This is a genomic window from Paenibacillus sp. TC-CSREp1, assembly GCF_050171015.1.
GTDB lineage: Bacteria > Bacillota > Bacilli > Paenibacillales > Paenibacillaceae > Paenibacillus > Paenibacillus silvae.
Window position 1 is genome coordinate 1 of record NZ_JBNOKM010000007.1, and the last position, 57,671, is coordinate 57,671.

Consider the following 57,671-nt stretch of genomic DNA (forward strand, 5'->3'; position numbering starts at 1 on the left):
CTTTCCCCTGCTCGTTTTGCAAAGAAATTTACGGACAAATCCGTAGCGTAAGTGTCTACTTTCTTGACATAGGTCCATAGGAATCGTTAGAATTCGTGAAAGCCTAATTTCGTGCAAATAAGCTCTCCTGAGATCGTTAGAATTTTTCGCACCCATTAAATGCCTGCAGCTGATGCGGCTGACCGACTTTGCTGAGTAATTGGTACAACTTACGAATTTTGAATTGTGATTGCTAGTTCTGACTTGCAACTTGCAAACTGCGAATGGCAAAAATCGTGACTAGAGGCTTGCGAATTGTGAATTGCAGATTGCGAGTTTTGACTCTCGACTTGTGACTTGAGACTTGTGGCTTGCGAGTGGCGTCTTGTATCTGGTGACTTTTGGCTTGTGCGTGTGACTTGATACTTGGGGTTCGGGCTTGTAACTTGAGACTTGTCACTTTTGGCTTGCAGCCTGTAACTCATGACTTTTAGCTGCAGCTTGTAACTCGTGACTTTTAGCTTGCGGCTTGTGGCTTGGACCTTGTGGCTTACGGCTAACGGCTTGCGGCTTTAATCTTGAAAACTGCGAATAGCTGCTCGTGACTTGATACTTGAGAGCTATACCTGAGACTTGAGACTTTCGAATTTTAAATTGTGACTTGCGGCTTGTGATTTGCGGCTTGTAACTTGCAAACATACAGACTTACAAGCAAACTTACAACTTATGCTATGCCTTGCAACGTGCAACTTGCTGCGCATGGCAGAAGCGAATTCAACAAGGGCATAATGCAAAAAAACCTTCTGCACCTGAGAGAGAGTGCGGATGATCATGCACATCTCTTCTCAGGCATTGAAGGTCTTTCTTCAGCTTATTACACGCTATAAGGTTAGTCTGCCAGCTGCAACGCCCGGCTTCGTTCCGTATCGCGCTCCAGAACAGGCTTCAGGTACTTGCCCGTGTATGAAGCTTCCACTTGAATGATATCCTCCGGCGTTCCTGTCGCTACAATCGTGCCGCCGCCGCTGCCGCCTTCTGGACCCAGGTCAACGATATAATCGGCTGTTTTAATCACATCCAGATTATGCTCGATGACAAGCACGGATTCGCCTGAGTCCACGAGGCGATGCAGTACGTTCAGCAGTCGGTCGATATCATCGACATGCAGACCTGTTGTCGGCTCGTCCAGAATGTAGATCGTTTTGCCGGTACTGCGTCGGTACAGCTCGGAAGCAAGCTTCACACGCTGTGCTTCACCACCGGATAAAGTCGTTGCAGGTTGACCCAGATTAATGTAGCCGAGTCCAACATCCAGCAGCGTTTGCATTTTGCGGTGAATCTTCGGAATGTTCTCGAAAAATTGAGTTGCGTCCTCCACTGTCATTTCAAGCACATCTGCGATATTTTTATTTTTATATTTCACTTCCAGCGTTTCACGGTTGTAACGTTTGCCCTTGCAGACTTCACACGGCACGTATACATCCGGCAGGAAGTGCATCTCTATTTTGATAATGCCGTCTCCGCGGCAGGCTTCACAACGTCCACCTTTGATATTAAAGCTGAACCGGCCTTTTTTATATCCGCGCACCTTGGCTTCATTGGTTTGTGCAAACAGGTCACGAATATCGTCAAAGACACCTGTATATGTGGCCGGGTTGGAACGTGGTGTGCGGCCGATTGGCGACTGATCAATATCAATAACTTTATCAATGTGCTCCAGTCCGCGAATCTCCTTATGCTGTCCTGGACGTACACGCGCACGATTCAGGTCACGCGCTAGCGTCTTGTACAAAATCTCGTTAATCAGTGTTGATTTACCCGAACCGGATACTCCGGTTACCGCAGTAAATACGCCGACCGGGATCTTTACATTCAGATTCTTCAGATTGTTTTCTTTCGCTCCGCGCACTTCCAGCCAGCGGTCACCCACACTTCGGCGCTCCGTACGAACCGGGATAAACTTCTTGCCGCTGAGATACTGACCCGTTAACGATTTGTCGTCGTTCATTATCTCCTCAGGTGTACCTTGCGACATGACGGTGCCGCCGTGAATACCTGCGCCTGGACCGATGTCGATAATATAATCTGCGGCCATCATCGTATCCTCGTCATGTTCAACCACGATCAAGGTGTTTCCGATATCACGCATATGCGCCAGCGTAGAGATCAAACGGTCATTATCCCGCTGGTGCAGACCGATACTCGGCTCATCCAGAATATAGAGTACCCCCATCAGACTGGAACCGATCTGCGTAGCCAATCTGATCCGTTGCGCTTCACCCCCGGATAATGTTCCGGCAGCACGGCTTAGCGTCAGATAATCCAGACCAACATTGACAAGGAATCCAAGGCGGCTGTTGATTTCTTTCAAAATCAGCTTCGCAATCGTCTGCTCTTTCTCCGTCAGCTGCAGTGAATCAAAGAAACGTCCCGCTTCACCGATCGACAGCCCTGTTACATAAGCCATATTGTGATCATTAATCGTAACTGCAAGGCTCTCGCGTTTCAAACGCTGTCCTTTACACGTACCACATGGCTTCGCACTCATATATCCTTCGATAAATTCACGGATGCCTTCGGAAGCCGTTTCGCGATAACGGCGCTCCAGATTATTCACGATGCCTTCAAACGTAACCAATGCTTCCTTGCGCTGACCAAAATCATTTTCGTAACGGAAACGGATTTTCTCCGAACCTGTGCCTTGCAATAGCTTGTTCATCTGATCGGCAGGCAGATCCTCCACAGGAACATCCTGCGGAATGTTGAAATGCTCGCATACCGATCTCAGAAATTGCGGATAATACGTGGACGTTCCGCCTGTCCAGGCATCGAACGCTCCTTCTTCAATTGTTTTGCTGCGATCCGGTACAAGTAAATCCGGGTCTACAATCATTTTCACGCCCAGACCGTCACAATCCGGGCAAGCACCGAACGGACTATTAAAAGAGAACATACGCGGTGCAAGCTCATCAATGCTGAAGCCGCAAACCGGGCAGGCAAAGTTCGAACTGAATCGTAGCTCTTCTTCGCCAATGATGTCAACAAGCAGTTGCCCGCCGGACAGATTAAGCGCCGTTTCAATGGAATCCGCGAGGCGTGCCTGAACGTCATCCTTTACGACAATCCGGTCAACGACAACATCAATGGTGTGTTTTTTGTTTTTCTCCAATTGAATGTCCTCTGATAGATCACGCAGTTCACCATTCACCCGCACACGGACAAAACCTTGTTTGGACACGTCAGCGAATACACTTTTGTGCTCACCTTTACGTCCTGCAACAATCGGTGCGAGAATCTGCAGACGGGTACGTTCCGGGTACTGCATAATACGGTCTACCATCTGTTCAACCGTTTGCGATGTAATCTCGATGCCATGATCCGGACAATGCGGGTGGCCGATACGCGCGAACAAAAGACGCAAATAATCATAAATTTCGGTAACCGTCCCGACAGTGGAACGCGGGTTGCGGCTTGTTGTTTTTTGATCTATCGAGATGGCAGGAGACAATCCTTCAATGGAATCCACATCCGGTTTCTCCATCTGGCCCAGAAACTGACGTGCATAAGCAGACAATGACTCCACATAACGCCGCTGTCCTTCGGCATAGATCGTATCAAAGGCCAGCGAGGATTTGCCTGATCCGCTCAAGCCGGTCAATACGACAAACTTGTCACGCGGAATGGTAATATCAATGTTTTTCAGGTTATGCGCTCGCGCGCCTTTAATGACAATATTCTCGCTCGCCAATACTATTCATCCTCTCATTGCTAATCTATAAACCTTTTAACCAATTTTATCTGTTATACCAGTATTGACCTGATTACAACATTTCAATATGGAATAATATCGGATCATTTATGCCGGTTCATTACTCAACAAGAGAACGGCCAATTGGCCGTTCTCTTATGACAAATTCTCCATCCAAGAACATCTTCTATCAAATCACGAACAATCTATTCAGCTCGCAGCTCCAGCAGTGCATCACGCAGCTCGGCAGCACGCTCGAACTGAAGGTTTTTGGCTGCATCTTTCATCTCTGCTTCCAGACGCTGAATGAGCGACTGACGTTCCTTCTTCGACATCTTCTCGGCAGCGCCGGTCAGATACTCGTTTTTGGATTCGGCAACCTTCGTTGCCTCAATGACATCACGCACTTTTTTGCGAATCGTCTGTGGTGTTATGCCGTGCTTTTCATTGTATTCCATCTGTATGGCGCGGCGGCGCTCCGTCTCTTTCATCGCTTTATCCATGGAATCCGTCACTTTGTCACCATACAAAATAACTTTACCATCGCTGTTCCGCGCCGCACGACCAATCGTTTGAATGAGCGAGCGCTCGGAACGCAGGAAACCTTCCTTATCGGCATCCAGAATCGCTACCAGTGATACTTCCGGCAGATCCAGACCTTCCCGCAGCAAATTGATCCCGATCAGAACGTGGAATGTCCCCAGCCTCAGATCACGCAGAATGGCCATACGTTCCAGCGTTTTGATCTCGGAGTGCAGATATCGGACCTTGATGCCGATCTCCTTCAAATAATCCGTCAAGTCTTCCGACATCTTCTTCGTAAGCGTGGTGATCAGCACCCGCTCATCCTTCGCAATCCGGTCATGAATCTCGGCAATCAGATCATCAATCTGCCCCTTCGTCGGACGCAGCTCAATGACAGGATCAAGCAGACCGGTTGGACGAATGATCTGCTGCACCATCGTATCTGTATGCTCGATCTCATAAGGACCTGGGGTTGCCGAGACATAGATAATCTGGTTCATTTTCTCTTCAAATTCTTCGAATTTGAGCGGACGGTTATCCAGAGCAGATGGCAGCCTGAAACCGTGATCTACCAGCACCGTCTTTCTCGCCTGGTCACCATTGTACATCGCCCGAATCTGCGGCAGGGTCACATGAGACTCATCGACCACAATCAGCATGTCATCCGGGAAATAATCGAGCAGAGTATACGGCGTATCTCCACGCTCACGGAAAGTCAGCGGTCCGGAATAGTTCTCAATGCCCGAGCAGAAGCCCACTTCCTTCATCATCTCGATATCATACCGCGTACGCTGCTCCAGCCGCTGAGCCTCCAGAAGTTTGCCCTGCTCACGCAGCACTTCAAGACGTTCTTCCAGTTCGCGCTCGATATTCACCAGCGCCACACGCATCGTCTCTTCCTGTGTTACGAAGTGAGATGCCGGGAAAATAGCAATGTGCTCGCGCTCACCGATCAATTCTCCTGTCAAAACATCAATTTCGGTAATTTTCTCAATCTCGTCTCCGAACAGTTCAACCCGAATCGCATGTTCACCCTTGGAAGCCGGGAATATCTCAATGACATCACCACGAACACGGAACGTGCCCCGCACAAAGTTAATATCATTCCGCTGGTACTGAATCTCCACCAGACGTGACAATATCTGATTGCGCGGCTTCTCCATGCCTACCCGCAGTGACAACAGCATGCTGGAATAATCATGCGGCGAACCGAGACCGTATATACACGACACACTCGCTACAATAATGACATCCCTGCGCTCAAACAACGAGCTGGTCGCCGCATGCCGCAGCTTGTCAATCTCTTCATTAATGCTTGAATCCTTCTCGATATACGTATCGGATGAAGGAATATAGGCTTCTGGCTGGTAGTAGTCATAGTAACTGACAAAATACTCTACCATGTTGTTCGGAAAAAATTCCTTGAACTCACTCGCCAGCTGCGCTGCCAGTGTCTTGTTGTGCGCAATAATCAGCGTAGGACGCTGCAGCTTGGCAATCGTCTGTGCAATAGTAAATGTCTTGCCCGTGCCCGTTGCACCCAGCAGTGTCTGGTATCTCTTCCCTTCCTGAACACCCTTCACCAATTCCTGAATGGCAGCAGGCTGATCACCCTGGGGAGAAAACTCTGACTCGATTTCGAACGTTTTGTCGCTCATAATAATATCGCTCATTGCCGTATCTCACCCTATCGTCTAAAATAATAGTCACTATATATTGTCGAAGTTCCCCGAATTTCCAGTTGGGAAAACTTATAGTAATAGGAATATTTGTTCCCGTTCAATTATACCTTGTTCGTTTTCGTGTTGCAAACGTGAATTGAAGATAGGAGTGGGTTAATTTATGGATATTGCGACACTTATCGGTATAATCGCCGGAATTGCCGCAGTCATCAGTGGTTTTCTGTGGGAAGGCGGACAGCTGTCAGGTCTGCTTCAGAAAACCGCTGCTTTAATTGTGTTCGGTGGAACGATTGCTGCTGTTGTGGCCAGCTTCCCCACATACCGTCTGCGTACGATACCTGCTGCATTGCGCATGGCGTTTGGACGTCATCGTTACGATTCCAAACAATGGGTGGAGGAACTGATTGAGATGTCCACCATTGCCCGCAGATCGGGGGTGCTTGCTTTGGAGCGCAAAGTTGTAGATCATCCCAATCCATTTTTACAAGATGGCATCCAGATGGTGGTTGACGGAACAGACCCGGATATTGTTCGCCAGATTCTGGAGATGGAGATTGACTCTGTCGAGCAGAAGCATGAAGGTTACGCCAAAATATTCGAAGCAGCCGGTGGCTATGCCCCAACGATGGGTATCATCGGGACCGTAATGGGACTAATCCAGGTGCTTGGAAGCTTAACTGATCCCACGGGGCTCGGGCCAGCTATCGCTGTTGCTTTTACCGCGACCCTGTACGGGGTGGCCAGTGCCAACCTGATCTTCCTGCCTATCGCCTCCAAGATCAAATCCAGAAGTGCTGACGAAGTTCAGGCGATGGAGATGATGCTCGAAGGTGTGCTTGCAATTCAGAACGGTGAGAATCCACAGCTTGTCCGCAAACGGCTGGAGTCTTTTACACTCGCACATCGTCAGGACGCACCGTCACCACTGGCAAAGGAGGGATTGGATGAGTCGGCGCAGTAAACGGCGTGCGAAACGTGAGACGGCTGACCATCGGGATCGGTGGATGATTACCTATGCCGATCTTATTACGCTGCTGCTGATCTTTTTTGTCATCATGTACGCCATGAGCAATCTGGATACAGGTAAATACGACGTCGTTACCCAATCCCTTCAGAGCACTTTTAACAAATCCAACTCCATACTTGAACTGGGAAATGGACTCGGGGATACTCCCGGTCAAACGATCAGTAAAACACCTTCTGCCCAGGTTCAGGGAGAATCGGATGACAAACAGGAGAACCCTGCATCGGATTCAGAAAAAGATACCCCGGATGATACCAACCGTCCGCTTACCGAACGGGAAGAGCAGTTCAGAACACAGGAGCAGGAGCTGCAGAATCTGTTCAATGTGATTACCCAATATATTGAGGATAATAAACTGGAGAACCAGATTTATGTTGCGGACAAACCGCAAGGCATCTCCATTACGCTCAGTGACCGATTTCTGTTTGACCAGGGACAGGCTGCACTGAAAAAGGATGCCGCACCTACACTCAGCAAACTTGCAAGCTTGTTTCGTAATCTTCAAATGGTCGTCAGTATCGAAGGGCATACGGACAATGTTCCGATTGGAGCAAACTCGACCTACAAGGATAACTGGGAGTTGTCTGGTGAACGTGCATTATCAATCCTGCGGTTTTTTCTGGATAAAGAAAAACTTGATCCAGACCACTTCCAATATGCGGGATATGCAGATACTCGTCCAACCGGAGATAACAAAACTCCTGCCGGACGGCAGAAAAACCGCCGGGTTGAAATTACCGTTCTTCGCCAGCTGCAGCCTTAGTTGACGACTGAATGTGATGCCTTCTAATAAATCGAGCTTGTCTGTTCCGTTATGATGGAACCACTCATGCAGCTTCAAGAATGTGCTGCCCTGCATTATGACATGGTGGTATACTTTCGAATCTGTAGAGACTAGAAACAGCAAAAAGCACGTCCTGCGGTATGTTCATCTACCTGACAGACGTGCTTTTTTGATTTTATTTTTACCTACATTACCTATTCCTCTTTTACCTACATCATCTCATCCTCTATTACCTAAACATCTAATCCTCTATATTATCTTTCGATCAAATCCTCTACTTAAATTCATTCGTCTATTCGTTTATTTATCCACTCATCTATTGATTCTATGCTTGTTCTCGCATCACTACGCATCCGTACCTGGCTGATCAGGCCGAAGGATGGCGGAGCCGACAGCCAGCAATATCACAGCCATTGCACACAGAATGAGCAGAGGAAGTGTAATGTCTGCGAGCGTACCTCCGGCAGAGATCGTTTCGACGGCCTGAATCGTCCATTTCTGCGGCACAAAGTTCGCCAGCTTCTGCATATATTCCGGCATGATGGACAAGGGCCAGAAGCAGCCTCCAATCATACAGGTGGGTACAATAATAAGGGAGTTCAGCATACTGGCATTTTTCGTTTCACGGATCAGACCGCTTACTGTGCTTGCAAGCCCCATGGATACCAGCATAAACGCACCAAGAATCAGAAAATGAATGCCAAACGGAATTCCTGCATCATAATGCAGCACCCACCTGCTAATCCCCAGCACAAGCACAATCTGGATGACTCCGATCGCAAGACTGCCCAGAAAATTGCCCAGCGCAATCTCGTAGGACCTGACTGGAGCCGTGTACATCCGGGCCATCGTACGCTGCTTGCGATCCTCCATAATAACAGACACTGCACTGGTTAACAGCCCCATCATAAACATGACGGTAAACCCAGTGACATTATTCAGCCCTGGCTTGGGATAGAGCCGCAGATGCAGTTCTTCCCCTGATAACGTATGCTTGCTCAGCTCTTGAAGCAGCTCTTCAAACTTTTTCCCGGTGTCTACCGCCTCAACAGTAGAGGGAGACTTTAAGGAAAAGGCCCGAACAGCCGATGCGGACTGTATAAGTCCCTCTGTCAAACCTTCAACAGCAGCCCGAAGTGTATACGAACTTTCACTGACACGCATCTCGATCAGTTCGATATCTGTCTGCTTGCCTTCCAGCAGTGACTGTGTGTAATGAGCCGGAATAACGATGCCCGTGCTGCCTTTTTGCGAAACGATATCCGACCTCACTGCTGCTTCACTTTTTACAGCCTTGAAGCTGTATTCTTTTTTCCGGGCAAGCTCCTGGATCAGCCATGATCCCCCAGTACCTTCATCCAGGTTCACATAAGGAACGACAGCACGACCTGCCTGCTCGCTTCCAAAAAGAGCAACCGTCCCTGTCACCACGAGACACGGAAGCAGCAGAAAAGCTATAAACCCTCGCTTGCGTCCCAGTGTTCTTCTGATCATCAGCCAAGCGATATGCAGACTATTCATAGCGGTATCCAACCTTTCTATAGATCACTGCCGCTGCGGCAGCGAGCACTGCACATACCGCTCCAAGCATATAGATGTTGTACATAATTTCGCGTAACGGGGCATCCAGCATCATGCTGAGAAAACTTTGAAGAGCCCAGTGATTTACGGTAAACTCGCTGATTCGCTGGATGACATCTATAGCAATTGGAGTAAATCCACCACTAATAAATGTCATGACAATAATAATACCCTGCATCAGCGAACTGGCTGAAGCGGCGCTCTTGCTTACAAGTGCCACGATAATGCCCAATGTCATGGATGCCATCGTAATTAATAAACAGACCAATACAATCAACCAAAGGTGACGACCCCAATTCACACCAAATAACAGGTATGTCATTACAATGATAATGATGGCCTGCATGAAGGCAAGAAGACTGTTACCCGCAATTTTACCAGCAAATATAACCCCGCTGCCCATGGGAGCAGCCTGAAGACGAGCAAGTGTTTTTTTGTCTCTTTCCGTATACAAGCTATTAATCGCGGTCATGCCGGAATACAGCATGAACATCGCCAGCATCGCTGCGGCGTAATATTGGGATGCACTGTACGACTGATTAGAATCCCCGGGACTGCTAATCGTTATATTCGACTGTGCAGCTACCCCCGCTTCAGCCCCTTCACCTGCATTCGAGATCATCTCAGGCCCAAGAACCTTTGCAACCGTCGTCTGTCGGTTTAACTCATCCGTAAACCGGGTGAACAGCGTCTTTCCCACCACATTCAGTGTGCCGTCCTTGCCCAGTATCCATTGCAGTCTGGTTTCTTTCCCCGCCATCCACTGCTGCACCATATCGGACGTCACGATAACCGCAAAATCAAGCTTACCTTCTTTCAAGGCGTGTACTGCTTCATCCTGAGAAGACATGTGCTGGAACGTCAGCATCTTGGCCACTTCAGGAGCAGTCACAAATGCTCTCATCGCCTCCCCCACAGGAGAATCTGCAGCTTCAACGCTTTCAACCAATCCTACACGCACCTGACCAGGTACAGCCGCCTTTCCAGTTCCCATCGCACTGGATAAGGCAGTTCCTAATATAAAAATTAACAATAAGGGCAAAAGAAAAAGATTCAGCACAACGGAACGAATTTTCAGTATCCGCCTTAATTCAAACAAGCAAATATGCCATACTCTCATTCCACGTCCCCCTAATCTCGCAGCGTGCGCCCGGTCAGATTAAGGAACAATGTTTCCAGATCAGGCTCCTCGACTCGCAGGGAATGAATGGACACCTCATGTTTACTGCAAATGAACAGCATATCCTGCAGCGCGAGCTGTGCAGAAGGCAGGGTAATGGTCAGTGTATCTCCACTCACTTCAACCGCCCGAACACGCGGGTGAAGCTTTAGCTCCTCCACGACACCGGCATCAATGCCAGAGGTGGTGAGCACCATTTTTTCCTCCGATGCAACACGTTCTCTCAGCTCAGCCTCTGTTCCGCAAGCAATGATTCTCCCTTGATCCATAATAGCCACCCGATCGCTAATCGCCGCAACTTCCTCCATATAATGACTGGTGTAAATAATTGTCGAGCCCATCTTGTTCAGTGTTCGAACCGATTCAAGAATGTGATTGCGGGACTGCGGATCAATGCCGACTGTCGGTTCATCCATAATAATCAGATCGGGATGATGGCTGAGAGCACAAGCGATGTTTAACCTGCGTTTCATTCCTCCTGAAAAGGTGGACGGGGCTTCCTTGGCTTTATCCTGCAATCCGACAAACTCAAGGGACTCCTGCACTCTCTCTTTAAGCATTTTCCCTCGCAATCCATACAGCCGGGCAAAAAAGGTAACATTATCCGCAGCACTCATTGTTTCGTATAACGCCAAATCCTGTGGCACAAGCCCGATTTTGCGCTTTGCATCCAGCGGCCGCTCCTTCACGGATATACCATCCAGCCTGATCTCTCCCTGATCCATGTTCAGGAGACCGGCAATCATACTGATCGTTGTACTTTTACCCGCTCCATTGGGACCGAGCAGTCCAAAGATTTCTCCCCGGCCTACATCCAGATTGAGGTGATCTACTGACAGCTTGCTGCCGTACCGCTTCACAACATGATCGATTTCCAGTATGTTCATTGTTATACGCCCCTTATCGGTTTGAGCTTTTGCCACGAACTTTCGTATTTCCAGTATAATAAATGGTTTACTTTTCTGAAGGTACACAAAGTCATGAGCCAAAGGTGACTTAAGTCACCTCCTGTATCGGAGATGGGCTGTGCTATAATCAAGGATGCATTATCAACAGGATTGATTTTTATTTTTTTACTAAGATCTGCTTTGTTCACTTTCAATCCTATTATCATACAAAGGATGTCCACTACATATGCCGATGCGGTTTCTGCAATATGGTTTATTACTTGTGCCCGCTGTGTTGTACAGTCTGATGCTGCCCGTAGAAAGCGAGACGCTGTATACCTTCTATATTCTCATTGCTGTAGGACTGGCTGTTGCCCACCGTTTCACTCGTTCAGGTGCATCGCAGGCGCTTTTATTTCTGGCAGAAATATTGTGGGGCTGTTATCTGATTGCTTTATACGGCCCTTTCATGTTATCCACCGGCTTATCAACGCTCTATGTATACATGTACCGACTCAATGGTTCTATGCGATGGATAATGTTAACCATACAGGTAACTGCCATTAATCTTGCGTTATATGGGCATTATTCATCTTCAACAGGGCTAATGTGGAACGCTGCGGAGCTTCAGACTTGGGACTGGTTCTCGGAATCAACACAGGTGAGTCTTGCTGTGAATTTGCTCCTGATCATGACCACTGCGCTGTGCTGGCAGGGAGCCAGAACAGCCGCGAGCAGAGGGCAACTGGAGCATGTGTATGACGAACTGCGGAATAAACACTATGAGCTGCAGGAGGCACGCGCGCAATTACTGCTGTTTTCCAAACAACTCGAGGATGCAGCCCAACTCGAAGAACGCACCCGCATATCCAGACAGCTGCATGACGATATAGGTCATCGCCTGATCCGTACCAAGATGATGTCCGAAGCTGCCCTGCTCACACTGCCCCTGCATCCAGCGCAAGGCCTTGTCATGGTTGAGCAGATTCGGGATCAATTAACGGCCAGCATGGATGATATGCGTAATACGCTGCTGAAACTCAAGCCCGATTCACATCCTTCGGATGCCTACGCGTTAGATCGTTTGCTAGAGGAGATTGGCCGGGACACCGGTATTAAAACCAATTACGAGATTCATGGTCGGGCTTACCCCCTCTATCCGAGCACACAGATTGTGCTGTACAAAAATGCCAGAGAAGCGATAACGAATGCACTCAGGCACGGAAAAGCCAATGAGATTACGTTAACACTGGTATTCGAACCACATGAGGTCACGATGATGATCAGTAATGATGGCAGCACGCTCTCGCTTCTACATGCAGAGGGCTCCACCAGTACAGGTCTTGGACACGAAGGCATGCGTCAGCGTACACAGTTCATGGGAGGCACCATGGAGATTCAAGCCGGCTATCCGTATACTGTAATCACACGCATCCCTGTTTCAAATCAAATGAAGCTACTCTAACCAAGGAACTTAGAAGGGAGCACACTTATGTCTGAGCCAGAGCAAGAAAAGAACGTTGACAGCAAGAAGCTGCCACCTGATGCCTCTTCTCGTATTCAGGTGCTGCTGGTGGACGATGATTACTTTATCCGGGAGAGCCTGAAGGTTGTACTCGGTCTGGATGCAAGCATTCACATCACAGGCACCGCCTCCAACGGGAAGGAAGCACTTGATCTATTTGAGTCAGGAACGCCCGTAGATGTTGTACTCATGGATATTCGAATGCCCGAATGTGATGGCGTCGAAGGCACACGTCTGATCAAATCCCGTTTTCCCGACGTTCAGGTGCTGATGCTGACAACCTTTGATGATGATGAATATATTATTCAGGCTTTGCAGAACGGAGCAAGCGGATATTTGCTGAAAAATGTACCTCCTGCCCGTATCATTCAAGGGATCGCAGCGGTATACCGAGGGGACATGCTGATTCATCCCGATATTGCTCGCAAACTTGCAGGACTCCTCCGTGCACCGGCTTCTCCACCCGCCCAAGAACCTCTCGAAACCTATGGTCTTACTCGGGCAGAGCTGTCTGTTGCTGAAGCAATATCCGAGGGGCTATCCAACAAAGAAATTGCCGCCAAACTGTTCCTCAGCGAAGGCACTGTCAAAAACTACGTTACAGACATTCTCGGCAAGCTGCACCTGCGTGATCGCACTCAAATCGCCATTTTTATGTTAAAAAAATAGCCAAATCAAAAAGGCAGCTCCCTCCGCCAGGATTGGCGAGGGGAGCTGCCTTTTTGATTACATTTCAACAGAACCTTTGTCGCTCACTACAGGAGCTGGTGGCAGGGCAAGAGGAGCCTCATCCATACGCCGCTCTTTCCGGCGTGTGAACAGCTTGAGCGTCAATACCTGAAGCAGCGTCACTGGACGCGGCTGCACGGCCCAGGCCTCATGATTATCCGGTGCCATAACGACTCCAAGCTGGTGATGCTCGCCTTCGTAGATGGCGCGCTGCATAAATTTGCTCTCTCCTTGATGGTTCCGTACCTCCAGCTTGCAGAAGGCCGAATTCATACGCAAGGCCCGGTGCAGCTCTTCCGGTGAATGAACAAGCATGCCATTCACCTTGTACAGCGTCTCCCCTGCTTCGATGCCAAGTTCAGCGGCCGGACTGTTCGGGATTACACTCAGAACCTTGAGTCCATGCTGTGGGTGCACAAATGCCGGACTGAGATGCTGCTCCTCCAGCGCGCTGTACCATACCAGAAGCTCATGCCCGGCAAATGCCACCAGCGCAGCAACTACGGTCAACGGTGGCCACCACACGGCAAGCAAACTGAACACGAGCAAGGTCATGCTGTATAACAACAAACGCTTTGCTGTAAGCTTCATTTTACGTCCTGGCAGCATGCTTTGTGTGTTGTCACTCAGTCCTAGCAGGATGGGAAGTGCAATCAACGTGTAACCTTGCCCCGCTTGAAACAGCGGAGTCCACGGAAGGGATGCACCGCCTCCATTGGTGGGAACAAGGATGAGCAGCGGGAGTGCCCAGAAAAGCTGCATCTGATATCCGCCTACCAATTTGCCTCGTTTGCCCTCCATCAGAAACGGGGAAGCCATAGACACTCCCTGCATGCGTGCGAATGCCGCTTCGCCAATGTGCAATAACGCAGCCAGTACAAGCAGCGCAGGCATGTCCAGTCCACGCACAGTCTCTACAGCCTGTCCAAGCATACCGGAAGGCTGCCAGCCGGAAGCTATATTGAATGCAAATTGAAGTATACCAAGCGCGCCTACTGCATATGCAAAGCACAGGTAACGTATACGAATAAGAGCTAATACTAACGCTGCAACCCATATGCTGATCAGACTGCCCAAGGTCAGGTGAGCGCCGAGGAACAGAAATACGATGGATACCGCGGCGCCAATGACAATACCTCCAAGTACAGCTCGAATCGTCTGTGTAATCGAGCTCTGCATACGAACAAGGAACAGTTTACGCTCCTGGAGCAGCTGACGATGGTACATCAAGGCAATCAGAATGATTGCGATATAATAAAACGGCTGAATCAACAACTGTAACAATGCTTCCCCTAAAGCATTTAACCACGGCCATACCCATTCCATTGTGGCGTTCACTCCTCTCCTTCAGCCGGTTCAGAAAAAAAGAAGGCTGAAATTCAGCCTTCTCTATGGCTTCGACACAGCGGACGAAATATCCTTCGAGACATTTTCGATCGCGCGCTTCAGCTGTGCATCATATTGAGGATTAGCAATCCGTTCGATCAGAGATGCTTCCAGGGACTCAGCCGTTTTTTCATCAATCTGACCTGTAACCTGAATGCCTTTTTTCTTCTGGAATGCCTTGACTGCTTCTTCCGTCTTCTGATCGTAATATCCGTCTACACGATCCGGCTTGAAGTCAAGTCCTCTCAGCATCGTCTGCGCGCTTTTCACATCCGTGCTATTGCTGTCATATTTCAGCGGCAGCTTCTCTTTATTAATCGGAGCAACCGAGAAATAGTCCGGCTGATTTACGGCAATATCCGGTTTAATGCCTTTTTCATGAATCCAGTCTCCGTTAGGCGTCAGCCACTTGGCAATGGTAATTTTCAGCAAGCTGCCGTCACCCATTTGTTTATCGTAGCTGGTCTGTACGGTTCCTTTACCAAACGAGTTCTCACCCACCAGCGTAGCACCTGCCGACTGCTGCAGAGCTCCTGCCAGAATCTCGGATGCACTCGCGCTGCCCTTATTCATCAGTACCGTAATTGGATACGGTTTGGCTGATCCATTCGACTTGCTTTGTTCCTTCTTGCCATTTTTATCTTCAACCTGAACGATGACTTTGCCCTTTGGTACAAACTGCTCCGCAATATCAATAACGACTTGCAGCACGCCGCCCGGGTCATTCCGTACATCAATAATCAGGCCTTTCATGTTCTGCTTCTCCAGCTTGGCCAGCTCTTCCTTGAAGCGCTCGCCTGTATTCATTGAAAACTGGGTGATGTTAATGACACCAATACCGCCGTCCTCCATATGTGCATAGACGGTTTCCAGATCAATATCATCACGTACAATCGTGAATTCAATCGGCTCTGTGGACCCGGCACGTTTCACCTGTACTTTGGCTTCACTGCCTTTAGGGCCTCTGATCTTGTTAACGGCTTTGTTCAATTCAAGCCCTTGAAGAGATTCCCCGTTAACAGACAAAATGATGTCCTTCGCACGAATACCCGCTTTTTCGGCCGGTGAACCTTTGATCGGGGATACGACAACAACATAACCATCCTTCGAGGAAACCTCTGCGCCGATGCCTGTAAATGAACCTTCGATCGACTCTTCGAATTGGGCCGCCGTTTCCTGGGCCATGTAGTTGGAATACGGGTCACCAAGTGATTCCATCATACCATTGATCGCACCATCAATCAGCTTGGTACGATCCACTTCTTTATAATAGTTTCTGGAGATCAAATCCATCGCGGTTTCAATCTTCTTCATATCGTTCTTCTGCTGCGAACTTCCGGTAACACTTGCCAGAAGTCCTTCGCCTGGTGCAGCCTGACTTGTAATCCCCGGGTAAGTCATTAACACCAGCGTCAAGAGACTTCCGCCAAGCAGACCCAGTATAACGAACAGCAGTGCCGATCTTTTTTTCATCATCCCGTTTGTCACCGCCTTTAGTTTTGAAGCTCCTCTGATTCGCACGATCCGAATCATTCCCTGAACATGCCAGCTTAGTATATGTCTAGCTTGTACGGATTATGTTTTTTCCATTCGGGTATTAAAAATTTTATGCACTTTATCAAAGAGTTCAACATGAATGCAGTCGTCAATGATTTAACGTTTATACAGTCATCAATGTGACCATTCTACAGATAATTCATCGGGTTCACAGCCGTTCCATTATCACGCACTTCAAAGTGCAAGTGTGGCCCGGTAGAGTTGCCTGTATTACCAGACTCGGCAATAACATCCCCTTTATTTACTGTATCCCCTTTGCTGACCTTCAGACCGCCCTCACGCAAGTGTCCGTATAATGTCCACAGTCCGCTACCATGGTCAATGATAACCGCATATCCATATCCGCTATACCATTCAGCCATAATAACAATCCCGCCTGCCGCAGCATGAACTGATGTCCCCTGTGGAACAGCGAAATCGACACCCGCATGCAATTTACCGACTTCTCCCGTAATCGGGTGAACCCGAGGGCCAAATGGCGAAGATATACGTCCGCCAGATACTGGTTTTGCGAAGATGCCGCTGCCTGTGGAATAGGTCACTGCACTGTCGCTGCTTGTGCTTACACGGGTCGGCGTCTTCGCCGCTGCTTTGGCTCTTGCCGCAGCTTCAGCCCGAGCTTTAGCCGCTGCAGCAGCTTGCTGCTCACGCAATTTATTTTTCTCCTGCAGCAGAGCTGAGCGCTTGCTGGCAATTTGCATCAACACATCTTCCTGCTCTTGTGTCAACTCTTCGGATGCTTCAATTTTAGCATCATATGAAGCCAGAAGCACCTGCTTTTCCTTCTCTTTCTCGTTCAGCTGTGACTTCCGCTGCTTCTTTTGGGCATAAAGACTTTTGGCTTCGGCATACTGCCGGTCCAGGTCTGCCTTTTTCTCCACAACCAGCTGCTTGTCTGCTTTGTGCTCGTCCAGCAAATGCTGATCCTGATCTACAATCGTTTTGAGTGAATCAGCACGGGTCAGAAAGTCAGTGAAGCTGGTGGAGGACAACAGGACATCCAGATAGGATACCGCACCGTCTGTATACATCAGGCGTACACGTGATTCCAGCAGCTTTTCTCTTGCCACAATGCGCTCTTCCGCGGCCTGCAGATCTTTTTTCGTTGTACGAAGGTCCTCCTCCGTGTTTTCAATCTGCAGCGATACACTCGCCAGCTCATCACTAACGACATTGATCTGCTCCAATACGACCTTCAGATACGCATTGGTTTTATTCTTATAATGCTGTGCTTCCTTTTTGTTGGCAGCAGCTTTCTTCTGCTCCTGCTTGGCAGTTGCTGCCTTGCTCTCCAGCTGCTGAATCTGCTGATCAATATCGCTGATGCTGTTCTTGGCATATCCGTCAGAAGGTTGAAACGTCATACCGGCCAGTAACATAAAGGCCAGCAGCGAAGCGGTTTTTTTCAAAATGATAATCCCCCATCCTATGAATTCACAAGAAAGCAATCTGCACAGATGGTGAACAGCATGTTCCTTTGCTTTCTTTCATTGCATGTTGCTTTGAACCTTTTGAACGTTGCGTCTTTTCTACATATCGTCAAACAGCGCCCAATAATGAACCTGTTCTGCTATTCTTTTTCGACATTTGCTGCGCAATGTAGCTTACACTTTGAGCGACTTGCGGATGGACAGCGTACTGCCCAGAATACCAACCAATACACCAAGCCCGATCAGAAGCGTTCCCATCAGCGGCCAAATCTCACTGAGCGGAACCAGATTAAGCATCTGCATAAAGACATCCTGACCAATAGTCGCCATCAGGCGGCTGTATCCGAAGAAGAGCACACCCACTGTAACAATTGAACCGATAAGTCCAATCAATGCCCCTTCAATAAAGAAAGGCCAGCGAATAAAGGTGTTGGTTGCACCCACCAGCTTCATAATGCCAATCTCCCGGCGGCGTGCGAGAATCGTTACGCGAATCGTATTCGAGATCAGGAACATGGACATGAGACCCAGTCCCCCGACAAAAATAAATCCGATGTTCCGAACAAGCTTCGTAAATTTGAACAGCACTTCAACCGTTTCCTTGCCGTAGTTTACTTTCATAATCGGCTTCTCCGGGTGCTTCTCGTTCAATGCTTCAATCTTCTGTGCTACAAATGTGACCGTCTCCGGCTCAATCACTTTCACTTCAATCGTATCCGGCAGTGGATTGTTATCCACATCAAAGCCGCTTAATACATTATCTGCGCTTGATCCAAGACGTTCGCGGAACTCCTTGAGCCCTTCCTCCTTGGAAACAAAACGAATCTCGCTGACCTCAGGCATCGCGCTGATCTCCTGCTGCAGCGTATTACGCAGGTTCTCGTCCACATTCAGCTCCAGAAACGTACTGATCTCCACCTGACTATCTACCTGATTCGCCATGGAGTTCACGTTGAGCACCAGCAGCATAAACACGCCAAGAATAAACAGAGAGACGATGATCGACATGACGGATGCCACTGACATCCAGCCATTGCGGAATACGTTCTTGAAGCCCTCCCGCAGATGCCGCAAGAGAGTACTAAAATTCATAACCGTACTCCCCTCTCATCTGATCCCGTACAATCTGTCCGCGTTCAATGGCGATAACCCGTTTACGCATCGTATTAACAATGTCCTTGTTGTGCGTAGCCATCACAATTGTCGTTCCCCGGAAATTGATCTCGTCCAGTAGCTGCATAATGCCCCATGACGTCTCCGGGTCCAGATTCCCTGTAGGCTCGTCCGCAATAATAACCGAAGGATTGTTGACAATCGCACGTGCGATGGCAATCCGCTGCTGCTCTCCGCCGGAAAGCTGTGAAGGCTCACGATTAGCCTTGCTTCGCAAGCCTACAAGATCGAGCACTTCCATGACCCGTTTCTTGATATGACGCTTGGGTGCTTCAATAACCTCCATCGCAAAAGCAACATTTTCAAAAGCGGTCATCTTCGGCAGCAAACGGAAATCCTGGAACACTACGCCGATGTTGCGGCGCACGTAAGGTATTTTTCGTGGTTTTAACTTGCCAATATTAAATCCGTTAATGGATATTTGCCCTTTGGTCGGCACTTCTTCTCTGTACATCAGCTTCATAAATGTCGATTTGCCTGCACCGGATGGACCCACGATATAGACAAATTCATTGCGGTCGATCTTCACCGACACCCCTTGTAATGCGTGGGTCCCGTTGGCATAGGTCTTCCACACGTCCTGCATTTCTATCACATCATCACTTCCTGCTCACATAGTTAGCCATTATGATTTCGACACAATCCCGGCATTTCCTTTAAAAAGACCTGAAATTCATCAGGAAAAATCCACGGTTCCCCTCTTATGCTGGTGAAGCATGGATTCATATGAAGTTTATTGTAACAAATTTGTTACCTATTGAGTACCCGAAAGTTTTCCACCCCTGGATCATATAGATAGATAATGTTACGAATTCCGAAACAACAGAAGCCAAAAGGAGCGTTCGGTTATGAAAAAAATTCATGTTACGGTCATCGTCCTGTTCTCCCTGCTCTTGATCGGCTCCGCGTCCTATGGATTGCTCTATATGTACGTGAATCAGCCCAATTTGCCCAAAGGTGTGAAGGTCGGCGGCTGGGAAATGGATGGCAAACCACGAAAGGAAGTGCTGACAGAGCTGCGCATACGCATCCAGCAATTGCAAGACTGGCCTGTTACTCTTGAGATCGCTGAGCCAAGCCCGATCACAATGGCACATACCGCAGGTGAATTAGGGGTGAGCTACCACGCAAACAGCTTCGCAAATGCTCTAAAAGAGCTGGAGGAGGGCAACCTGTGGGAGCGCGCATACGCAAGGTATCAGTTTCCCGAAACCTTCCCTTTGGATATGACCTATAACGAACCAACATTCAAGCAACTGCTTAGCCCTGCCTGGGAAAAAGAAACCTTCGGTACCCCGACGGAAGCCGTGCGCCGCATAACCGCAAATGATCAAGTACAGTACATTCCGGAGAAAAGCGTACACCGGATTGATTGGAAAACCCTCTCCACCCTTTTGCAGACGAAGCTGCACCGGAAACTAAGCGATATACATGAAGGTGCAAAGCCAGATCCCATTCGCATTCCTTTACCCTTATACCTCCTGAAACCCGAGGTTACGATTAACTCATTGAAGCAGGAAGGCATCGACCGCAAAATCATTCAATTCTCCACGAGTCTGGGCAACAGCAGTACAGGGCGGGTACATAATGTCAGCGCTGCGGCTCAAGCGATTAACGGCATGATTTTGCCGCCCGGAGGTGTGTTTGATTATGAGAAAGTCATTCGTAAAGCGGAGAAGGAATATGGCTTTCGGGAGGCTCCGGTCATCGTCAATGGACGACTTACACCGGGAATCGGCGGGGGGATCTGCCAGGTTTCCAGCACCGTATATAACGCTGCCCTGCTGACAGGGCTGGATATTGTAGAGAGACGCAATCATTCGCTGCCGGTTAAATATATTCCGAAGGGACTCGACGCCACCTTTGCGTCAGGAGCAATTAATTTCCGTTTCAAAAACAACACTGAAAAATCATTATTGATTCAAGCGAAGGTGCAGGGCGGGCGCATGGTTGTGAAGTTTTTTGGCACATTTCCCGAGAATGTCAGCTATGCGCTGGAGTCCCGTACCATTGAAACGCTGAGCGTGCCCGTAAAATATGTATCCAGCAACGTGCTGCCCGATGGGGCCCAGCAGGTGCTTCAGAATGGACAGCCTGGTTATATCGTCGAGACGGTTCGCATCAAAAAAGTAGATGGCAAAGTGGTCGAGTCCAAAACGATCTCACGTGACACTTACAAGGCACAGAGCCGACTGATCGCACGCTCAGGTCACATCAGCATGCCTGATCCGAAACAGCCATCTATAGTGGAGGACGGCATTCGTGAAAGTAATCAGCCTTAAACTTAGGCATACAACAAGTAGAACGAGAGAACTTTACACTTGGCACTCCGAGGTTAAATAACTCCTGTCGCTTTCCTCTCCGTGTTTGTATAAATGAAAAGTTAAATTTATATAGGAGGTCGAATTATAAACGAGGGCGAGCTGGGTTCGTTGGTTGTCAGCCAATTCGGAGGAAAAGCGGCCAAATGGATGTGAACTTTCCCCCAAGCCAGCCGATATCAGGTGAGATGATCGCTCAGGCCGCTAACGATTCCCAGAAGCCTTATTCCGTGCAAAATGGGTCGTTTGAAAATGTAACGATTCCTAGGAACGCTATTTCGCTGGAAATCATGTAAAAGTGGTGGAAACGGCATCATTTTAGGGAAATAGCGTCTCGTGAAATCGTTAGAATTTCAGGAGGGTCTAATTCGTGTAAATAACGTTTCCTGGAATCGTTAGCGGCGAGGTCAGCAACCGCACTGCGTGCAGCTCCCAGCATGCAGTGCCCTGCTTCATGACGAGGGTGGTCAGCCTATACGGAGTTTAGTTCAAATCTGGTTAGAGTCTGATTAAATCGTGTGCAGTAGAAGGTTACCGCGAGTTACTACTACAACCATGCCCATCACCCATCCAGCTCACAGCAAAAACCATTCCAACACGTAGCTACATCAGGTATACATTCAAAAAAAGACACCTTCTCATGCACATTACAGCATACATGAGAAGGTGTCTTTTTCGGAGTTAATGAGAATGAGTCTTTTCAGGATCTATTTTAATTCGTGATACATTTCCAAAAATTAAAAGTAAAGAGACTGGTGTGTGTCTGAAAAAGCTGAAGTTGTTGAATTTTCGTTCCAAGCCATGAAGTTTCCCGCAGGCATGCCGGAACACATCAACGGAAGGGTACGCAGCAGGGGGCGAAAAGACGGTAAAAGATGCACTTCAGTGGGTTTCAAGACACGCCCTAGTAAAGCTTGAAATGACTCCGTCTAATTCCTTGCTTTAATGCCCGGCTGTATACTCATGCTGCTCTTCGCCCACAACCATCTTCTCGTTGCCCATGAAGAACGAAGCAAGCAGCGCAAGTGCCGCAGGAATTACAGCCCATGCAAACAGCTGCACAATGGAGGATGACAACGCGTGAGTAATTGCCTCCAGAACCTGCGCAGGAATTCCTTGCCTTAGTTCTGGTGATAACAGAGCGTGTGGGTCCGTCAGATCCATTCCGGCAGGCAGACCGCCAGCAGGCGCTCCAGCTGATGCGCCAGCTTCTCCGGTCGCACCAGCCATGCTGTCCGTCATTTTACGCGTGAACACCTGGCTCTGCACAATTCCAAAAATCGTAATGCCCATCGTCATCCCGAGTGAACGCAGGAAATTCAGCGTAGAGCTGGCCGCTCCTCTTCTACGCGGCTCAAATGCATTCATCGCTGCATTGCTCAGCACGGAGAACGAAGAACCGACACCCAGACCAATCATAACCATGTACACCCGAATGGTCCATAAGGAGGAATCCTCGTCCAATGTAGTCAGCAGGCCCAGACCCAGAACCAACAGTGCCAATGTAGGAATCATAATGTTGCGATACTTGGTTTTGGTCATAAGCACACCGCCCATGGAAGCCGTCACTACAGAACCCAGCATCATCGGCAGCAGAACAAGTCCCGAGTTGGTCGCTTTGCCGCCGAGTACACCCTGGATGAATATAGGGATATACACCGATGCCGTAATAAATGCAGCCCCGCTAAACATCGCAATAACATTGCTTGACCAGTATACGCGCTTGCGGAACATGCTGAACGAAATAATCGGCTCCTTCGCTTTGCTCTCTGCATACAGGAAGAGCAGTGCCAGCACGACGAATCCGGCGAATAACCCTAGGATCTGCGGGGAGTCCCAGGCATATGTTTTGCCGCCCAGCTCCAGTCCGAAGATCAGGCAGACCACCGCACCGATCAATGTCACAGCACCCATCCAGTCAATCTGCTGCGACTGGTGCTGATGGGATTCCTTATAGAAAAATGCGATAAACAGGAACGCCACCAAGCCAAGCGGAAGGTTAATGTAGAAGACCCATTCCCAGGTTGCATATTCTGTAATATATGCCCCAAGCAGCGGTCCAAACACGCTCGAAAGTCCAAATACCGCACCAAACAATCCACCCAGCTTGCCCCGGGCTTCCGGTGCCACCACATCAAACATAATGGTAAAAGCAATCGGCACCAGTGCTCCTGCACCAATCCCCTGAATCGCTCTGTACATCGTCAGTTCCACGATGGATGTCGCTGTTCCGCATAAAGCCGAACCCAGCATAAATACGATAATTCCAAATACAAAAAACTTCTTGCGTCCATACATATCGGACAGCTTGCCAAAGATGGGCATACCCGCCATCTCCGCTACCATATAAGCAGAGGTTACCCATACAAACTTGTCTAGTCCGCCGAGCTTGCCGACGATATCCCCCATCGCCGTAGCTACAATGGTATTATCCATTGAGGCCATCAATATGCTGAGCAGCAGCCCTGCCAGCACAAATCCAATTTTATTATTACGTGCAGCCATTGTTGTTAATCTCTCCATTCCCGTTCTATATCATATGACTGCATTAGTATATCCGAAAAGCAACAGCAAGCAATCAGTCCAAGGACCGATTGCTTTGTGGTAAAACCTTCTACCTGTGGAGGATAACTCGTTGCCAGATATATCGCCATTTAAATCTAGCAGTCTGCCCTCAACCTCTAGCAGAGCAGCATCTAGATTAGCTGGCTGTGTCCTACCTTTGCTTCAGGATCAACCGAAAGCTCGCCAGAATACTCTACGATGCGAATATTACAGCCGCGCCCGATATGAACTCGGGTACCCCGAACCGTATCTGCTTCGGTATCCTCGAGCACAATTTCATCCCCTTCGATGAGCTGCGCCCGGAAGGAAGGTGCACCACCCAACCCAAGTGCTTTCCAGAAGCCGCTCCGTTCCTTGCGCCGAATATCGATACGCTCCCCGCCTACTTCTCTCGCGGAAGAAGACGTATATAAACGAATCTGCACACTGTCTGCATTAAGCAACCCGCCTACCTTGATATTGCCTTGAACGCTGATTACTTCACCCTGAACATCTCCATCAATTGTTGCCATACCGCCAATATCGATGCGTTCACCATCCACTCTGCCGCGTACATTACATTTTCCGTTCACCGTTAATTCAGGCGTAGACAGGTCACCATTAATCGTGGTCATGCCATCGATCCGGACTCGGGAGCTGTCCAGTGCACCATTGATCGTACACATTCCGTTAACCGTAGTATGTTCAGCACGAGCCGGGCCGTGAACCCCAAGCGTTCCATTCACATCAAGGGACTGAGTGCGCATTGCCCCCTCCACCTTGGCCATTCCGTTAACCGTTGTGCTTTCGGAGGTTAGGGAACCATAGATTTTCAAAGTTCCGTTAACGCTCAAGGAGAAACAATCCAGGTCTCCATCGAGTTTGGCCATACCGTCAATATTAACCCGGTGATAACTCCCCCCGGTCGTTTTCCGTGATCCTGTAACGTTCAGATCGTTTCTCAAATGACGTTCTTCCATGCATAACTCCCCCTCAGCCCAATTTAAGTTTCAATTCTTCCATAAATGATGCCAGCGGAATGCGCAGTACCACTTTTACGCCTTGATCAAAATAAAGCTCTGCTCCCGCGCCCACCAGCATGAAGGCAGGTACGCCCATCTTGCGAATCAGCAGCAGTTCGCTCGCACGGTCACGGAAGCGATAGTAATGTTCAGACATCACATCAATCAGCAACATGCCTTCCTGCTGGGTAATGTCTCCGCTGAGCAGCAGCTTCTCCAGCACATACAGCATCATAATCTGTTCCAGGCCATATAATGACTGCTGCCTTCCGGTTTCGTTTAACAAATCCAGTGCAGATAATGAAACAATGTTTCGATCCAGCAGCTGCTGGTCAGACATCTCCACCTCACCGAGTGTTGGCGAGAATACATCAGCCAGTTCATCCAGCGATAATCCGTCTTTCATATGAATGATCTTGTCAATTCGCTGTAAAATCTGTTGTTTCGGAAAGAACGTTTCTTGTCCCGTAAACGAAGACTTCCGAATAAACCATTCCTCGGGAATGAGGTTTTTCCGTTTCCAGCGATACAATTGACCATATGAAATGCCTGTCAGATCAAGCAGTTCTTTTTTGGAGATCAAATCATCCGTCATATCCGGACCCCCTTTTCACAAAAATAGTGTAACAAAACATTGTTACGTTGTAAAACAAAATGATTGAATGCGTTTTCGAAAATGTCATTGCGTTCGCTATATTTTAGTTATAACCTTTGATTACAGGCTAATCTTCAATAATGAAAGGGGTTACTTTTTAATGGCACTCATCAAATGTGAATTTTATTCGGACACGCTCGGACTAAGCACCAGTATGCATGTGATTCTGCCTCAGCAAACCCATAGTCAGATCGGCATGCACAATGTCACCGGTTCTGGTCTGCACCCTACCCTGTATTTGCTTCACGGTCTGTCTGATGACGACTCCATCTGGCTTCGCCGCACGTCGATCGAACGTTATGTTGCCTCTCTTGGCATTGCTGTCGTTATGCCTCAGGTTCACCGCAGCTTCTACACCGATATGGCCGAGGGAGGACGGTACTGGACCTTCATCAGCGAGGAATTGCCCGCACTTGCCCGCTCGTTCTTCCCGCTATCTCCTCAAAGAGAAGATAACTTTGTTGCAGGACTGTCGATGGGCGGGTACGGGGCATTCAAGCTGGCTCTTCGCAAACCGGATCAATATGCTGCTGCCGCAAGCCTCTCAGGCGCTCTGGACATGGCTGCTCATATGAACAACGAAGTACCTTCGGCCTTACAGCGGGCCGAGCTGTTACGTATCTTTGGACCCGAATTTGCCGGTTCGGATAACGATCTGATTCATCTGCTCAAGGAAAGCAAAAACAGTCAGGGCTCACGTCCTCTCCTATATCAATGCTGCGGAACAGAGGACTTTTTATATGAAGAGAATCAGACATTCCGCAAAGCCTGCGCAGAGACCGATTTCGAGTTAACGTATGAGGAAGAGCCGGGCGAGCATGAATGGGGATATTGGGATATGAAAATTCAGGATGTATTGAAGTGGCTGCCGCTGCCTAAACAGGGCTGAAGAACCGTTACAGCCCCGACTTAAGATTCAACAAAACAGGCCTGGGATCAAGCTGTATTCCATGAGTTAGTGTCATGTCGTTCTTGACGATGACGATCCTTGGAGGCAGCTCTTCCCGGCCTGTTTTTTTATCCGAATCTGTATATTTCCACTATGTTAACCAATCCGATTTCCCCTCTTCTGGCAGCAAAGCTTTAATTCGAAAAGCCATCCGAAGGCGCAGCGTTTCTTCCGGATCCTTCAGACTGCGGCCAATAATCTCCTCACATTTTTCCAACCGATAAATCACTGTATTGCGATGAATGTACAGCCTTTTTGCCGTCTCGGCAAGATGACAGTGCGTTTCCAGATAGACAGACAGGGTATGGAGCAGCATCTTGTTGTCCTTGAGCGTTTCATCTTCAAAGCCCTGCATCGTATCCATATAAAATTTCCTCAGATGCTCTTGGGGGATCAGACGCAGAATTTCCGGCACTTCCTTGGGCTGGTATAGCTCTATAAAACGTTTCTTTCCCGTAATGCCTCCGAAATAGAGCGCTTCATTCGCTTCTTTGTAGGACAAAGGAATCTGGGGCAGCGACTGGGCGTAACTACTGAAGCCAAAGGACATGTCCGACTCGTAATATGCTGCAATTTTACTCTGCAGACGTTCCAGCAGCTCAATGAAGAAAGGCCGGATTACTTTCCATTCCTCGGTCAGTTGCATCAGTAAAATGTAGGATTGATCGTAGGTATATACATGGATCGGATAACGAAACTGAGCCACTTCTCCTTCAAGATACTCAGCGATCTGATCCTGCTCCGCCTTGTACTGCAGAAACGAAGTCGTTCGATCCTTATTGTTCAGCTTGCCGACTGCACAAATATATCGTTGGTCATTAGACAGCCCAAACTCCCGTCCCCGACTGGCAATCTCTTCACTGCTGGAGAATACACCCCCAATGAAATTCGAAAAAAATTCATTCTGGATGCGGCGGCGATTCTGCTTCAGGGCATTGTCCTTCATTAATTCAAACGCAATAACGTTGGTCGCTTGTTCAATGGTCAGGATACTCGAACGTTCAGAGGGCGGCACAAAACCTGTAATACAGAGGTAGTGCAATTGTCTATGCGTATAAACAGGAAACAGCGTTAACGTCTCACCTTTCTCTCCTAACAAGGAAAACGCCGAGAAGGTGGAAGGCGGCACGTAGAAACGCATGCCTGCGGATAAAATTTCCTCAAGCTGCACAGCCGTTCGGGGTGACAAGCGACCAAAGACAGGCTGCAAATAGGGGCCCAGCAGAATGACAGGCAATTTCAGCAAGGAGGACAGCTGATCCAGCAGCTTGGGAACCCCCTGGCCGCTCATAATCTGCTGCGTGAACTGTCTGTGCGTCTGTATAGCATGGTGCAGCTGTGCCGTCTGTACATCGAGAATATGATTAAGCGCCTTATTGACAATATCCCCAAGCGAAGGCTCCACGGGCAGCTCCAAAAGAGGCAGATGCAATTCGTCTGCCAGCTGAACGGCTGATTCAGGTATGCTCCCCAGAAATCTTTTGCTTTTGATACCCAGTCCCGCGCATTCCTGACGGCCCATCTCCCGAATCAGTTCTAATAAAGCTGGCAGATCATCCTTGAAGTGAAAAGCCGTTGTGATCAACAATTCACTCCTTTTCAGATAAGGAATGATATCAGGAGCATCCATCATATTTACCGTATGAACTTCCCTGTTTAAACCCAGCTCTCCCCCCACAATGGTTGTCCCGTTGAATATAGGCAGCTTTAGCAGGTCATTTATTTTCATCTTCCCCACCCCTATGGTTAACATACACAATGAATTGAATGATTCTTCTACATTTTCGTGAATGATTTCTATTATTTTTTATTTTACGATTAATTACACGCAATGCCAAGTCAATTAATATAACATCAATTGGAAAGCTTGCACTGCCGGAATGGGGGTTATTGCATTTGATGATTAAACAATTGAAACCATCTGCCTTATCTGCGCAGATTGAAGACATGGTTGAATGGCTGGCCTCGTACGGATTAGAACAAAGCGGTGGCGTAACCCGTTTACTCTATGACCAAGCTTGGAGTTCAGCTCAGAAGGCAATCCAGGCGAAAATAGAACAGCTCGGACTTACGGCGCGTTACGACGATGTCGGCAATTTATTTGGCCGGCTTGCCGGAAAAGATCCTGAAGCCAAGGTTATATTAACCGGCTCTCATATCGATACCGTTACAGGTGGCGGCAAATACGACGGAGCGTTCGGAATTGTCGCTTCACTCCTTGCCGTAGAATATTTGCTGACGCATTACGGTCAGCCACTCAAACCGATTGAGATTGTATCACTGTGTGAAGAAGAGGGAAGCCGTTTCCCCATGACGTACTGGGGTTCAGGAAATATAACAGGAGTAAAGGATCGGAATACCATCCATAACGTCAAAGACGCAAATGGAATATCACTTGAGCAGGCGATGCGGGATGCAGGGTTTGGATCAGGCCTTCATTCGCCCCCCAAGCGTACTGACCTTGAATGCTTCATCGAATTACACATCGAGCAAGGCGAAGTGCTTGAACGTGAGGGGAAATCTATCGGGATCGTCAGCCACATCGTCGGGCAGCGCCGCTATAACATTACGGTGTACGGCGAGAGCAATCACGCGGGAACAACACCTATGCAATGGCGCCAGGATGCGATGTTCACCGCCGCTGAAATGATTCGCCTTTTGACGCATCGCGCCAAAGCAGACATGAGCGGACTTGTGGCTACTGTCGGACATATGGAGGTCAAGCCGAATGTAGGTAACGTTATCGCACGCGAGGTTACCTTCAGTCTGGATGTACGCCACAGTGATGCGGGTACCATTGAGCAATTTTGCGAGACATGCTTTCGTGAATTCGAGACAATCGCGGCTGAACACGGGACACGAGTCATGTATCATAAATGGATGGATGAACCGCCGGTCGCGATGGATCACACATTAAACGAGGCGGCTGAAAACATCCTGAGGCGCGAGGGAATCTCTTATAAACGGATGACCAGCGGCGCAGGACACGACTCACAGATCTTCGGAACCTATTGTCCGACAGCTCTGCTGTTTGTACCCAGCCGGGGCGGAATCAGTCATTCCCCCGCTGAATTTACCCACACGGAAGATTTGCAGCGCGGTGTGCTCCTGCTCATCGACCTGTTATATAAGCTGGCATATTGAATGAACAATCAGGAGGCGATTACGAGATGACACAGTATCGGGAAATTAATGCACCTTTGAGAACGATTATGACGCCCGGCCCCGTTGAGGTGGACCCTAGAGTTCTTCGAGCCATGAGCACCCCTGTTTTGGGTCAATTTGATCCGGAATTTACCCGCATGATGAATGAAACGATGGATATGCTGCGGCAAACATTCCAAACAACAAACCAATGGGCTTTCCCCGTAGACGGCACTTCACGTTCAGGCCTGGAAGCCGTGTTATGCAGTCTGATTGAGCCTGGCGACAAAGTGCTTGTACCCATCTTCGGACGCTTCGGGCATCTGCTGACCGAAATCGCCGAGAGACAAGGTGCCGAGCTCCATCTGATGGAATGCCCATGGGGACAAGTATTCGACCAGCAAACGGTGATCGACGAAGTGAAACGGGTTCAGCCGAAAATACTGGCAATCGTGCACGGCGAAACATCCACAGGCTGCATGCAGCCATTAGACCTGATCGGTCCAGCCTGCCGGGAGCTTGGTGTACTCACGGTAGTGGACGCCGTCGCTTCCATTGGAGGCACCCCGGTCAAAGTGGACGAATGGCAGCTGGATGCGGTGATTGGCGGAACCCAGAAGTGCATCTCTGTTCCTTCCGGCATGGCGCCGGTCACCTACAACGAGCGGGTGGAACGTATTCTGACGAGCCGGAAAAAGGTGGAACGCGGCGTTGCACTGGATAGCGATCGCCGGGATGTCGCACATCCGATCCGCAGCAATTATTTTGATCTCAGTCAGCTGCAGGACTACTGGGGACCGCGCCGTTTGAATCATCACACCGAGGCAACCTCCATGCTCTATGCACTGCGCGAAGGTCTGCGTATCCTGCTTGAGGAAGGACTCGAAGCACGTTTCGCTCGCCACAAACTGCATGAACAGGCACTAATGGCCGGCATACGCGGTATGGGACTCGAGCTATTCAACGATGTGGCATGGAAGCTTCCAGTCGTAACCTGTGTAAAAATTCCGGCAGGTGTTGATGGCGAGGCTGTGCGTACCACTCTTCTGAAGCAGTTTGGCATCGAGATCGCCAGCTCGTTCGGCCCATTGCATGGGCAAATCTGGCGAATTGGAACGATGGGCTACAGCTGCCGGAAGGAAAATGTACTCTTCGTCCTGGCTGCACTGGAAGCCGTGCTTATTCGGAATCAAGCTCCAATTGTCATCGGGCGCGGCGTGCAGGAAGCTCTGGACATTTACGAACATGCCGATTCCTTATGTTAAATATGATCACTAAGGCGCTATATCTATAGATGAGGAACTAAGTCGAACTAATCTATAGATGTTATCCAGGAGAATCCATATACTTCCGATGCATCTGTCCTGCACAAAGCTTTTCACTCAACCGTTAACGGTTCCCAGAAGTCTTATTCTGTGCAAAAAGAGTTATTTGAAAATGTAACGATTCGCAGGAACGCTATTTCGCTGGAAATCATCCAAAAGTGGCGGAAATGGCATCATTTTGGCAAAATAACGTCTCGTGAAATCGTTAGAATTTTGAGATGGTCTAATTCGTATAAATAACGTTTCCTGGAATCGTTAGCGTAATCAGCAACGTAGAGGGAGTGTAGTTCAGTCTGGTTGGAGATTGCAGTGTAAAAGATTAAGTCAATCTATATGCACCGCTAATAAACTTTGTAATGGCGCAGGCAAGAAGGATTCCGGGAATTACCGGAATCCTTTTATATCATGGAGCGAATCAACGATGCAGTGAATCTATGAAAAATGGATTCGGTAATCCCGCAGGCTGCTGACTCGAATTCGCAATGCAGACGTTTCAACAATTAACTTTACATTCAGATGGGCAGAACTCCTTATCCATTTAGATATAATCGATCTTTATCTTTAATATTCATTTGAATACACAGACATCTTTATATATGTATTTTTGATATACTGGCTTCTATATGCAGACATTCAGGTTTCTTATAGAGGTACGTTAATGTTCTGTAACTACACACGCTCAACTTATCAACGAAGCGTTAAACGGAAGGTGACACATGGTTCATATCCACTGGCTGCGCTCCGGACTGGCCGGACTGCAGTGGCTTTTCTTTTTATTTACCAATACAGTCGTTATCCCCATTACCGTTGGAGCTGCATTTTCGTTGCCCCAAGACAAAATTCAATTCCTGATCCAATGCTCATTTGTGCTCACAGGATTGGCCTGCGCTGCCCAGGCAGCATTCGGACATAAAAGAGCTGTCATGGAGGGTCAGTCAGGGTTATGGTGGGGTGTTATTCTGAGTCTTGCAGCCGCCGCTCCCTCACTGGGCATATCACTAACCCAGCTGGGAGGCAGTCTGGCTGTCGGAATAATGATCTCGGGCGCGATCACAATTCTCATCGGTTTATGCAATCTGGCTGAGCCATTTTCGAAGCTGTTTACGCCGGGCGTGATGGCTGTGTTCATGTTTCTGCTCGCCTGTCGGTTGAATATCATTTTTCTCGAAGGCATGCTCGGCATTTCGTCAGCTTCATCTGCTGAAGGCAAAGTGATCCAGCCGCTCGTCTTTCTTCTGGCTGCAGCCGTAGCTATCTTTGTTGTTGTCCTGTCCGTGAAAGCGCGACCGGCCATCGGACAGTACGCTTTGTTAATTGGCATTTTGGGCGGATGGATACTGCACATTTCTATCTTCGGCAGCACAAACGAAGCATCAAACGTCGGCACTGCGGGAACAGGCTGGTTTCCGCTCGGAGCCCCCTCGGACGGACTGAACGCAGGTGTAGTGACTATTGCCATCATTACCGGCCTGATTAACACCTCGAATACGTTCGGGGCCCTGAAGGGCACAGATCAGCTATATGAACGGGAAACGTCTGGTCATCAATATAAACGATCCTTTACAATAAGTGGTGTACTTGCGGTGATCTCCGGTTTGCTGGGGCTGGTGCCCTATGCCCCTTATGTCTCATCCATCGGATTTCTCCAGCAGACCCGCATCCGTGATCGCATGCCGCTTGTCATTGGCGGTCTGCTGTTCGCAGCGATCGGGCTGGTCCCGGCCATCAGCAATGTGCTGACCACACTGCCGCTCAGTATCGGAAGTGCCGTACTGTTCGTAACATACCTGCGACTGTTAGGCTCCTCGCTGCAGTATTTCGGACGCATTCATATGAATGCAGCGAACCTGTATCGGACAGCCGCACCGTTATTCACAGGCATTATCGTTATGGGCTTGCCATCTGACGCTTTCGTTTCACTGCCTCCTTTGTTACGCCCCCTGCTTGGCAACGGGCTATTAGTAGGCATATTACTTGCATTGTTATTAAATCAAGTTCTCTCCAGCTCTCCCCGGAGTATGCTGAATCCAAGTATGAATACGAAAGGAGAACAACCATGAGCGTTTATGACGAGAATCAATCCGAGGTTTTGCTGCCACATTCAAATAAAACAGGGCACACTCCCCCGTCTGACCGTTGGGGAGCATATGTAAATGCCGGATTAAGGCTGCCTGCCATGCAGTCCGGCCCGCTCAGTGGACTGTCTTTTGCCGTGAAGGATGTCTTCGACATCAAGGGTAACACCAGCGGGGCAGGCAACCCGGATTGGCTGCGCACACATCCTCCGGCAGAATCCACCGCTCCGGCACTGCTCGCCTTATTGCAGAGCGGCGCTGCGCTTGAAGGTACAACTCAGACGGACGAGTTGATGTACAGCCTGAACGGGGAAAATGCCCATTACGGAACCCCGATCAATCCTGTTGCTCCTGATCGAATCCCGGGCGGATCATCCAGCGGTTCAGCTGTTGCAGCAGCAGCCGGACTGGTTGATTTCGCCATTGGCACCGATACCGGCGGTTCTATACGCATCCCATCTTCCTATTGTGGTCTATATGGCTTTCGTCCGACACACGAGACTGTTTCCACAGAAGGGCTCATCCCGCTTGCCCACAGCTTTGATACCGTTGGCTGGATGAGCCGGGATGTCAACATTTTACTCAAGACAGGTCGTGTCCTGTTAAAAGAAAACCTCGCAGCTCCTGAAGACGCAGCAGCACTTCAGACCGATATCAGAAACGATGCACAGCACCCGTCTGACCTTGATTTTTCACCCTTCACCCACTATTATATCGCGGCAGAAGCGTGGAACTTGCCAGAAGCAGCAGACCGCTCCCTTCTACTTTCGAGATTGCATCAGCTTCCGGGTTGGCAGCCGGATTACACGACTACAATACAGCTAACAGAACCCGGCGAAAGCTTGGCAGACTGGTCAGCAGCCTTCCGCGTTCTTCAGGGGCTCGAAATTGCGCAAGAACATGGCGAATGGATTGCCAAGGAGCAGCCCACATTCGGCCCAGGTATCGCAGAACGCTTCGCATGGGCCGGGCAACTGGAACAGTCTGCAAGCACTGAAGAAGCGAACCTTCGCGCTCGTGTCAAACAAACACTGGTGGATCTGCTGGGAGAACAAGGATTGCTCGCGATTCCAACCGCACCCGGGCCGGCGCCCCTCCTTGGCCTGAAAGGTTCCGAAGCCGAAGCTTACCGCGCCAAAACGATGCAGCTCTCTTGTATTGCCGGGCTTTCCGGCCTGCCTCAGATTACTGTGCCCGTCCATCGACCGGATGGACTGCCTATTGGCTTATCATTCATTGGCGGTACACATACAGACCTGAGACTCCTGCAATGGGCAGCCAAGCATTTTACAGAAGAGGTGTGCAGATGAAACTGGTAACGATTGAACACGAAGGCCGGGAGCAGGCTGCTTTCTGGACCGAACGCGGCGTTATCCCGATGAGCTGGCTGAATGATCAAGCAGGCACAGACTGGAACACTGAACTTTTCGCCTTACTGCAGCACAACCAGTTCACCGAGCTTCGTGACTGGTATGACAATCAGGGTCAGGAGAAACTCTCCTCTCTGCCTTATCTTCCAGCGAATGAAGCAACCTATCGTGCACTGTATCGCAGACCAGGAAAAATCATCGGGGTTGGCCTGAACTATCGAGAAAAGGCGATCGAGCTCGCTGGACGGGCAACCGAGGAAGAACCTGTGATTTTCATTAAACCGGATTCGACATTGATTGGTCCCGGGGAATCAATCCGATTGCCGGGCAAAGCAGGTCAGGTTACGGCCGAAGCTGAGCTCGCTCTGGTCATTGGACAAACATGCAAAAACATTCAGGAAGAGCAGGCCATGAGTGTCGTGGCCGGTTTTACAACGTCTCTTGATATGACCGCCAAGGACATTCACGCACGCAACCCGCGATTCATGCAGCGAGCCAAGAGCTTTGATACCTTCCTGAGCCTTGGCTCCTCCATCTCCACGCCTGACGAATACAGCAATCTGGAGGCTCTTGAGATTAAGACAGTGCACAATCGGCTTGTTGCGCACAGCAATACGGTTAGCAGCATGATCTTTTCTCCTGCCTACTTGATCGCTTTCCTCTCCGATGTAATGACACTGCATGCAGGAGATATCATTTTGACAGGAACTCCGGGTTCAGTCCCTATTCAACCGGGCGATACAACAGGCTGCGAAATTGCAGGACTCATGCAGCTAAACAATGTGGTTGAGGGCTAAACCCGAACATTCACAGGCATCTTTTACAATAAATTACGCTTATAACACCCCCACTCCTCTAAAATAACATCATATGTCATATTTTTTCATGCAAATTCAACAGAAATTTAGATGATAATCTACGTTTTTGTCAATGAAATGTGCAATCAAGCTGATAAAATAAGATATATGAAGTTTAGGTAAGGAAACATAACATATAAAAGTTATTATACCTTACATTTTTTTTTATATCATTCATGGTGTGGATGCAGACTGCACGAATCACTCGTAACCTCGACATCGTTCAGCCCCTGCATACCCCATATTAAAGAGGAGTGGGGAAGTTATGTCTACCAATTTAGCAGGACAAGCACTGGAGCAGGCACAGCTGCATGAAGAAATCAGCATGGATGACTCCCTGAAGCCCAAACGTGAGACTGATCGAACGGTGGGACCCGTACCTTATATGTTTATGTGGATCGGGGATGGTGTAAATCTCGGTAACATGACACTCGGAGCAAGCCTGATCGTTGCCGGAGTTGCTACGCTTAATGTGTTTCAGACATTTATAGCAGCGATGATTGCCATCGGCATCATTTCCTTGATCTTTGCGATCAATGACCGCTTCGGTTATCGGACAGGCATTCCCTATGTTGTTCAGCTGCGCATGTCCTTTGGTATTAAGGGAGCTATTATCTCCTCCTTCCTTCGCGGTGTACCGGCAATCGTCTGGTACGGCTTCCAGAGCTGGGTCGGAGCAACAGCACTGAATGAAATCGTCAAGGTGTTCAGCGGTGGCAGCTTCGATAGTATTCCAATCTGTTTCGTACTGCTTCAGGCTGTTCAAATCGTCCTGTCCATGTACGGATTCCATGCCATCAAGTGGGTGGAAACTCTTGCTTCCGTTGTAATCATGCTGGCACTGGTTTATGTGTTCGGCCTCCTGCTTAACTCCCACAGTGCAGCAATCAGCCAAAACTGGGTGAATGCCAAAGGCACATGGGGACTTCCCTTCTTCGGCTTTATCATGGTGTTCCTGGGCAATTATGCAGCCATTTTCCTGAGTGCAGGCGATTATTCCCGCGAGCTAAAAAGCGGCATCAGTGACAAAAAGCGCAGTATGCTCTATTTCTTGCCGATCGTGATCGCCTACGGTTTCGTTCTGACCATTGGAGCAATGATGGCCGCAGCAACAGGCATATCCAATCCGGTCAAAGCCTTCGCTGTCATTGTAGACAACCCGTACATCACCGTATTCGTATCTGCCTTTATCGTCATTGGCGCAGTTGCCGTCAACATGGTCGCTAACATCGTGCCACCCGCTTATGTCATCTCACTGGTTACCAAGCTGAAATACAAAGCAGCAGTTATCATCACCGGCCTGCTTGCACTCTGCTCCTTCCCATGGGTACTCGTACAGGATTCCTCCGCTCAAGGCTTGAACACGTTCATCCTGATCTACTCTGCCTTCCTTGGCCCGATTGTAGCGATCATGCTGGTCGAATACTACATTTTGCGAAAACAAAAGGTGGATACCGCTGAGCTGTACATGGATAACGGTATATTCAAAGGCTATAACCCCAGCGCTCTTTTAGCGATGGTAATTGGAGCTGGCGCTGCCTTCCTGCTCGTAGATATCGGCTGGATCATCGGATTTATAACAGCAGGCACAGCCTATTTGCTGCTAAGCAAGTTTGCTTTTAAAGGCTCATCCTTCAGAAAAGGCACCATCTACGAGTAAACAGACCTGAATCGGCACAGCAAGACATACAATTCATCAACGATGGAAGAGGAGAGAGGTATATGGAACGTTATGATCTGATCATACGCGGCGGCAGTGTGGTACTGCCGGAAGGTGTCACAAACGTAGATATCGGAGTGAGAGATGGCAAAATTGCAGCAATCGCTGCTGCACTGGAAGGCGAAGCCGCACAAGAATGGGATGCTGCCGGGCATCATGTGCTTCCAGGCATGATTGATGTGCACGTGCATTTCAGCGAACCCGGACGCGAGCATTGGGAAGGCTTCACCACCGGTTCAGCGATGATGGCCGCAGGCGGCTGTACCACTTTTTTCGATATGCCACTTAACGGAATTCCCTCGACAGTCACGGAGGAAGCACTGCTGGAGAAAGCAAGCATTGGCAATGAAAAGTCACTCGTTGATTTTGGCCTCTGGGGCGGGCTTGTACCGGGCAACGAGGGAGATTTGCAGCCCTTAGCCGAATCTGGAGTCATTGGTTTCAAAGCCTTCCTGTCAACCACCGGCAATAAAGAATTCGAAGCTGTAGACGATATGACACTGCTGACAGGCATGAAAAAAATTGCGGCTCTCGGCAAAATTCTGGCTCTCCATTCAGAAAGCGCGGCGATCACCAACTGGCTGAAAGCGGAGAAGGAAGCCGCCGGGCTGGTCAGTGCCGATGATTATCTGGAGACACGGCCGATTGTTGCGGAAGTTGAGGCGGTTGAACGCGCACTTTATTATTCAGAAATTACAGGCTGTGCCCTGCATTTTGTGCACATCAGCTCCGCCGCAGCGGTAGCCAGGATCGAAGCAGCCAAAGCACGCGGCATGAACGTGACGGTCGAAACGTGCCCGCATTACCTGTTATTCAACCATGACAGCCTGCGTGAAAAAGGTACCATTGCCAAATGTGCACCTCCACTGCGGGAAGCGGATGAACAGCAGCGGCTGATCTCCCTTCTGCTTGAGGGCCGATTCGATATGCTGTCTTCAGACCATTCACCTTGTCCTTACGAGATGAAGGACCCGAAAGATTATAATCTTTTTCAAGCATGGGGCGGCATTAGCGGCGGACAATTCACACTGCTCTCCGCTCTCGAACTTGCAATTGCACACAACGTTCCACTTGAAAAGGTTGCTGCCTGGACAGCCTCGAATCCGGCAGAACGCTTTGGTCTTGCAGACCGCAAAGGCAGGATCGCTGTTGGCATGGATGCAGACCTTGCCATCGTACAGCTGCATCAGCCCTTTACTGTAACGGAAGAAAACTACTACGCGAAACATAAGCAAAGCCTTTATATAGGTCATACCTTCCCGTCCAGCGTGGCCGGCACGATTGTCCGCGGACATGTCGTTGTTCAGGACGGCAGGGTGATCACTTCTACACCTCCTGAAGGCGGCTGGCAGAAGCCCTGAGATTGCATGTACATCAACCTGAGATCACATGCACTAAACCTTAGATCACATGCACATAAAAAAGAAGCATGTCAGAGAATACTTTTCTCGAACATGCTTCTTTTGGTATGTTTCTTATCGTATCTATTTGGACCCTGGTCAGGTGCAGCTTAATGGTTAACCTCTGTTTTCAATCCACTGCTCTGTTGCTCCGAGCACCTTCTCGCTGCGAGCAATCGCCTCGGCCACTTGACCTGAAGCCGTACCACCGTATACATTACGGGCGTTGACTACCGCTTCCGGCTGCAGTACATCGTAGATGCGATCATCAAACAGCAGTGAGAATTGCTTGAATTCATCAATCGTCAGATCAAGCAAATATTTGCCGTTCTGGATACAGTACAACACCGTTTTACCAATCACCTCATGCGCTTGACGGAAAGGCAGACCTTCACCTACGAGGAAGTCAGCAATATCTGTTGCATTCGAGAAGTCCTGGTTCACAGCTTGACGCATGCGATCCTTGTTGACCTTCATTGTAGCGATCATCGGAGCGAACAGCTGCAATGCCCCCTCCAGTGTTGCTACCGTATCAAACATGCCTTCTTTGTCTTCCTGCATATCTTTGTTGTATGCCAGCGGAAGAGATTTCAGCACCGTCAGCAATCCGATCAGATTGCCGTATACACGTCCGGTTTTACCACGAACAAGCTCAGGCACATCTGGATTTTTCTTCTGTGGCATAATGCTGCTGCCTGTGCAGAACGCATCATCCAGCTCTACAAACCCAAACTCCGTACTGCTCCACAGCACCAGTTCTTCGCTCAAACGGGACAAGTGAGTCATAATCAGGGACGCTGCCGCCAGGAACTCCACGATGAAGTCACGGTCACTTACCGCATCCAGACTGTTCTCGTATACACCATCAAAGCCAAGCTGCTCTGCTACAAAATGACGATCAATCGGGAACGTTGTTCCTGCAAGCGCCCCTGCCCCCAGCGGAAGCACGTTAATGCGTTTGTAGCTGTCCATCAGACGCTCCGCATCACGTTGGAACATCGATACGTATGCCATCAGGTGATGTGCAAACAGAATCGGCTGTGCCCGCTGCAAATGAGTATATCCCGGCACAATCGTATCCAGATTATCCTTGGCTTGTCCGATCAGCGCTTCCTGCAGCGCATGCAGCATGCCAACAAAGCCGACTACACGCTCACGCAGATACAAGTGCATATCCGTTGCGACCTGATCGTTCCGGCTGCGGCCTGTGTGCAGTTTTCCGCCGACAGGACCAATCGTTTCAATCAGGTTTTTCTCAATGTTCATGTGGATGTCTTCATCCGATACCGAAAACTCCACCTCACCTGCACGGATTTTATGCAGAACGGTAATCAGGCCTTCTTTGATCGTTTCTACATCTTCCGCAGGCAAAATACCGCATTTGCCCAGCATCGTTACATGGGCCAAACTGCCTTGAATATCTTCTTCTGCCAACGCTTTGTCAAAATTGATAGATGCCGTGTATTCCTCAACCAGATGGTTGGTTTGCTTTGTAAAACGTCCTCCCCACAGCTTGCTCACAGTGAGTATCCCCTTTCGCTCATGGACAAAGCCGCCCCTGCCAGAATGTGCAAGAACGGCCCGCCTTGTCAGTAATTATAAGTTAGCGTGAACACACGCTATACATTATTTTTTGTTTTGCTCCACACCGGAATGTACTTTCAAGCGCAATGCGTTCAGGCGGATAAAGCCTGTTGCATCGCCTTGATCATACGCCTGGGTTGGATCAGCTTCCATTGTAGCAATGTCCGGGTTGTACAGGCTGACAGGGCTTTTCACCCCTGCGCCAATGACGTTGCCTTTGTACAGCTTCACACGAACCGTACCCGTTACGTTTTTCTGACTTTCGGTCACCAGCGCTTGCAGCGCCAGACGTTCCGGTGCGAACCAGAAGCCGTTGTAAACGAGTGTGCTGTAACGTGTGATCAGGCTGTCACGCAGGTTCATCACTTCACGGTCCATCGTGATGGACTCCATTTTGCGATGTGCTGTGAACAGGATCGTTCCACCTGGTGTTTCGTATACGCCGCGGCTCTTCATGCCGACAAAACGGTTCTCAACCATGTCTACACGGCCGATACCGTGTTTTCCGCCCAGTTCATTCAGCTGCTCCATCACTTGCAGCGGGCTCAGACGCTCGCCGTTCAGGGCAACACAGTTGCCTTGCTCGAACTCCAGCTCCAGATATTCTGCTTGATCTGGTGCATCCTCAGGTGCGCTGCTCAGCAGGAACATGTCTTTGTTCTCATCCGCGCTCGGATCGAACCAAGGATCTTCCAGCACACCGCTCTCATAGCTGATATGCAGCAGGTTGCGGTCCGTGGAGTAAGGTTTCGCCGCAGAAGCGGTAACCGGGATGCCATGCTTTTCAGCATAAGCAATCATCTCGGCACGTCCCGGGAACTGGTTGCGGAACTCTTCCAGACGCCAAGGCGCAATCACTTGAATATCCGGTGTGAGCGCAGCGGCGTTCAGTTCAAAACGGACCTGGTCATTCCCTTTCCCCGTAGCGCCGTGAGCAATCGCTGTAGCGCCTTCTGCACGAGCGATATCCACCATACGTTTAGCAATAAGCGGACGTGCGATGCTTGTGCCGAGCAGGTATTGGCCTTCATAGAGGGCGCCTGCCTGGAACATAGGGTAGATGAAATCTTTCGCGAACTCGTCGCGCAGATCGTCGATGTATACTTTGGAAGCGCCCGTAGCCAGTGCTTTTTCCTCCAAGCCATCCAGCTCATCCTTCTGACCGATATCCGCTGTAAAAGCGATGATCTCTGCATCATAGGTTTCTTTCAGCCATTTCAAAATTACAGATGTGTCCAGTCCGCCGGAATAGGCGAGTACGATTTTTTCCTTAGCCATGTGATATGGTCCTCCCCAAGATCAATTACGATATTTCATCTATCATCGCCAAATTGGCGTGTAAAATCAACCCATTATCGCAAACTGCGATTATTCGCTCATCAATGCGGCCATCAATGCCTTCTGTGCATGCAGACGGTTCTCTGCTTGATCAAAGATCAAGGAGTTCGGGCCGTCGATAACTCCTGCACTCACTTCTTCGCCGCGGTGTGCTGGCAGACAATGCAGGAACATGTAGTCCGGCTTCGCACCTTTCATCAATTCCTCATCGACCTGATAAGCCGCAAATGCCTGCTCCCGAATCTTCTGCTCTTCCTCAAAGCCCATGCTTGCCCATACATCGGTGTACACGATATCGGCATCCTTCACCGCATCCTGTGCACTGTACGTTACGAGCACTTCCGATCCGCTCTCCTGCGCGATTGCACGCGCCTGCTCAACCACAGCACTGTCAGGCTCATATCCTTCCGGCGTTGCTACGGCAACATGCATGCCCATTTTCGCCGCACCCAGCATCAAGGAGTGTGCCATGTTGTTGCCATCGCCAACGTAGGCCATCTTCAGACCAGCCAGTTTACCTTTATGCTCAAGCACCGTCTGGAAATCCGCCAGCACCTGGCACGGGTGCGCCGCATCACTCAGGCCGTTAATGACAGGAACGTCAGCATGCTCAGCCAGTTCAATCACATTATGATGTCCAAACGTACGGATCATGATGCCGTCAAGATAACGGGACAGCACTTTCGCTGTATCATGTGTCGTTTCACCGCGTCCCAGCTGAATGTCATTTTTGCTCAGGAACAGCGCGTGCCCACCGAGTTGGAACATGCCGACTTCAAAGGATACACGTGTACGTGTAGATGATTTTTCAAAAATAAGTCCGATCGTTTTGCCTTTCAACGGTTGAAACGGAACGCCGCTTTTTTGCTTGCCTTTGATCTCGATCGCAAGGTCCAGCAGGTAACGAATTTCCTCCGCCGTATAGTCCGTGAATTCGATAAAATCCCGGCCTCTCAAGTCAATCTTCTGCACCTTGTCTGTATGCTGTACTACCATCTCTTGTATTCCTCCTCATTTCCGGTTCCCTGCACCCGCACGGGCAGAAGTCTCACATCCACGTTGACATCCATGGCTGAATTCAAGCCCTCTTATGTTGGTCAATCCCTTTTTGAAAGGGGAAAATCCGGTGATAAAGGCGAGCGCTTCGCTTTTCCAGGTTTTTTCCGCCCTCTCCGTTAACGTGTAAATGAATAATTCATCTTTATAGTCTACTCCGTGGGTGAATCATCACATTCGCTATGGCTTCCGCTGTCTGATCACCACGCGGCTACAGGGATTCTTTCTCTTTAATCTGCGCCGGGGGCCGTAATGGCCCCGGTTCAGTCATTTATTTTCAACAGATCAGGCTTTCGCCGCAACGTGCTCTTCAATCAAGGTTCCCACGAGGGATACCGCTTCATCAATCTCTTCTTTACTTACGTATAGGTTAGGAAGCAAGCGGATCACATTTGGGCCAGCGGAAACAAACAGTATACCGCGCTTCTGTCCTGCCACCACAATGTCACCAACCGGCTCTGCGCATTCAATACCTACCAGCAAGCCCATGCCGCGAACGTCTTTTACGAACGGGATACCCGCCAGGCGGCTGCGTAACGACGTCATGAGATAGTCTCCCATCTCTGCCGCACGCTCTGGCAAACGATCCTCCAGCATTGTCTCAATGGTTGCAATAACGACGGAAGAAGCCAGTGGAGTACCGCCAAACGTTGTTGCATGACTGCCTGGCGTAAACGCATCCCGCAGGAAACCTTTACCCAGCATTGCCCCAACAGGGAATCCGCTTCCGATGCCCTTAGCGACAGTGAACACATCCGGCTCAACACCATAGTGCTCATGAGCAAACAGCTTGCCTGTACGTCCCATGCCTGTCTGCACTTCATCTACGATCATCAGCAAGCCATGCTCGTCACACAGTTTACGCACATGTTTCACAAATTCCGGCTCTACCGGATACACGCCGCCCTCGGCCTGAACCATCTCCAGCATAATCGCTGCGGTCTTCGGCCCAATTGCTGCTTCGAGCGCAGGAATATCATGCAAAGGCACAGTTACAAATCCGGCTGGCAGCGGCAAAAATCCTTCTTTTACTTTATCCTGTCCGGTTGCCGTTAACGTTGCCAGTGTCCGTCCGTGGAACGATTGGGCAAAAGTAATGACTTCGTACCGATCTTCCCCTTTCACCTTTTGCTGATAACGACGAGCCACTTTGATGGCTGCTTCATTCGCTTCAGCACCGCTATTGCAGAAAAATACAGCGTCTGCACAGGTGTTCGCCGTCAGCAGCGCGGCTGCCTTTTCCTGACCCGGAATCTGGAACAGGTTGGATACGTGCCACAGCTCATCGATCTGAGCCTTCAGCTTCGCGCCCACTTTCTCAGGTGCATGGCCCAGGCTCGTTACAGCAAGTCCACACATGAAATCGAGATAGCGGTTCCCCTGATCATCCCATAACCAGCTGCCTTTTCCCTTAACCAAGCTGATTGGATACCGTGCATACGTTTGAAAAAGTGAGCTTTCCGTCTGTGCGGCTGCACCTGTTGCTCCTGCGACGGCTGTGCCAGAACCTGGCTGTTCGTTGCCTTTTGCCATGACCAAATCACTCCTTGTCGATGAGTACACGCCAATTAATTATGAGAAAACCTTTATATACACGAGGCAATTCGATGACAGAATACCTATTGATCGCTCTTATCCGAGGATTTTTCGATCATACTAATTGAACCAAATACAGTTTACACCAGCCACTCCGATGACAGAATAACCTTCCAATCGCTGTTATCCCCAGATTTTTTTGATTCCCTTTAGTAAAGGGAAAATCCGGTGATAAAGGCGACCGCTTCGCCCAGTTTTTTTCTGTCCTCTCCGTTTTAGAGTAAACAAATCGTTCAAGAATGATAAAAGAGTGAAAATCCATGATTCATGCATGCGAACAATTCGCTTATTCAAGTCTCCTTCGTTAACGTGTAAATCCAACTTTCTCCTAAAAGGCCGTGTACAAATTCTTTTTTATATAAACTAAAACCTAAAATCCGAATTTCGTGTGCACTTATTGCATTCGAATAATTCGGGTACCGATCGTCTCTCCGCCAAGCACTCGGCTCAGAATCTGCGGCTCGCTGCCGTCCACGATAATAACCTCGCGCACATCGCCATGGATGCATGCAATCGCCGCGCGCACCTTAGGGATCATGCCGCCGTAGATTTCACCCGTCTGGATCATATCCTCGATCTCCTGTACGGATACGGATGGCAGTACCTTTTTCTCCCCGCCAATGGTCTTCATAATGCCTGGTACATCTGTTACCACGATCATGCGGCTTACGCCGAGATGGGAAGCCACTGCACCTGCTGCGGTATCTGCGTTAATATTATAGCGCTGACCGCTGGCATCCACACCTACAGGTGCAATAACAGGCATGTAACCCATGTTTACGATACCCTGAATAATCTCAGCTTTAACACTAGTTACGTCGCCTACCCAACCGATTTCAGCGTGGTTTGTTACAGGCTTCGCCTGGATCAGACCGCCGTCTACACCTGACACACCCAAGGCCTGCCCCCCTACGCGCTGAATCAAACGTACGATTTGTTTGTTAATGCTGCCAGCCAGCACCATCTCTACGACATCCAGCACAGGCTCGGTTGTTTTGCGCAGACCATTCACAAATTCCGTTTCGATCCCAAGCTTCGCCAGATTTTCCGAGATGGCGGGTCCACCGCCGTGAACGATAACCGGACCATTTCCTTGAGACTGCAGGTCACGAAGGTCTGCAAAAAAGGATTCAGGCAGTGCAGCCAGTGTACTGCCTCCACATTTCATCACAAACATCTGTTTCTCCGTACCTGTCTCCGCTGCAATACTGCCGTTTGGCAATGTAGAATTCAAGAGGCAAGGCTCCTTTCGTCGGACGATGATATAAGACTTAACACTTAAAACAATTCTTGGTAGACGACATGGGCCGTTCCAGATTCGGATCGTTCTTTCGATCGCCGTTGTCTCCAGGTTTTTTAGGATTCCCTTCTCCAAAGGGAAAACCCGGAGACAAATGCGAACGCTCCGCTTCTACAGAATCGATTCCGCCTCTTCCACTACAGTCGTCTATTGTTATTTTTTAAAGTTTAATCCTTATAGATCATTTTTTACTGATGGTACACAGCTTTCCAGAGATCAAGCTGCAAAAAGATCAAAAGATTCTGGTCTATGTGATTTCATTTGAAGGAAGTTTCAAATCATAGTAAATGGAACTAAAAAAGCTGAATTGAAAGCAGATTAATTGAGTAACTTTAAATGAATCACTTCATCCCATTGAGGCGACCTTAATAAAACCACAGCAAAAGATTCACATCACTAGAATTAAATCATGGATGCCAACCAAATATACAAATCAATGGTCCAAGCGTCTATTTACGTGCGGTATGCCGCGTTAATGCGTACATAGTCGTACGTCAGGTCGCATCCCCATGCTACTGCGTGGCCTTCGCCGTGATGCAGATCCACTACAATGCGCACCGTGTCGGTCTGCAAGTATGCCAGCGCCGCTTCTTCGTCAAATACTACCGGACGAGACTGTGCAAGCACCGAGATGTCTCCCAGACGGATATCGACCGTATCCGGGTTCACCGGCTGGCCTGCACGGCCCACAGCGGCAATAATCCGGCCCCAGTTTGCGTCAGCACCAAACATGGCGGATTTCACCAGGCTGGAACCGATCACCGTCTTGGCAATCGCTTGAGCAGACTCATCGCTAACCGCACCCGTCACTTCCACTTCAACCAGCTTCGTTGCCCCTTCACCGTCACGCGCAATGGCTTTGGCCAGTACTTGGCACACATAAGTGAATCCGGCAGCAAACGCATCCCAATCCGGGTGCTCCATCGTCAGCTCTTCATTGCCTGCATAACCACTGGACATCGCTACGAGCATATCATTGGTGCTGGTATCCCCATCTACAGTAATCATGTTGAATGTATGGTTGGTCGCCTGGCGCAGCAGGCGCTGCAACGCTTCTGCCCCGATGACCGCGTCTGAGGTCATAAATGCCAGCATGGTGGCCATATTCGGATGAATCATACCCGAGCCTTTGGCCGCTCCCGCAATCATTACCGTCTTGCCGCCAACAACGACGGAGACGCAAGCTTCCTTTTTGACCAAATCGGTAGTGAGGATCGCCTGTGAAAATTGTTCTGCCTCGTTCGCTTCCTTACCCATCTGCTCCGGCAGCGCCTTGATGCCTGAATGCACCGCATCCATCTTCAGCAGCTCACCGATAACACCTGTGGAAGCCACAGCTACATCCTCTTCGGCTACTCCCAGCTCACGAGCCGCTGCTGCACGCATCGCATAAGCATCGTCTTCGCCCTGTTTCCCTGTGCACGCGTTCGCGTTGCCGCTGTTAACAATCACCGCCTGCAATCGCCCGTTGCTTAGACTTTCACGCGTGACTTTGAGCGGTGCTGCCTGAAACACATTCGTCGTGTAGACCGCCGCAGCTGTCGCAGGAATATCACAGCGAATGGCTCCGATGTCGTTGCGTGATGTTTTTTTCAATCCGCAATGCAATCCACCCACGGTGAACCCGGCTGGCGTTACAATGGTTCCATTTTCAACTATAGTAAAAGCCTGTTGCTCCACGTTTGTTCCCATATCATATCCCCCGTATGCGTTCAGCTACATGCTGATCAACCGCCTGCTTCAACTGAAACTGCCCAACCTCTACCCATACTGTATGACCGCCAGATGAGACACCGCTTCTTCGTGCTTCCCCTTGCGATGCTTACCAGCTGCATGTTGTTATGGATACACTGGTGTCATGTTCAGCCCGAGGTTTTCCTCCCATCCCATCATCAGGTTCATATTTTGAATCGCTTGCCCGGATGCACCCTTCACCAGGTTGTCAATGACTGAAATGATTGTCAAACGCCCTGTGCGCGGGTCCACCGAAAATCCGATATCACAATAATTCGATCCATATACCTCTTTGGTTGAAGGCCAGATGCCCGGCTCACGCACACGGACGAAAGGTCTGTTTTCATAATATTTACGGTATAAATCAACAATCTCCCGGTCACTGTGTTCTCCCGTCAGCTTCGCATACATCGTACTCATAATACCGCGTGTCATGGGCACCAGATGTGTTGTGAATGTCACGGTTACCGGGCTTCCGGTGATGTTACCAAGAACCTGCTCGATCTCAGGGATGTGCTGATGTTTATTCAGTTTGTATGCTTTGAAATTTTCATTCATCTCGGCATAATGGTTGGTCAGGCTCGTTCCGCGCCCTGCACCCGATACACCTGATTTTGCGTCAATGATGATCGTTGATGGATCAATCCAGCCTGCCTCCACCGCAGGAATCAGACCCAGCAGCGTCGCTGTCGGATAACAGCCCGGGTTGGATATAAAATCCTTACCCTTCACTTCATCCCCATACACCTCAGCCATACCATATACTGCCCGTTCCAGCAGATCAGCCGATGGTGCAGGGTGTTTGTACCAATGCTCGTAGACCGATCCATCCTTCAAACGAAAATCACCGGACAGGTCGATAACCTTCAGCCCGGCTTCCAGCAAGCTTGGTACGAGCTTTGCGCTTACGCCGGACGGGGTCGCGGTGAACACGAGATCTGCACGGGTTGCAATCTCCGCCGGATCAACGCCGTCCAGCGGCCTGCGAATCACGTCCGTTAAATGTGGAAATCCATCTGCGATGGACTCCCCACTGCTGGATGAAGAGATTACCGATGTAATTTCAACCTGCGGGTGATTCTGAAAAAAACGAATCAGTTCCACCCCGCCGTAGCCGGTGGAACCGACGATTGCCACTCTTAATTTGTTATTCACTCTCGCTCCCCCAATCCTGTTGTATGCGCTACTTGTGCCATGTTCAAGACTCTCTGAATGATGACGAGAAATTCGCACTAAAACTTCAATGACAGAACAACCTTCCCATCGCTGTTATCCCCAGATTTTTTGATTCCCTTTCCTAAAGGGAAAATCCGGTGATAAAGGCGACCGCTTCGCTTTTCCAGGTTTGTTTCTGCCCTCTCCGTTTTTTGTGCAAACATCTCGTTCATACATGTCGTCAAAGCTTGAGCAGACAATTCCGTCGCTTCTATGCATATTTGTGTATTATTATACGACTCTAGTTATATAAATACAACACTCTATCATCAATTTAACACGGATTTCCAACAAATCCGAACGATATCTTTTTTGCTGTAGGGACGAACAGGGTTTCTTCTGTTAAAATAGATAATAGCAGGAAACATTACATACAGAGTCTTGTTCACATGTACATCTTGTTATACGAGGTTATATGGTAATGAACAGACCCTGGAAAGCCATTATGAGACACGGAGGACTAAAGTGCATATTGAATCTATCTTACTTGTTATACTCCTGGGCCTGAATATTATTTTTGCGGCGGCTGTTGTCTTCTTCGAGCGCAAGGATGCCAGTGCTTCATGGGCGTGGCTGCTGGTTTTGAACTTTATTCCGGTCTTCGGGTTCATACTTTATCTTCTGACAGGGCAGAATCTGACGAGATACCGGCTCTTTCAGTGGAAAGAACGTAAAAAGCTCGGTCTGGAGGAACGCATAGCGACCCAACTGGAGCAGCTGCAGGATAATCGGACTCCTTTCAACAACAAAGCGACCGAGCACAGCCAGGACATGATCTACATGAACCTCAAGCAGAACGGCGCTTTGCTCACCGAAGATAATGAGGTGGAGATTCTGACCGACGGTCATGTCAAATTCCAGCGCCTTCTGGATGATATCGAGGCCGCACAGGACCATGTGCATGTGCAGTATTACATCTACCGCGGGGATAGCCTTGGCAAACGCATTCGCGATGCCCTGATCCGCAAAGCACGCGAAGGTGTGAAGGTACGTCTGCTCTATGACGCGCTGGGTTCACGGCGGGTCACGAGTCGCTTTTTCAAAGAGCTGCGCGAAGCGGGTGGACTGGTGGAAGTCTTTTTCCCATCCAAATTCAGTCTGATCAACCTGCGGATGAACTACCGCAACCACCGTAAAATCGTCATTATTGATGGTAATCTTGGTTATACAGGCGGGTTCAACGTTGGCGATGAGTATCTCGGTCTGAATTCGAAATTCGGCTACTGGCGCGACACCCATCTGCGGATACGAGGCAATGCGGTGCATGCGCTGCAAACCCGTTTCCTGCTGGACTGGAACGAAGCCTCCAAGCAGCATGACACACCTTACATTCCTGCTCACTTTCCTCATATTGAGGGCTCAGGCAAAACCGCGATGCAGATTGTTTCCAGTGGACCTGACGCCGAAACGGAGCATATCAAAAACAGTTATCTGAAAATGATCAACAATGCCAAACATTCGATCATTATTCAAACACCGTATTTTATCCCGGATGCCAGTGTCTATGAAGCGCTTCGTCTAGCATGCCTGTCAGGCATTGATGTGCGCATTATGATACCGAATAAACCGGATCACGCCTTTGTATATTGGGCCACGTTGTCTTATATCGGAGAGCTGTTAAAAGTAGGGGCCAAAGCGTTCATCTATGATAATGGTTTTATTCACGCCAAAATACTGATCATCGACAGTCTGGTCGCTTCCGTCGGAACCGCCAATATCGACTATCGCAGCTTCCGGTTAAACTTTGAGGTGAATGCCTTCGTATATGATGAAACGATCGCTACGGCACTTGTACAGACGTTCGAGCATGATCTGCAAGTATCGCGCGAGCTGACGTCTGAGGAATATCGGAAGCGCAGTTTGCTCATTCGATTTAAAGAGGCTATATCACGTCTGTTGTCTCCGATTCTGTAAACGCGTGGCTGAGGGGCCTGATCCCCAACGTATGGAAAGAAAACAAAAAGCAGATTCTCCTGCCCGTCATTTGGGTGAAGTGAGAATCTGCTTTTTTGGTGTACCTTTTTCCATGCTATGCCTGCTTGGATTTTATATATGCTCGCCGCGCTTAAAGCCTTCCCCCAGAACCTCTTGAGCATTGCTGATAATGACAAAAGCATCCGGGTCTACGGACCGGATCAACGCTTTCAGACGCGGCACTTCACTTTGCCCTACGACCACCATCAGCACCGTACGCTGATCATCCGTATATCCGCCCTTCGCCTCCAGCTTGGTTAGACCGCGATCCAGATCAGCCAGAATAACCTTCGTAATCGCTTCTGTCTGGTTCGAGATAATATACGCTACCTTGGAGTATCCCAGCCCCATCTCGATGGCATCAATCACTTTTCCCGTCACATACAACCCGATCAATGCGTATAAGGACTGCTCCAGAGACAGCACAAAGGCCGCCATAATAATAACGGTCGCATCCATGATTACCACACATACCGAGTAGCTAAGTCCGCTATACTTCTGCACAATTCGCGCCAGAATGCTCATGCCCCCGGTTGAACCTCTCCCCCGGTACACAATGCCGATCCCCAGTCCCACGCCGATGCCCCCATACAATGAAGCAAGCAGCGGATTGGTAGTTGGTATCACCCAATGACTCGTCAGATACACAAAGAGAGGCAGCACGATACTGCCGAGGATTGAACGAACGCCGTACTGCTTGCCGATGAGCAGGAAACCTGCAATCAGCAGTGGAATGTTAATCGCCCATTGTGTATATGCCGGTTCCCAGCCGAACCACTCATGCCCCAGAATGGATAACCCGGATACTCCACCGGAAGCAATCTGATTGGGAAGTAAAAATAAATTAAAGGCTACCGCGATCAAAAACGAGCCTACAATAATGAACAGGGTATCGATGACGTTTCGCCACGGCCCGTTCAGGGGAATGGAGGTAGCCAGCCTCTTTTTGCGTTGAGGGTATGAATGTTGTTGCTCTTGCATGATGTCGTGCTCTCCTTTTATATAATTGATCAAAAAAAAGCCCCTGTATACACCAGCATGCGCATGAGCACACGGGTCCATACAGGAACTTAGATTAATCGGCTTCTACTTTAATTTGGCTGCGCAAATAACCGTCGATGAATGCATCGAGGTCGCCGTCCATAACCGCTCCAGTATTTCCTGTCTCTACGCTCGTACGGTGATCCTTTACCATACTATAGGGATGGAATACATAGGAGCGAATCTGGCTTCCCCACGAAATATCCGACTGATCCCCTCGGATTTCGTCCAGTTCTTTTTGCTGCTCTTCAATTTTACGCTCATACAATTTCGAACGAAGCATCGTCATCGCACGCTCACGGTTTTTGATCTGTGAACGTTCGTTCTGACAGGTGACAACAACTCCGGTCGGGATATGTGTAATCCGCACGGCTGAGTCCGTGGTGTTAATGTGTTGTCCACCCGCACCGCTCGCACGATAGGTATCAATCTTGAGGTCCTCGGTGCGAATATCGATCTCAATCGTATCATCAATCTCCGGCACAACATCACAGGATACGAAGGATGTATGTCTGCGGCCTGATGAGTCAAAAGGAGAAATCCGGACCAGACGGTGAACTCCCTTCTCCGCCTTCAGATAACCATAGGCGTTATGTCCCTTGATGGACAAGGTTACGCTTTTGATGCCTGCCTCGTCGCCCGGAAGGTAATCCAGCACCTCGACCTTGAAGCCGCGCTTCTCGGCCCAACGGGTGTACATGCGCAGTAGCATCTGTCCCCAGTCCTGGGACTCGGTGCCGCCTGCACCCGGATGAAGCTCAAGAATTGCATTCATTTTGTCGTACGGCTGGTTCAGGAGAAGCTGAAGCTCGAACTCTTCAAGCTTGGCTACAATCGCCGCCACGCTGTTACCAATCTCGGCAGCCAGCTCCTCGTCGCCCTCTTCATCCGCCAGTTCAGCCATCATCAGCGCATCGTCGTAATCCTGCTGCAGCTTGGCGTATTGATCTACAGACCCTTTTACCGCATTCATCTCGGCAATTAAGGCTTGTGCCTTCTCATTGTCATCCCAAAAGTCGGGAGCGGACATTTTCTCTTCGAAGTTCTCAATCATCTCTTGCTTGAGATCTAAGTCAAAGAGACCCCCTAAGGTTTGTTAATTTCTTGCCTATTTCACGCAGGTCCTGCTTCACGCTTGGATCAATCATGTGCAATTCCTCTTTTCATTAAGATAAGCTCCTCGCATTCCGGGAGGTTCAATCAGACCCAGTGCCGAATGCATCTCTTCTTCTTACAGAGCAGCGTCTATGCTGTTACCAGCAGGCGTGCCAGCCCTATCAAGCGCCATATGATTATTCATATGCACCAGTCAAAGATTATGCATCCTTCACTTTATCCTACTGAACCCCCGGCTGCAAGGAGCCGTATAAGTCAAACGATATAAATCAGATTATATAATCTGAACTAAAGATTTTACACAGTCCACTTCGATGACAGAATCCTTCCAATCACTGTTATCCCCAGACAAAATACTACTCTTGGCCGTGGCAGTGCTTGAACTTTTTGCCGCTTCCGCAAGGACAAGGATCATTACGGCCAATCTGGTCGGAAACTCGCACTGGGCGTTTCTCCGCAGGTTCACCGCTTGTCGAGATTTGGCTCTCGTCCACAACCGCTTGACGCTCCTGGTTGCTTTCGATCTGTGCTTTCATCACGTAGGTCGCCACTTCTTCCTGAATCGAAGAGATCATCTCGTGGAACATCTCGAAGCCTTCGAACTGGTACTCACGAAGCGGATCTGTACCGCCGTATGCACGAAGGTGGATACCTTGACGCAATTGATCCATCGCATCAATGTGGTCCATCCACTTGCTGTCTACTGCGCGAAGCACAACCACTTTCTCGAACTCACGAACCATTTCTTCACCGATACGTTCCTCGCGAGCATTATACTTGTTCTGCACTTTCTCGAACAGATACTCAATGATCTCTTCGGCTTCTTTGCCCCACAGCTCATCCTTGGTAATAGAACCCTCATCCAGAAGTTTGCTGTTCATATAGTCTGCAACCTCTTGCAGCTCCCAGTTCTCAGGAATGTCGTCACTACAGTGTGCTTCAACAATCCGCTCAATGGATGGTTTGATCATATCCATAACGATCTGTTTAATATTTTCGGACTCCAGCACCTCACGACGCTGTTTGTAGATGATCTCACGCTGCTGGTTCATCACATCGTCATACTGAAGGACTACTTTACGCACGTCAAAGTTATTGCCCTCAACCCGCTTCTGAGCAGACTCTACGGCACGAGTAATCATACGGCTTTCGATCGGCTGATCTTCTTCAAAGCCAAGACGCTCCATCATATTCAGCACGTTGTCTGCACCAAAACGTTTCATCAATTCGTCGCCCAGCGACAGATAGAACTGTGTTGAACCCGGGTCACCCTGACGGCCCGCACGACCACGCAGCTGGTTATCAATCCGGCGTGATTCGTGACGCTCTGTACCGATGATATGAAGGCCGCCAACTTCAGCAACACCTTCACCCAAAATAATATCTGTACCCCGACCGGCCATGTTCGTTGCAATGGTTACTGCACCCGCTTGGCCCGCTCCGGAAATAATTTCAGCTTCTTCCGCATGGAACTTCGCGTTCAAGACCTGGTGTCTGATGCCGCGGCGTTTCAGCATATCCGACAGACGCTCCGAGTTCTCGATGGATACTGTACCCACCAGAACCGGTTGGTTTTTGCTGTGACGCTCCACGATTTCTTCCACAACCGCTTTGAACTTGCCATCAATGCTTTTATATACAACATCCGCCATATCATTCCGTTTGTTCGGACGGTTGGTTGGAATCTGCAGCACTTCAAGGCCGTAGATTTTCTTGAATTCTTCTTCCTCTGTCTTCGCTGTACCTGTCATGCCCGCAAGCTTACGGTACATCCGGAAGTAGTTCTGGAACGTAATCGTTGCCAGCGTCATGCTCTCGTTCTGAACCTCGATGCCCTCTTTTGCTTCAATCGCCTGGTGCAAGCCATCGCTGTAACGGCGACCAGCCATCAGACGACCTGTGAACTCATCGACGATCATGACTTCTTCATCCGTAACAACATAATCCACGTCACGGCGCATAATCACGTTAGCTTTCAGCGCCTGTACAATGTGGTGGTTCAGCGTCACGTTGGCATGGTCATACAAGTTCTCGATGCCAAAGGCCTTCTCTGCTTTCGCTACGCCGCCCTCTGTCAGCGCTACGGATTTCACTTTGATATCTACTGTAAAATCCTCTTCCGGCACAAGACGTTTCACAAAACGATCTGCTGCATAGTACAGGTCGGTCGATTTCTGAGCTTGTCCGGAAATGATCAGCGGTGTACGCGCCTCATCGACAAGGATGGAGTCCACCTCGTCAATGATACAGAAGAACAATGGACGCTGTACCATTTGCTCTTTGTACAGAACCATATTGTCACGCAGGTAGTCAAAACCGAATTCGTTGTTCGTACCGTACGTAATATCACAAGCATATGCGTGCTGCTTCAAAGCGTGATCCATTCCGCTGAGGTTAACCCCAACCGTCATGCCGAGGAATTCATAGATTTGCCCCATCTCCTGGCTATCCCGTTGAGCCAAATAGTCATTGACTGTGACTACGTGTACACCTTTGGACATCAATGCATTCAAATATACCGGCAGTGTTCCTACCAGCGTTTTACCTTCACCCGTTTTCATCTCGGAAATACGGCCTTCGTGCAATGCAATCCCGCCCAGCATCTGCACGTCATAGTGACGCTTGCCAAGCACACGACGTGAAGCCTCACGTACGGTTGCAAATGCTTCAGGAAGAAGCTCGTCCGTTGTTTCTCCCTTTTCAATACGGGCACGGAACTCCTCCGTTTTTCCTTTCAACTGCTCATCAGACAAAGCCTGAAATTGCGGCTCCAGTTTATTGATCACATCGACCGTCTTCATCAGACGTTTCACATCACGCTCGTTCATGTCTCCGAAGATCTTTTTGACAAGTCCTAACATGGTATACCCCTTTCGTGCAAAACAGAATAGACCCCCTGCTGCCGCCATGCGGCACCATCCGATGGATTGTTCATCCAATGTCCCCGGGGGGGTGACAAACAAATTAAAATATAGATGAATCAACCCCAGGCTTGCCATGTCTCATGAAGCTGATTCGGTACTCACTTGAGCCTGGTTTTTAATAAAAAAGTGCCTGCACTCAAGCCTATTGAATCATGTTCATGGTGCTGTGCCTGTCATTGATTATGATTAGCGATCATTCGTTGACAATTATTCATCAGGACAATGATTCTCTTTGCATAAATTGTAACAGTTTGTAAGGGTCGCCGCAACACGCCGCAGCAGACTTCTTCGAACTTCATTCCCCCAATAAAGAGAGTTTAAGTGCAAAAAATCATAGACGTTAGCAGAAGTGATAAGATAACTCGTTTATTTCCCGGCAAGCTACAAGGCGCAAGCGATGATTAATGGGAAATATGGAAGTTAACGGAATACTATTCAAACAGCCCAACCTCTACTCTATTAGACGCAGCAACCCCCGTAATAGTTTCATCATTTTATTTTCCAGAAGCTCCATTGTACTAAAGCTGCTACGCACAAAAGAGCCCCATCCCTTAAAGGATGGAAGCTCTTGTTAGGTTCATTTCAGGAAGCATAGTTCCTGCTTATATTCAATAATGGGATGTTCTATTCAATTGAAGCGATGCCGTAGCCCAAGCTTAACCTTGCTCGATCAAACCGTACTTGCCATCGTTCCGTTTGTAAACCACGCTTACTTCCTCATTCTCGATGTTGGAGAATACGAAGAAGTTATGACCAACCATGTTCATCTGAAGAATAGCTTCTTCCACGTCCATCGGTTTCAGCATAAAGCGTTTCGTACGTACAACTTCCAGATCATCATCCGTATCCGTGTCCAGCTCGGCTGTAGCTACAGTACCTGACGGATCTTCCACGAAGAGTGTCTTCAGGCTACCTTCCTGACGGAATTTACGGTTAATTTTCGTTTTGTGTTTGCGAATCTGACGTTCCAGCTTGTCCACAACGGCGTCGATGGATGCATACATATCATCGCTGCCATCCTCCGCACGGAGCACAAAGCCCTTCAAAGGAATCGTCACCTCAACTCTATGCAAGCCTCTTGTCGTGCTCAGTGTAACCGCACCATCAGAGGTAAGGGGTGCATCGAAATACTTCTCGAGTCTACTCAACTTTTTGTCGACATAATCTTTCAAAGCCTCAGTAACCTCGATTTGTTGACCTCGAATACTCAAATTCATAGGGCACTCCTCCTTTATCTTTGCACCTTCATTATACCACGAATGTAAGCGTCATGTAAAAACTCCCGTTGACCGAATAATGACATCTCCTCCAGCCACCTCAAGCAATGTCTGTTTAACGCCATATTTCGTGATTTTTCGCCATTTTCGGGCAAAATCAATTGTTTTTATGGAGTTATTTATCCGGTGCTTGATGATGTATTTAACCGTTTTGGAGCTGGTTTAATCGGTTATGTAAAATGATCTCTCCAAAGGCCCAGAAATTCATTTCTTAACTTAGACATTGGCCACCCTTCAAATACGCTGTTGAGAGAAATTTGAGACGCTCCCCGCAAGCTAAACTAAACAAAAAAAGACCCCGGATCACCGGAGTCTGATGCTAGCGATAATTCAATTTGGTAACCATCTAACCATATATGTAGGTCGGATTAACCGGATGATTATAATTTGATTACGTTAGCTGCTTGCGGTCCACGTGCGCCTTCGACGATGTCGAATTCTACGGATTGACCTTCTTCCAAAGTTTTGAAGCCTTCGGATTGAATTGCGGAGAAGTGTACGAATACGTCGCCGCCGTCTTCAGTCTCAATGAAACCGTAACCTTTTTCTGCGTTGAACCATTTTACTTTACCTTGCATGCACTAACATTCCCTTCGTCATCAAATGAAGTGAAGCCCTGGCCAAGACCCTAGCCCACAATTCAGATGATATCACCTAATCTTATCCATTGTCAATTGGTAAAGAAAATGTTTTATTGGTATTTTTTTGTAGATTAATTGAGGATTTTGAGGAATCGGCAATGAATTTGTAGAAAAAAAGTTATAAATATTTATCAACAGCAATAATATAATATAGCCCCTCTTAGTTTACCTCAACGATTAAAGGCAAACATAAAGGGGCTTTTAACTTCGTTTTATTTTCTTTTGTCCATCAGGAAGCTGTCAGGAGTGTACCCCGCCTCATATGCATTTCGCTGTACCTTCGCCTGTCCACGCTTGTGCAGC

The 57,671-nt window shown here is 49.0% G+C and carries 42 protein-coding genes (1 of these 42 running past the window's edge); 15 read left to right on the forward strand and 27 right to left on the reverse strand.

The features are described 5' to 3' along the window. Window positions 1-868: 868 nt before the first annotated feature. Window positions 869-3,727, reverse strand: a complete 2,859-nt coding sequence (gene uvrA / locus ACQSGY_RS11850; protein ID WP_427052038.1) for an excinuclease ABC subunit UvrA — start codon at window positions 3,725-3,727, stop codon at window positions 869-871. 206 nt (window positions 3,728-3,933) lie between these two features. Beyond that, window positions 3,934-5,925, reverse strand: coding sequence for an excinuclease ABC subunit UvrB (uvrB, locus tag ACQSGY_RS11855; RefSeq protein ID WP_111269158.1), 1,992 nt, complete (start codon window positions 5,923-5,925; stop codon window positions 3,934-3,936). A gap of 169 nt (window positions 5,926-6,094) precedes the next feature. Between uvrB and ACQSGY_RS11860 the strand changes: the two genes are divergently transcribed. Both ACQSGY_RS11860 and ACQSGY_RS11865 read left to right on the forward strand, forming a co-directional pair. After that, the gene (locus ACQSGY_RS11860) at window positions 6,095-6,895 is read left to right on the forward strand and encodes a flagellar motor protein (protein ID WP_188593750.1); all 801 of its coding nucleotides are present in this window, start codon (window positions 6,095-6,097) and stop codon (window positions 6,893-6,895) included. Continuing rightward, window positions 6,879-7,721 (forward strand): flagellar motor protein MotB, encoded by an 843-nt coding sequence (locus tag ACQSGY_RS11865; RefSeq protein WP_188593751.1) that lies wholly within the window; start codon window positions 6,879-6,881, stop codon window positions 7,719-7,721. Before ACQSGY_RS11860 ends, ACQSGY_RS11865 begins: the two co-directional genes overlap by 17 nt. A 366-nt stretch (window positions 7,722-8,087) precedes the next feature. Here ACQSGY_RS11865 and ACQSGY_RS11870 read toward each other — a convergent pair whose 3' ends face one another. From ACQSGY_RS11870 to ACQSGY_RS11880, 3 genes are read right to left on the reverse strand one after another with little or no spacing between them, the layout of a single operon-like run. Then, window positions 8,088-9,263, reverse strand: a complete 1,176-nt coding sequence (locus ACQSGY_RS11870; protein WP_427052039.1) for an ABC transporter permease — start codon at window positions 9,261-9,263, stop codon at window positions 8,088-8,090. Continuing rightward, window positions 9,256-10,443, reverse strand: a complete 1,188-nt coding sequence (locus ACQSGY_RS11875) for an ABC transporter permease (RefSeq protein WP_427052040.1) — start codon at window positions 10,441-10,443, stop codon at window positions 9,256-9,258. Before ACQSGY_RS11875 ends, ACQSGY_RS11870 begins: the two co-directional genes overlap by 8 nt. Before the next feature lie 11 nt (window positions 10,444-10,454). After that, window positions 10,455-11,390 carry an ABC transporter ATP-binding protein gene (locus ACQSGY_RS11880; protein ID WP_427052041.1) on the reverse strand — a complete coding sequence of 312 codons (936 nt, stop codon included), beginning with the start codon at window positions 11,388-11,390 and terminating at the stop codon, window positions 10,455-10,457. A gap of 247 nt (window positions 11,391-11,637) precedes the next feature. On the opposite strand from ACQSGY_RS11880, the gene ACQSGY_RS11885 reads away from it, so the two are divergent. Next, complete coding sequence (locus ACQSGY_RS11885) at window positions 11,638-12,855, forward strand: sensor histidine kinase (protein ID WP_427052042.1); 1,218 nt, start codon at window positions 11,638-11,640, stop codon at window positions 12,853-12,855. A gap of 27 nt (window positions 12,856-12,882) precedes the next feature. Beyond that, entirely contained in the window at window positions 12,883-13,584 is a 702-nt protein-coding gene (locus tag ACQSGY_RS11890; protein ID WP_427052043.1) for a response regulator transcription factor, read from the forward strand. 57 nt (window positions 13,585-13,641) lie between these two features. Here ACQSGY_RS11890 and ACQSGY_RS11895 read toward each other — a convergent pair whose 3' ends face one another. The 5 genes from ACQSGY_RS11895 to ftsE form a co-directional block, all read right to left on the reverse strand. Next, the gene (locus ACQSGY_RS11895) at window positions 13,642-14,970 is read right to left on the reverse strand and encodes a PDZ domain-containing protein (RefSeq protein ID WP_427052044.1); all 1,329 of its coding nucleotides are present in this window, start codon (window positions 14,968-14,970) and stop codon (window positions 13,642-13,644) included. A gap of 63 nt (window positions 14,971-15,033) precedes the next feature. After that, window positions 15,034-16,506, reverse strand: coding sequence for a S41 family peptidase (locus ACQSGY_RS11900; RefSeq protein WP_184184837.1), 1,473 nt, complete (start codon window positions 16,504-16,506; stop codon window positions 15,034-15,036). A gap of 209 nt (window positions 16,507-16,715) precedes the next feature. Further along, on the reverse strand, window positions 16,716-17,996 hold the full coding sequence (locus ACQSGY_RS11905; protein WP_427052045.1) for a murein hydrolase activator EnvC family protein: 1,281 nt from the start codon (window positions 17,994-17,996) through the stop codon (window positions 16,716-16,718). Window positions 17,997-18,191: 195 nt separating this feature from the next. Then, a complete protein-coding gene (gene ftsX / locus ACQSGY_RS11910) occupies window positions 18,192-19,109 on the reverse strand; it encodes a permease-like cell division protein FtsX (protein ID WP_289376719.1) in 918 nt (305 codons plus the stop codon). After that, window positions 19,099-19,785, reverse strand: a complete 687-nt coding sequence (gene ftsE, locus ACQSGY_RS11915) for a cell division ATP-binding protein FtsE (RefSeq protein WP_056693908.1) — start codon at window positions 19,783-19,785, stop codon at window positions 19,099-19,101. Before ftsE ends, ftsX begins: the two co-directional genes overlap by 11 nt. 253 nt (window positions 19,786-20,038) lie before the next feature. Here ftsE and ACQSGY_RS11920 point away from each other — a divergent pair, with 253 nt between their 5' ends. Beyond that, on the forward strand, window positions 20,039-21,472 hold the full coding sequence (locus ACQSGY_RS11920; RefSeq protein ID WP_427052046.1) for a VanW family protein: 1,434 nt from the start codon (window positions 20,039-20,041) through the stop codon (window positions 21,470-21,472). 185 nt (window positions 21,473-21,657) lie between these two features. Next, entirely contained in the window at window positions 21,658-21,807 is a 150-nt protein-coding gene (locus tag ACQSGY_RS11925) for a hypothetical protein (protein ID WP_427052047.1), read from the forward strand. 646 nt (window positions 21,808-22,453) lie between these two features. Here the strand turns inward: ACQSGY_RS11925 and ACQSGY_RS11930 are convergent. From ACQSGY_RS11930 to ACQSGY_RS11940, 3 genes are all read right to left on the reverse strand, one after another. Further along, window positions 22,454-24,016, reverse strand: a complete 1,563-nt coding sequence (locus ACQSGY_RS11930; RefSeq protein WP_427052212.1) for an MDR family MFS transporter — start codon at window positions 24,014-24,016, stop codon at window positions 22,454-22,456. 191 nt (window positions 24,017-24,207) lie between these two features. Next, entirely contained in the window at window positions 24,208-25,035 is an 828-nt protein-coding gene (locus ACQSGY_RS11935) for a hypothetical protein (RefSeq protein WP_426333545.1), read from the reverse strand. A gap of 13 nt (window positions 25,036-25,048) precedes the next feature. Next, the gene (locus ACQSGY_RS11940; protein WP_184184855.1) at window positions 25,049-25,672 is read right to left on the reverse strand and encodes a YhbD family protein; all 624 of its coding nucleotides are present in this window, start codon (window positions 25,670-25,672) and stop codon (window positions 25,049-25,051) included. A 160-nt stretch (window positions 25,673-25,832) separates the two neighbouring features. Here ACQSGY_RS11940 and ACQSGY_RS11945 point away from each other — a divergent pair, with 160 nt between their 5' ends. Further along, window positions 25,833-26,621 (forward strand): alpha/beta hydrolase, encoded by a 789-nt coding sequence (locus ACQSGY_RS11945; RefSeq protein ID WP_427052048.1) that lies wholly within the window; start codon window positions 25,833-25,835, stop codon window positions 26,619-26,621. A 151-nt stretch (window positions 26,622-26,772) separates the two neighbouring features. On the opposite strand, the gene ACQSGY_RS11950 is transcribed toward ACQSGY_RS11945, so the two are convergent. Continuing rightward, window positions 26,773-28,410, reverse strand: a complete 1,638-nt coding sequence (locus ACQSGY_RS11950; RefSeq protein ID WP_427052049.1) for a PucR family transcriptional regulator — start codon at window positions 28,408-28,410, stop codon at window positions 26,773-26,775. Between the two features lie 170 nt (window positions 28,411-28,580). Between ACQSGY_RS11950 and allC the strand changes: the two genes are divergently transcribed. The 7 genes from allC to ACQSGY_RS11985 all read left to right on the forward strand — a co-directional run bounded on the left by allC (window position 28,581) and on the right by ACQSGY_RS11985 (window position 38,533). Then, entirely contained in the window at window positions 28,581-29,825 is a 1,245-nt protein-coding gene (gene allC / locus ACQSGY_RS11955; RefSeq protein ID WP_427052213.1) for an allantoate deiminase, read from the forward strand. A 26-nt stretch (window positions 29,826-29,851) separates the two neighbouring features. Further along, window positions 29,852-31,090: a pyridoxal-phosphate-dependent aminotransferase family protein gene (locus tag ACQSGY_RS11960; RefSeq protein ID WP_427052050.1), complete on the forward strand. Its 1,239-nt coding sequence runs from the start codon at window positions 29,852-29,854 to the stop codon at window positions 31,088-31,090. A 776-nt stretch (window positions 31,091-31,866) separates the two neighbouring features. Then, window positions 31,867-33,210: a uracil/xanthine transporter gene (locus tag ACQSGY_RS11965; protein ID WP_427052051.1), complete on the forward strand. Its 1,344-nt coding sequence runs from the start codon at window positions 31,867-31,869 to the stop codon at window positions 33,208-33,210. After that, window positions 33,207-34,535, forward strand: coding sequence for an amidase family protein (locus tag ACQSGY_RS11970; protein ID WP_427052052.1), 1,329 nt, complete (start codon window positions 33,207-33,209; stop codon window positions 34,533-34,535). The genes ACQSGY_RS11965 and ACQSGY_RS11970 overlap by 4 nt, the downstream gene beginning before the upstream one ends. Continuing rightward, entirely contained in the window at window positions 34,532-35,392 is an 861-nt protein-coding gene (locus tag ACQSGY_RS11975; protein WP_427052053.1) for a fumarylacetoacetate hydrolase family protein, read from the forward strand. Before ACQSGY_RS11970 ends, ACQSGY_RS11975 begins: the two co-directional genes overlap by 4 nt. A 325-nt stretch (window positions 35,393-35,717) precedes the next feature. Further along, a complete protein-coding gene (locus tag ACQSGY_RS11980) occupies window positions 35,718-37,112 on the forward strand; it encodes an NCS1 family transporter (protein WP_427052054.1) in 1,395 nt (464 codons plus the stop codon). A 62-nt stretch (window positions 37,113-37,174) separates the two neighbouring features. Then, window positions 37,175-38,533 carry an allantoinase gene (locus ACQSGY_RS11985; protein ID WP_427052055.1) on the forward strand — a complete coding sequence of 453 codons (1,359 nt, stop codon included), beginning with the start codon at window positions 37,175-37,177 and terminating at the stop codon, window positions 38,531-38,533. Window positions 38,534-38,689: 156 nt separating this feature from the next. Here the strand turns inward: ACQSGY_RS11985 and argH are convergent, their stop codons facing one another. The 7 genes from argH to argC form a co-directional block, all read right to left on the reverse strand. Further along, window positions 38,690-40,093 (reverse strand): argininosuccinate lyase, encoded by a 1,404-nt coding sequence (argH, locus tag ACQSGY_RS11990; RefSeq protein WP_427052056.1) that lies wholly within the window; start codon window positions 40,091-40,093, stop codon window positions 38,690-38,692. 105 nt (window positions 40,094-40,198) lie between these two features. Then, window positions 40,199-41,434 (reverse strand): argininosuccinate synthase, encoded by a 1,236-nt coding sequence (locus ACQSGY_RS11995; RefSeq protein WP_248063023.1) that lies wholly within the window; start codon window positions 41,432-41,434, stop codon window positions 40,199-40,201. Window positions 41,435-41,524: 90 nt separating this feature from the next. Beyond that, a complete protein-coding gene (argF, locus tag ACQSGY_RS12000; RefSeq protein WP_248063025.1) occupies window positions 41,525-42,490 on the reverse strand; it encodes an ornithine carbamoyltransferase in 966 nt (321 codons plus the stop codon). 345 nt (window positions 42,491-42,835) lie between these two features. Further along, a complete protein-coding gene (locus tag ACQSGY_RS12005; RefSeq protein ID WP_427052057.1) occupies window positions 42,836-44,083 on the reverse strand; it encodes an aspartate aminotransferase family protein in 1,248 nt (415 codons plus the stop codon). Between the two features lie 457 nt (window positions 44,084-44,540). Continuing rightward, complete coding sequence (gene argB / locus ACQSGY_RS12010; RefSeq protein WP_427052214.1) at window positions 44,541-45,323, reverse strand: acetylglutamate kinase; 783 nt, start codon at window positions 45,321-45,323, stop codon at window positions 44,541-44,543. Between the two features lie 576 nt (window positions 45,324-45,899). After that, window positions 45,900-47,138 (reverse strand): bifunctional glutamate N-acetyltransferase/amino-acid acetyltransferase ArgJ, encoded by a 1,239-nt coding sequence (gene argJ, locus ACQSGY_RS12015; RefSeq protein ID WP_427052058.1) that lies wholly within the window; start codon window positions 47,136-47,138, stop codon window positions 45,900-45,902. Window positions 47,139-47,285: 147 nt separating this feature from the next. Next, window positions 47,286-48,335: an N-acetyl-gamma-glutamyl-phosphate reductase gene (gene argC, locus ACQSGY_RS12020; protein ID WP_111269128.1), complete on the reverse strand. Its 1,050-nt coding sequence runs from the start codon at window positions 48,333-48,335 to the stop codon at window positions 47,286-47,288. Between the two features lie 525 nt (window positions 48,336-48,860). On the opposite strand from argC, the gene cls reads away from it, so the two are divergent. After that, window positions 48,861-50,309: a cardiolipin synthase gene (cls, locus tag ACQSGY_RS12025; protein ID WP_188593773.1), complete on the forward strand. Its 1,449-nt coding sequence runs from the start codon at window positions 48,861-48,863 to the stop codon at window positions 50,307-50,309. Window positions 50,310-50,441: 132 nt separating this feature from the next. Here the strand turns inward: cls and ACQSGY_RS12030 are convergent, their stop codons facing one another. From ACQSGY_RS12030 to ACQSGY_RS12055, 6 genes are all read right to left on the reverse strand, one after another. After that, a complete protein-coding gene (locus tag ACQSGY_RS12030; protein WP_145404395.1) occupies window positions 50,442-51,350 on the reverse strand; it encodes a YitT family protein in 909 nt (302 codons plus the stop codon). Between the two features lie 94 nt (window positions 51,351-51,444). After that, window positions 51,445-52,558 (reverse strand): peptide chain release factor 2 gene (gene prfB, locus ACQSGY_RS12035; protein WP_145404396.1). Its coding sequence is split into 2 segments (ribosomal slippage): window positions 51,445-52,485 and window positions 52,487-52,558, totalling 1,113 coding nucleotides; the frame shifts between segments, so codons are not numbered across the junction. A gap of 324 nt (window positions 52,559-52,882) precedes the next feature. After that, the gene (gene secA, locus ACQSGY_RS12040) at window positions 52,883-55,387 is read right to left on the reverse strand and encodes a preprotein translocase subunit SecA (RefSeq protein WP_111269124.1); all 2,505 of its coding nucleotides are present in this window, start codon (window positions 55,385-55,387) and stop codon (window positions 52,883-52,885) included. A gap of 719 nt (window positions 55,388-56,106) precedes the next feature. Then, on the reverse strand, window positions 56,107-56,667 hold the full coding sequence (hpf, locus tag ACQSGY_RS12045; RefSeq protein WP_111269123.1) for a ribosome hibernation-promoting factor, HPF/YfiA family: 561 nt from the start codon (window positions 56,665-56,667) through the stop codon (window positions 56,107-56,109). A 440-nt stretch (window positions 56,668-57,107) separates the two neighbouring features. Beyond that, window positions 57,108-57,305 (reverse strand): cold shock domain-containing protein, encoded by a 198-nt coding sequence (locus ACQSGY_RS12050; protein ID WP_024631599.1) that lies wholly within the window; start codon window positions 57,303-57,305, stop codon window positions 57,108-57,110. A gap of 275 nt (window positions 57,306-57,580) precedes the next feature. Next, window positions 57,581-57,671, reverse strand: the 3' portion of a protein-coding gene (locus ACQSGY_RS12055; RefSeq protein ID WP_427052059.1) for a hypothetical protein. It continues 251 nt past the right edge of the window; 91 of the gene's 342 nt are visible here — the last part of the coding sequence; its start codon lies beyond the right edge, outside the window; the stop codon is at window positions 57,581-57,583.

Bases quoted from the DNA above. Each gene is read 5' to 3' on its own strand.
- uvrB (WP_111269158.1), bottom strand. From the start codon at position 5,925: ATGAGCGATATTATTATGAGCGACAAAACGTTCGAAATCGAGTCAGAG.
- ACQSGY_RS11860 (WP_188593750.1), top strand. From the start codon at position 6,095: ATGGATATTGCGACACTTATCGGTATAATCGCCGGAATTGCCGCAGTC.
- ACQSGY_RS11865 (WP_188593751.1), top strand. From the start codon at position 6,879: ATGAGTCGGCGCAGTAAACGGCGTGCGAAACGTGAGACGGCTGACCAT.
- ACQSGY_RS11870 (WP_427052039.1), bottom strand. From the start codon at position 9,263: ATGAATAGTCTGCATATCGCTTGGCTGATGATCAGAAGAACACTGGGA.
- ACQSGY_RS11875 (WP_427052040.1), bottom strand. From the start codon at position 10,443: ATGAGAGTATGGCATATTTGCTTGTTTGAATTAAGGCGGATACTGAAA.
- ACQSGY_RS11880 (WP_427052041.1), bottom strand. From the start codon at position 11,390: ATGAACATACTGGAAATCGATCATGTTGTGAAGCGGTACGGCAGCAAG.
- ACQSGY_RS11885 (WP_427052042.1), top strand. From the start codon at position 11,638: ATGCCGATGCGGTTTCTGCAATATGGTTTATTACTTGTGCCCGCTGTG.
- ACQSGY_RS11890 (WP_427052043.1), top strand. From the start codon at position 12,883: ATGTCTGAGCCAGAGCAAGAAAAGAACGTTGACAGCAAGAAGCTGCCA.
- ACQSGY_RS11895 (WP_427052044.1), bottom strand. From the start codon at position 14,970: ATGGAATGGGTATGGCCGTGGTTAAATGCTTTAGGGGAAGCATTGTTA.
- ACQSGY_RS11900 (WP_184184837.1), bottom strand. From the start codon at position 16,506: ATGATGAAAAAAAGATCGGCACTGCTGTTCGTTATACTGGGTCTGCTT.
- ftsX (WP_289376719.1), bottom strand. From the start codon at position 19,109: ATGAATTTTAGTACTCTCTTGCGGCATCTGCGGGAGGGCTTCAAGAAC.
- ACQSGY_RS11920 (WP_427052046.1), top strand. From the start codon at position 20,039: ATGAAAAAAATTCATGTTACGGTCATCGTCCTGTTCTCCCTGCTCTTG.
- ACQSGY_RS11925 (WP_427052047.1), top strand. From the start codon at position 21,658: ATGGATGTGAACTTTCCCCCAAGCCAGCCGATATCAGGTGAGATGATC.
- ACQSGY_RS11930 (WP_427052212.1), bottom strand. From the start codon at position 24,016: ATGGCTGCACGTAATAATAAAATTGGATTTGTGCTGGCAGGGCTGCTG.
- ACQSGY_RS11935 (WP_426333545.1), bottom strand. From the start codon at position 25,035: ATGGAAGAACGTCATTTGAGAAACGATCTGAACGTTACAGGATCACGG.
- ACQSGY_RS11940 (WP_184184855.1), bottom strand. From the start codon at position 25,672: ATGACGGATGATTTGATCTCCAAAAAAGAACTGCTTGATCTGACAGGC.
- ACQSGY_RS11945 (WP_427052048.1), top strand. From the start codon at position 25,833: ATGGCACTCATCAAATGTGAATTTTATTCGGACACGCTCGGACTAAGC.
- ACQSGY_RS11950 (WP_427052049.1), bottom strand. From the start codon at position 28,410: ATGAAAATAAATGACCTGCTAAAGCTGCCTATATTCAACGGGACAACC.
- allC (WP_427052213.1), top strand. From the start codon at position 28,581: ATGATTAAACAATTGAAACCATCTGCCTTATCTGCGCAGATTGAAGAC.
- ACQSGY_RS11960 (WP_427052050.1), top strand. From the start codon at position 29,852: ATGACACAGTATCGGGAAATTAATGCACCTTTGAGAACGATTATGACG.
- ACQSGY_RS11965 (WP_427052051.1), top strand. From the start codon at position 31,867: ATGGTTCATATCCACTGGCTGCGCTCCGGACTGGCCGGACTGCAGTGG.
- ACQSGY_RS11970 (WP_427052052.1), top strand. From the start codon at position 33,207: ATGAGCGTTTATGACGAGAATCAATCCGAGGTTTTGCTGCCACATTCA.
- ACQSGY_RS11975 (WP_427052053.1), top strand. From the start codon at position 34,532: ATGAAACTGGTAACGATTGAACACGAAGGCCGGGAGCAGGCTGCTTTC.
- ACQSGY_RS11980 (WP_427052054.1), top strand. From the start codon at position 35,718: ATGTCTACCAATTTAGCAGGACAAGCACTGGAGCAGGCACAGCTGCAT.
- ACQSGY_RS11985 (WP_427052055.1), top strand. From the start codon at position 37,175: ATGGAACGTTATGATCTGATCATACGCGGCGGCAGTGTGGTACTGCCG.
- ACQSGY_RS11995 (WP_248063023.1), bottom strand. From the start codon at position 41,434: ATGGCTAAGGAAAAAATCGTACTCGCCTATTCCGGCGGACTGGACACA.
- argF (WP_248063025.1), bottom strand. From the start codon at position 42,490: ATGGTAGTACAGCATACAGACAAGGTGCAGAAGATTGACTTGAGAGGC.
- ACQSGY_RS12005 (WP_427052057.1), bottom strand. From the start codon at position 44,083: ATGGCAAAAGGCAACGAACAGCCAGGTTCTGGCACAGCCGTCGCAGGA.
- argB (WP_427052214.1), bottom strand. From the start codon at position 45,323: ATGTTTGTGATGAAATGTGGAGGCAGTACACTGGCTGCACTGCCTGAA.
- argJ (WP_427052058.1), bottom strand. From the start codon at position 47,138: ATGGGAACAAACGTGGAGCAACAGGCTTTTACTATAGTTGAAAATGGA.
- ACQSGY_RS12030 (WP_145404395.1), bottom strand. From the start codon at position 51,350: ATGCAAGAGCAACAACATTCATACCCTCAACGCAAAAAGAGGCTGGCT.
- secA (WP_111269124.1), bottom strand. From the start codon at position 55,387: ATGTTAGGACTTGTCAAAAAGATCTTCGGAGACATGAACGAGCGTGAT.
- hpf (WP_111269123.1), bottom strand. From the start codon at position 56,667: ATGAATTTGAGTATTCGAGGTCAACAAATCGAGGTTACTGAGGCTTTG.
- ACQSGY_RS12050 (WP_024631599.1), bottom strand. From the start codon at position 57,305: ATGCAAGGTAAAGTAAAATGGTTCAACGCAGAAAAAGGTTACGGTTTC.